The 57,671-nt window shown below is 71.5% G+C and carries 46 protein-coding genes and 4 pseudogenes; 27 read left to right on the top strand and 23 right to left on the bottom strand.

Features of this window, described 5'->3' with window-relative positions; translation table 11 throughout:
* Positions 1 to 56 precede the first annotated feature (56 nt).
* From ACFVVO_RS05170 to ACFVVO_RS05190, 5 genes are all read right to left on the bottom strand, one after another.
* Positions 57 to 704: an SLATT domain-containing protein gene (locus ACFVVO_RS05170; RefSeq protein WP_390051865.1), complete on the bottom strand. Its 648-nt coding sequence runs from the start codon at positions 702 to 704 to the stop codon at positions 57 to 59.
* 180 nt (positions 705 to 884) lie between these two features.
* Positions 885 to 1,292 carry a peptide-methionine (R)-S-oxide reductase MsrB gene (msrB, locus tag ACFVVO_RS05175; RefSeq protein ID WP_390051866.1) on the bottom strand — a complete coding sequence of 136 codons (408 nt, stop codon included), beginning with the start codon at positions 1,290 to 1,292 and terminating at the stop codon, positions 885 to 887.
* Between the two features lie 14 nt (positions 1,293 to 1,306).
* Complete coding sequence (gene murC / locus ACFVVO_RS05180; RefSeq protein ID WP_390051867.1) at positions 1,307 to 2,698, bottom strand: UDP-N-acetylmuramate--L-alanine ligase; 1,392 nt, start codon at positions 2,696 to 2,698, stop codon at positions 1,307 to 1,309.
* Between the two features lie 102 nt (positions 2,699 to 2,800).
* Positions 2,801 to 3,271 (bottom strand): indole-3-glycerol phosphate synthase, encoded by a 471-nt coding sequence (locus ACFVVO_RS05185; RefSeq protein ID WP_390051868.1) that lies wholly within the window; start codon positions 3,269 to 3,271, stop codon positions 2,801 to 2,803.
* Between the two features lie 157 nt (positions 3,272 to 3,428).
* Entirely contained in the window at positions 3,429 to 4,202 is a 774-nt protein-coding gene (locus ACFVVO_RS05190) for a pyrimidine reductase family protein (protein ID WP_390051869.1), read from the bottom strand.
* 37 nt (positions 4,203 to 4,239) lie between these two features.
* Between ACFVVO_RS05190 and zapE the strand changes: the two genes are divergently transcribed.
* The 13 genes from zapE to ACFVVO_RS05255 all read left to right on the top strand — a co-directional run bounded on the left by zapE (position 4,240) and on the right by ACFVVO_RS05255 (position 17,658).
* On the top strand, positions 4,240 to 5,343 hold the full coding sequence (gene zapE / locus ACFVVO_RS05195; RefSeq protein ID WP_390051870.1) for a cell division protein ZapE: 1,104 nt from the start codon (positions 4,240 to 4,242) through the stop codon (positions 5,341 to 5,343).
* 211 nt (positions 5,344 to 5,554) lie between these two features.
* Positions 5,555 to 5,950, top strand: a complete 396-nt coding sequence (locus tag ACFVVO_RS05200) for a hypothetical protein (RefSeq protein WP_390051871.1) — start codon at positions 5,555 to 5,557, stop codon at positions 5,948 to 5,950.
* A 76-nt stretch (positions 5,951 to 6,026) separates the two neighbouring features.
* Positions 6,027 to 6,605, top strand: coding sequence for a carbonic anhydrase (locus ACFVVO_RS05205; RefSeq protein ID WP_390051872.1), 579 nt, complete (start codon positions 6,027 to 6,029; stop codon positions 6,603 to 6,605).
* Positions 6,606 to 6,613: 8 nt separating this feature from the next.
* Entirely contained in the window at positions 6,614 to 8,140 is a 1,527-nt protein-coding gene (locus tag ACFVVO_RS05210) for a SulP family inorganic anion transporter (protein WP_390051873.1), read from the top strand.
* 149 nt (positions 8,141 to 8,289) lie between these two features.
* The gene (locus tag ACFVVO_RS05215; protein WP_390051874.1) at positions 8,290 to 9,120 is read left to right on the top strand and encodes a slipin family protein; all 831 of its coding nucleotides are present in this window, start codon (positions 8,290 to 8,292) and stop codon (positions 9,118 to 9,120) included.
* Positions 9,121 to 9,224: 104 nt separating this feature from the next.
* A complete protein-coding gene (locus ACFVVO_RS05220) occupies positions 9,225 to 10,748 on the top strand; it encodes an FAD-dependent oxidoreductase (protein ID WP_390051875.1) in 1,524 nt (507 codons plus the stop codon).
* 86 nt (positions 10,749 to 10,834) lie between these two features.
* Positions 10,835 to 11,689: a polysaccharide deacetylase family protein gene (locus ACFVVO_RS05225; RefSeq protein WP_390051876.1), complete on the top strand. Its 855-nt coding sequence runs from the start codon at positions 10,835 to 10,837 to the stop codon at positions 11,687 to 11,689.
* Between the two features lie 18 nt (positions 11,690 to 11,707).
* Positions 11,708 to 11,899, top strand: a complete 192-nt coding sequence (locus tag ACFVVO_RS05230; RefSeq protein ID WP_390051878.1) for a hypothetical protein — start codon at positions 11,708 to 11,710, stop codon at positions 11,897 to 11,899.
* 64 nt (positions 11,900 to 11,963) lie between these two features.
* On the top strand, positions 11,964 to 12,683 hold the full coding sequence (locus ACFVVO_RS05235; RefSeq protein WP_390051879.1) for an aminoacyl-tRNA hydrolase: 720 nt from the start codon (positions 11,964 to 11,966) through the stop codon (positions 12,681 to 12,683).
* A gap of 100 nt (positions 12,684 to 12,783) precedes the next feature.
* On the top strand, positions 12,784 to 14,121 hold the full coding sequence (locus ACFVVO_RS05240) for a DUF692 domain-containing protein (protein ID WP_390051880.1): 1,338 nt from the start codon (positions 12,784 to 12,786) through the stop codon (positions 14,119 to 14,121).
* A gap of 104 nt (positions 14,122 to 14,225) precedes the next feature.
* On the top strand, positions 14,226 to 14,996 hold the full coding sequence (locus tag ACFVVO_RS05245; RefSeq protein WP_390051881.1) for a DUF4142 domain-containing protein: 771 nt from the start codon (positions 14,226 to 14,228) through the stop codon (positions 14,994 to 14,996).
* Between the two features lie 96 nt (positions 14,997 to 15,092).
* Positions 15,093 to 15,878 (top strand): TIGR04222 domain-containing membrane protein, encoded by a 786-nt coding sequence (locus tag ACFVVO_RS05250; protein WP_390051882.1) that lies wholly within the window; start codon positions 15,093 to 15,095, stop codon positions 15,876 to 15,878.
* 148 nt (positions 15,879 to 16,026) lie between these two features.
* Positions 16,027 to 17,658, top strand: coding sequence for an alpha/beta hydrolase (locus ACFVVO_RS05255; protein ID WP_390051883.1), 1,632 nt, complete (start codon positions 16,027 to 16,029; stop codon positions 17,656 to 17,658).
* Between the two features lie 180 nt (positions 17,659 to 17,838).
* On the opposite strand, the gene hemQ is transcribed toward ACFVVO_RS05255, so the two are convergent.
* Positions 17,839 to 18,570, bottom strand: coding sequence for a hydrogen peroxide-dependent heme synthase (gene hemQ, locus ACFVVO_RS05260; protein ID WP_390051884.1), 732 nt, complete (start codon positions 18,568 to 18,570; stop codon positions 17,839 to 17,841).
* 4 nt (positions 18,571 to 18,574) lie between these two features.
* Positions 18,575 to 20,029 carry a protoporphyrinogen oxidase gene (gene hemG / locus ACFVVO_RS05265; RefSeq protein WP_390051886.1) on the bottom strand — a complete coding sequence of 485 codons (1,455 nt, stop codon included), beginning with the start codon at positions 20,027 to 20,029 and terminating at the stop codon, positions 18,575 to 18,577.
* A 172-nt stretch (positions 20,030 to 20,201) separates the two neighbouring features.
* Here hemG and ACFVVO_RS05270 point away from each other — a divergent pair, with 172 nt between their 5' ends.
* Together ACFVVO_RS05270 and ACFVVO_RS05275 are read left to right on the top strand one after the other, a co-directional pair.
* Positions 20,202 to 21,167, top strand: coding sequence for a DUF4349 domain-containing protein (locus ACFVVO_RS05270; RefSeq protein ID WP_390051887.1), 966 nt, complete (start codon positions 20,202 to 20,204; stop codon positions 21,165 to 21,167).
* A 50-nt stretch (positions 21,168 to 21,217) separates the two neighbouring features.
* Positions 21,218 to 22,618 carry an FAD-dependent oxidoreductase gene (locus ACFVVO_RS05275; RefSeq protein ID WP_390051888.1) on the top strand — a complete coding sequence of 467 codons (1,401 nt, stop codon included), beginning with the start codon at positions 21,218 to 21,220 and terminating at the stop codon, positions 22,616 to 22,618.
* 150 nt (positions 22,619 to 22,768) lie between these two features.
* On the opposite strand, the gene ACFVVO_RS05280 is transcribed toward ACFVVO_RS05275, so the two are convergent.
* Positions 22,769 to 23,059, bottom strand: coding sequence for a hypothetical protein (locus ACFVVO_RS05280; protein ID WP_390051889.1), 291 nt, complete (start codon positions 23,057 to 23,059; stop codon positions 22,769 to 22,771).
* 92 nt (positions 23,060 to 23,151) lie between these two features.
* On the opposite strand from ACFVVO_RS05280, the gene ACFVVO_RS05285 reads away from it, so the two are divergent.
* Positions 23,152 to 23,976, top strand: a complete 825-nt coding sequence (locus ACFVVO_RS05285) for a rhomboid family intramembrane serine protease (protein ID WP_390051890.1) — start codon at positions 23,152 to 23,154, stop codon at positions 23,974 to 23,976.
* A 37-nt stretch (positions 23,977 to 24,013) separates the two neighbouring features.
* Here the strand turns inward: ACFVVO_RS05285 and hemE are convergent, their stop codons facing one another.
* On the bottom strand, positions 24,014 to 25,081 hold the full coding sequence (gene hemE, locus ACFVVO_RS05290; protein WP_390051891.1) for a uroporphyrinogen decarboxylase: 1,068 nt from the start codon (positions 25,079 to 25,081) through the stop codon (positions 24,014 to 24,016).
* Between the two features lie 96 nt (positions 25,082 to 25,177).
* Here hemE and ACFVVO_RS05295 point away from each other — a divergent pair, with 96 nt between their 5' ends.
* The 3 genes from ACFVVO_RS05295 (at position 25,178) to ACFVVO_RS05305 (ending at position 28,241) form a co-directional block, all read left to right on the top strand.
* Complete coding sequence (locus ACFVVO_RS05295; RefSeq protein WP_390051892.1) at positions 25,178 to 25,855, top strand: DUF3000 domain-containing protein; 678 nt, start codon at positions 25,178 to 25,180, stop codon at positions 25,853 to 25,855.
* A 281-nt stretch (positions 25,856 to 26,136) separates the two neighbouring features.
* A complete protein-coding gene (locus tag ACFVVO_RS05300) occupies positions 26,137 to 26,796 on the top strand; it encodes a LuxR C-terminal-related transcriptional regulator (RefSeq protein WP_390051893.1) in 660 nt (219 codons plus the stop codon).
* 155 nt (positions 26,797 to 26,951) lie between these two features.
* Entirely contained in the window at positions 26,952 to 28,241 is a 1,290-nt protein-coding gene (locus tag ACFVVO_RS05305) for a ribonuclease D (RefSeq protein ID WP_390051894.1), read from the top strand.
* Between the two features lie 6 nt (positions 28,242 to 28,247).
* Here ACFVVO_RS05305 and ACFVVO_RS05310 read toward each other — a convergent pair.
* Positions 28,248 to 28,436, bottom strand: a pseudogene (locus ACFVVO_RS05310) (carbohydrate ABC transporter permease); the annotation flags it as partial.
* 2 nt (positions 28,437 to 28,438) lie between these two features.
* On the opposite strand from ACFVVO_RS05310, the pseudogene ACFVVO_RS05315 reads away from it, so the two are divergent.
* From ACFVVO_RS05315 to ACFVVO_RS05335, 5 genes and pseudogenes are all read left to right on the top strand, one after another.
* A pseudogene (locus tag ACFVVO_RS05315) lies at positions 28,439 to 28,648 on the top strand (substrate-binding domain-containing protein); the annotation flags it as partial.
* Positions 28,649 to 28,752: 104 nt separating this feature from the next.
* Positions 28,753 to 29,973: a thiolase family protein gene (locus tag ACFVVO_RS05320; RefSeq protein WP_390051895.1), complete on the top strand. Its 1,221-nt coding sequence runs from the start codon at positions 28,753 to 28,755 to the stop codon at positions 29,971 to 29,973.
* Positions 29,970 to 32,099: a 3-hydroxyacyl-CoA dehydrogenase NAD-binding domain-containing protein gene (locus ACFVVO_RS05325; RefSeq protein ID WP_390051896.1), complete on the top strand. Its 2,130-nt coding sequence runs from the start codon at positions 29,970 to 29,972 to the stop codon at positions 32,097 to 32,099. The genes ACFVVO_RS05320 and ACFVVO_RS05325 overlap by 4 nt, the downstream gene beginning before the upstream one ends.
* Before the next feature lie 445 nt (positions 32,100 to 32,544).
* Entirely contained in the window at positions 32,545 to 33,546 is a 1,002-nt protein-coding gene (locus ACFVVO_RS05330) for an LCP family protein (protein WP_390052344.1), read from the top strand.
* Between the two features lie 47 nt (positions 33,547 to 33,593).
* Positions 33,594 to 33,986 (top strand): NTP pyrophosphohydrolase, encoded by a 393-nt coding sequence (locus ACFVVO_RS05335; protein WP_390051897.1) that lies wholly within the window; start codon positions 33,594 to 33,596, stop codon positions 33,984 to 33,986.
* A gap of 32 nt (positions 33,987 to 34,018) precedes the next feature.
* Here ACFVVO_RS05335 and ACFVVO_RS05340 read toward each other — a convergent pair whose 3' ends face one another.
* The 11 genes from ACFVVO_RS05340 to ngcE all read right to left on the bottom strand — a co-directional run bounded on the left by ACFVVO_RS05340 (position 34,019) and on the right by ngcE (position 48,433).
* Positions 34,019 to 34,306 (bottom strand): hypothetical protein, encoded by a 288-nt coding sequence (locus tag ACFVVO_RS05340; RefSeq protein ID WP_390051898.1) that lies wholly within the window; start codon positions 34,304 to 34,306, stop codon positions 34,019 to 34,021.
* An 80-nt stretch (positions 34,307 to 34,386) separates the two neighbouring features.
* The gene (locus ACFVVO_RS05345) at positions 34,387 to 36,006 is read right to left on the bottom strand and encodes an ArnT family glycosyltransferase (RefSeq protein ID WP_390052346.1); all 1,620 of its coding nucleotides are present in this window, start codon (positions 36,004 to 36,006) and stop codon (positions 34,387 to 34,389) included.
* 81 nt (positions 36,007 to 36,087) lie between these two features.
* Positions 36,088 to 37,611 carry an amino acid permease gene (locus ACFVVO_RS05350; protein WP_390051899.1) on the bottom strand — a complete coding sequence of 508 codons (1,524 nt, stop codon included), beginning with the start codon at positions 37,609 to 37,611 and terminating at the stop codon, positions 36,088 to 36,090.
* A gap of 143 nt (positions 37,612 to 37,754) precedes the next feature.
* Positions 37,755 to 39,683, bottom strand: coding sequence for a 1-deoxy-D-xylulose-5-phosphate synthase (gene dxs / locus ACFVVO_RS05355; protein WP_390051900.1), 1,929 nt, complete (start codon positions 39,681 to 39,683; stop codon positions 37,755 to 37,757).
* A gap of 126 nt (positions 39,684 to 39,809) precedes the next feature.
* A complete protein-coding gene (locus ACFVVO_RS05360; RefSeq protein WP_390051901.1) occupies positions 39,810 to 41,123 on the bottom strand; it encodes a sugar ABC transporter permease in 1,314 nt (437 codons plus the stop codon).
* Complete coding sequence (locus tag ACFVVO_RS05365) at positions 41,120 to 41,911, bottom strand: ATP-binding cassette domain-containing protein (protein ID WP_390051902.1); 792 nt, start codon at positions 41,909 to 41,911, stop codon at positions 41,120 to 41,122. Before ACFVVO_RS05365 ends, ACFVVO_RS05360 begins: the two co-directional genes overlap by 4 nt.
* A gap of 190 nt (positions 41,912 to 42,101) precedes the next feature.
* Positions 42,102 to 43,205, bottom strand: coding sequence for a substrate-binding domain-containing protein (locus ACFVVO_RS05370; protein WP_390052347.1), 1,104 nt, complete (start codon positions 43,203 to 43,205; stop codon positions 42,102 to 42,104).
* Positions 43,206 to 43,338: 133 nt separating this feature from the next.
* Positions 43,339 to 44,550 carry an ROK family protein gene (locus tag ACFVVO_RS05375; protein WP_390051903.1) on the bottom strand — a complete coding sequence of 404 codons (1,212 nt, stop codon included), beginning with the start codon at positions 44,548 to 44,550 and terminating at the stop codon, positions 43,339 to 43,341.
* A gap of 522 nt (positions 44,551 to 45,072) precedes the next feature.
* Entirely contained in the window at positions 45,073 to 45,996 is a 924-nt protein-coding gene (locus ACFVVO_RS05380; protein ID WP_390051904.1) for a carbohydrate ABC transporter permease, read from the bottom strand.
* A 4-nt stretch (positions 45,997 to 46,000) separates the two neighbouring features.
* Positions 46,001 to 46,927, bottom strand: coding sequence for a carbohydrate ABC transporter permease (locus ACFVVO_RS05385; protein WP_390051905.1), 927 nt, complete (start codon positions 46,925 to 46,927; stop codon positions 46,001 to 46,003).
* 60 nt (positions 46,928 to 46,987) lie between these two features.
* Entirely contained in the window at positions 46,988 to 48,433 is a 1,446-nt protein-coding gene (ngcE, locus tag ACFVVO_RS05390; RefSeq protein ID WP_390051906.1) for an N-acetylglucosamine/diacetylchitobiose ABC transporter substrate-binding protein, read from the bottom strand.
* 400 nt (positions 48,434 to 48,833) lie between these two features.
* On the opposite strand from ngcE, the gene ACFVVO_RS05395 reads away from it, so the two are divergent.
* Complete coding sequence (locus ACFVVO_RS05395; protein ID WP_390051907.1) at positions 48,834 to 52,577, top strand: GH92 family glycosyl hydrolase; 3,744 nt, start codon at positions 48,834 to 48,836, stop codon at positions 52,575 to 52,577.
* A gap of 59 nt (positions 52,578 to 52,636) precedes the next feature.
* Here the strand turns inward: ACFVVO_RS05395 and ACFVVO_RS05400 are convergent, their stop codons facing one another.
* Positions 52,637 to 55,939: a GH92 family glycosyl hydrolase gene (locus ACFVVO_RS05400; RefSeq protein ID WP_390051908.1), complete on the bottom strand. Its 3,303-nt coding sequence runs from the start codon at positions 55,937 to 55,939 to the stop codon at positions 52,637 to 52,639.
* Between the two features lie 432 nt (positions 55,940 to 56,371).
* On the opposite strand from ACFVVO_RS05400, the gene ACFVVO_RS05405 reads away from it, so the two are divergent.
* Together ACFVVO_RS05405 and ACFVVO_RS05410 are read left to right on the top strand one after the other, a co-directional pair.
* Positions 56,372 to 56,947, top strand: coding sequence for an IS607 family transposase (locus tag ACFVVO_RS05405; protein ID WP_390051909.1), 576 nt, complete (start codon positions 56,372 to 56,374; stop codon positions 56,945 to 56,947).
* Positions 56,940 to 57,212 (top strand): annotated as a pseudogene (locus tag ACFVVO_RS05410) (IS200/IS605 family accessory protein TnpB-related protein); the annotation flags it as partial. The gene ACFVVO_RS05405 and the pseudogene ACFVVO_RS05410, both read left to right, overlap by 8 nt.
* On the opposite strand, the pseudogene ACFVVO_RS05415 reads toward ACFVVO_RS05410, so the two are convergent.
* Positions 57,209 to 57,403, bottom strand: a pseudogene (locus tag ACFVVO_RS05415) (chitin-binding protein); the annotation flags it as partial. The pseudogenes ACFVVO_RS05410 and ACFVVO_RS05415 sit on opposite strands and share 4 nt — an antisense overlap.
* Positions 57,404 to 57,671 lie beyond the last annotated feature (268 nt).

Raw genomic sequence — 57,671 nt, forward strand, 5'->3', positions numbered from 1 at the left:
TCGACGCCCTGGCCGGCGCCATGAGGTCCCGGGTCGACTACGATGACAGCGGGCGGTCAGCGTTCGGCGCCGGCCTCGCGCGGCGCGGGCAGCGCGGCGGCCTGGTCCTGGAACTGCTGGAGCCCGGCGCGGAACTCGGCGGTCCAGTCGGCGGTCTCGGACTCCAGGTGGGTGCGGAGCTTGCCGGCCAGATCACCGATCAGCCGCATCCTGCGGTCGACCAGGGTCTGTTCCGGCACACCGGTCAGGTCCCGCAGCAGCTCGGCCGACCAGGCCAGACGGAACTCGTTCAGCTCGCCGCGCAGCGCCTGCGCCGCCGTCATGTCCCGCATCCAGGCCGTGGACAGGCCGAAGAAGTAGTCGAAGCCCTTGCAGCCCGCGGCGGCGGCCAGGAAGACATAGCCCCAGCTCTGGATGTCCGCGCCGGTGGCCGTGCCGGCGAGCGGGATCACGGTGCCGGTCGTCGCGAGGACGATCATCAGACCGCGGATGGCGCGGGAGCCGAGCCGCTTGAGGCGCTTGTCCCGCAGGTACCACTCGATGGCGTCCTCGGCCTCCTGCTCGGCCCAGGCACACAGCGACCGGACCGACTCCAGCCTCTCGTGCGGCGTACCGGTGGTGAGCGCCGGAAAGGCCCTGCCCCGCAGATCCCTTCCGCCCGCCCGGCCACCACCCGGCCGGACAGCCGCTGTGCTCCCCGTCAACTCACCCTCCTCGGCAGGGTATTGCCAGCAGGGTAGCGGAGTCGGCCGCACCCGGTCGGCCTCCGGTCACAGCGGGTGAGTTCCGGCGGGCGCCGTTGACCTGCGGCCCGGGCACGGTGCCTGTCGGCCCGGGCACGTCCATCGGCCCGGGCCTGGATCGGTCAGCCCGGGCCGGGTCGGTCAGCTCTCGTCCGGCGCGAGCCGCAGCGAGACGCTGTTGATGCAGTACCGCTGGTCGGTCGGCGTCGGATACCCCTCGCCCTCGAAGACATGGCCGAGGTGGGAGCCGCAGCGGGCGCAGCGCACCTCGGTGCGGACCATGCCGTGGGAGCGGTCCTCGATCAGCTCGACGGCGTCGGTGTCCTTGGGGTCGTAGAAGGACGGCCAGCCGCAGTGCGACGCGAACTTGGTGTCCGAGGTGAACAGTTCGGCGCCGCAGGCACGGCAGGAGTAGACGCCCTGGGTCTTGGTGTCGGTGTACTCACCGGTGAAGGCCGGCTCGGTGCCGGCCTGGCGCAGCACGGCGTACTCGGCCGGGGTCAACTCCGCCCGCCACTGCTCGTCCGGCTTCTCGACGCTGTACGACATGAGCCTCAGCCCCTTCACTGCTGCGACAGGCGGTCCAGGATCTTCGGGCCCAGGTCGGTCACATCGCCCGCGCCCATGGTGAGAACGAGATCACCGGGCTTCGCCATTCCCGCGATCACCGCGGGGATCTCCGCCTTGTCGTGGACGGCGGTGACGTCGGCGCCGGCCGCGCGCGCGGCCTCGATGATCAGCTCGCTGGTCACCCCGGGGATCGGGTCCTCACGGGCCGGGTAGATGTCCAGCACGACCGAGGCGTCGGCGAGCGCCAGCGACTGGCCCATCTCCTTGCCCAGCTCCTGGGTGCGGGAGAACAGGTGCGGCTGGAAGACGACCAGGATGCGCGCGTCGCCGGCGGCGGCGCGCATGGCCTCCAGGTCGGCGGTCATCTCCGTCGGGTGGTGGGCGTAGGAGTCGATCACCTGTGCCCCGGCCGCCTCGCCCTTGAGCTGCAGGCGCCGCTTGACGCCGGTGTACGCGGCGAGCGCGGACGCGAGACCGGCGGCCGGGACGCCGAGCGCGGCCGCCGCGGTGAGCGCGGCGACGGCGTTGAGGGCGTAGTGCCGGCCGGGGACGGAGACGGTGAAGGTCAGCTCCTGCCCGTCGAGCACCACGGTCACCTGGCTCCGCAGCCCCTGCGGGACGATGCGGAGCACCCGCACGTCCGCGTCCTCGGCCTCGCCGTAGGTCACGCACCGCACCGCGCCGGCCAGCCGCCGGGTGAGTTCGCGGGCGCCCTCGTGGTCGGCGGAGATCACCAGTGTGCCGCCGGGCACGATGCGGCCGGCGAAGGTCTCGAAGGACTCGTAGATCTCGTCCATCGAGGCGTAGTTGGCGTGGTGGTCCAGTTCCACGTTGAGGACGATGGCAACCTCGGGCGCGTACTTGTGGAAGCTGCGGTCCGATTCGTCGGCCTCGGCGACGAAGATGTCGCCCTCGCCGTGCAGCGCGTTGGAGCCGGGGGCGTCCAGATCGCCGCCGATGGCGTACGACGGCCGCAGGCCCAGCTCGGTGAGGGAGACGGCCAGCATGGACGTGGTGGTGGTCTTGCCGTGGGTACCGGCCACGGCGATCGGCCGCAGCCCCTCCATCAGCGCGGCGAGCGCGTCGGAGCGGTGCACCACCGGGATGCCCAGCTCGGCGGCGCGCACCAGCTCCGGGTTGTCCTCACGGATCGCGGACGACACCACGACACAGCTCGCGTCGTCGGCGAGGTGCCCGGCGGCGTGCCCGATGTGCACGGTCGCGCCGAGGGCCCGCAGCGCCTCGGCGGTCGCCGACTCCTTGGCGTCGCTGCCGGCCACCTCGGCGCCGCGCTGGGCGAGGATCTTGGCGATCCCCGACATCCCGGCGCCCCCGATGCCGATGAAGTGCGGTCGGTCCATGGCGGCAGGAAGTCCGGGTGCCATGCGCGTTTCTCCCAAGATCCGGTACGGGCTGAGCGTGTCTAGCCTATGCGCTCGCGCCCGGCCTCCCTCGCAACGGGCACGGCGCACCCGGCCGCCGCCGTGTCAGTCCTCGCCGTGCGCGAAGAGCTTCAGCACCGGCACGCCCACCTTGTGCCGGGCCCGCGAGGCCCAGTCCCGGTGGAAGAACTCCTCCACGTAGTGCGGAGCGGTCAGCACGATCACCTCGTCCGCGCCCACCTCGCCGACGAGGGTCTTGAGCGCGTCCAGCGGATGGTCCTCGACGAGCCGCCCCACCGCCTCGCTGCCCGCGGCACGCAGCGCCCGCAGGGAGATCGCCAGCGCCTTCTCGGCGGGTTCCTTCGCCGCCTCGCCCTCCGGCGTCCTGCCCTCGCGGACGGCGTCGTCCAGTTCGCCGAGCGCGATGTCGTCGATGGCCCGCAGCAGGCGGTCCTGGTCACCGCGCGGCTGGAGAAGCACGTGGAACGAGACCGGCTCGTCCCCGTGCAGGGTGGTGACGAACTCCACGTCGACCGACGACAAGGCCTTCTCGATCATCAGAACGCTAGTGAACACCCGGCGCCTCTCTCCTCCCGTGGGCCCGGCAGGGCCCTGCGGAAACCATCCTGCCCCGTGATCGCACGGGTAGACCGGACTTAGGGGCTGTCCGGTGGATCACACCGGACAGCCCCAGTCTGCCCGTCGCGAAGCGGAACGGAACGGTGCGTTCGTCTCAGGACCGGCTGTACCGGCTGAACAGGAACCCCTCTTCCTCCAGCAGGGACACCAGGCCGAAGCGGCTCGGGACGGTGACGGACGGTCCCCCGGCGATGCGCTGCGCGTCCCCGGCGGTGAGCATCGGCGCGACGGTCAGGCACAACTCGTCCAGCACCCCGGCGGCCACCATCTGGCCGAGCAGCCTGGGGCCGCCCTCGGTGAGCAGCCGGGTGTACCCGAGGCCGGCGAGGGCGCTCACCGCGCGGGCGGGGTCGACGCCCATGCCCTCACCCGCGACGACCACCCGGGCGCCGGCCTTCTCCGCGGCGGCGACCCGGTCCGGGGCCGCGGCGGCGCCGGTCAGGATCAGGGTCGGCACCAGGGGCGAGGTGAACAGCGGCAGGGAGAAGTCCAGCTCCAGGCCGGCGGTGACGACGGCGATCGCCGGGGCCGGCCCCTGGCCCGCGGCCTGCCGGGCCGCCGCGAACTCGGCACGCGCGCGTGCGGGCCGGTAGCCCTCCTGCCGTACCGTCTCCGCGCCGACCACGATCACGTCCGCGAGCGCGCGCAGGGTGCCGAAGACGCGCATGTCGGCCGCGCTGGAGATGGGCTGGGAGTGCCCCTCGTGCTGGGCGGCGCCGTCGAGGGTGGAGACCATGTTGGCCCTTAGCCACGCCCGCGGGGCGCCGGCGGCGGGCTCCGGGTAGGCGTAGGCGGCGGCCAGCTCGGCGAGGCTCCACTCCCGGGCCCGGTCTGGTGTTTCGTCGGTCACAGGGAACAGGCGTCGCATGTCGTGCAGTGTGACACGGCGCTTAGCATGGGTAACCGTGTCGTCCTCCACCACAGCCCATGGTTCCGGCCCCCTGACCGATGCGGGCCCGCTGTCCCTCGCCGCCCGCGAGCCGCACGTCCCCGCGGACCGGCTGGTCGCCGAGATGGTGCCGCCGCCGCGCTTCGACTCGGTGCGCTTCGCCACCTACCTCCCGGACCCGAACCAGCCCAGCCAGACCGAGGCCGTGCGGGTACTGGAGGGCTTCGCGGCCGGGCTCGGCGGCGCGCACGCCACGGGTGCCGGCAAGCGGGGCTTGTTCGGTTTCGGCCGGGCCAAGGCACCCAGGACCCCGGCGGGCCCCCGCGGGGTCTACCTGGACGGCGGCTACGGCGTCGGCAAGACCCATCTGCTCGCCTCCCTGTGGCACGCCACCCCCGCCGAGCCCGCGCTCAAGGCGTTCGGCACCTTCGTGGAGCTGACCAACCTGGTCGGCGCCCTCGGCTTCCAGCAGACGGTGCGGACGCTCAGCAACCACCGGCTGCTGTGCATCGACGAGTTCGAGCTGGACGACCCGGGCGACACCGTGCTGGTCTCCACGCTGCTCGGCAGGCTGGTCGAGGCGGGCGTGGCGCTCGCCGCCACCTCCAACACGCTGCCCGGCAAGCTCGGCGAGGGCCGGTTCGCCGCCGCCGACTTCCTGCGCGAGATCCAGGGCCTTTCCGCCCACTTCCACGCCCTGCGGATCGACGGCGAGGACTACCGTCACCGGGGTCTGCCCGAGGCCCCGGCGCCGTTCACCGACGAGCAGGTGACGAAGGCCGCCTACGCCACCGCGGGCGCCTCGCTGGACGACTTCCCGCATCTGCTGGAGCACCTGGCGAAGGTGCACCCGAGCCGGTACGGCGCGCTGACGGACGGACTGAGCGCGGTGTGCCTCACCGATGTGACGCCGGTGCCGGACCAGTCGACGGCGCTGCGGCTGGTGGTGCTGGCGGACCGGCTGTACGACCGTGAGGTTCCGGTGCTGGCCTCGGGGCTGCCCTTCGACCGGCTGTTCAGCGAGGAGATGCTGAACGGCGGCTATCGCAAGAAGTACTTCCGCGCGATATCCCGGCTCACCGCGCTGGCCCGGGACGCCAAGGGCCTCGTCGCCTCGTAGCCCGTCGCCTCGCGGGCGGCCCGATATTCGATCGGGCCCCGGCGGGTCAAGAGCCGGTTCACGCCACCCGACCCGCACTTTTCACGCTCTCTCGCGCGCTCAACCCCCAGTTGACCCTGCAAAGGACTTTGCGGGGTTAACGTGTTTCTTGACCATTAATTGACCAATGTTTGGTGCGCGCAAGAGTGCGTGAACTTCCGGAGGGGGGCGCATGTTCCGAGGTAGGACGGCCCCGACCACGCTCACCTTCCTCACCGCCACTCTCCTCGCGCTTCAGTTCTTCACATCCGCGGGAACCTTCGCAGCCGCGCACACCGGCGGTGAGGCAGAGGCCAAGGCCTGGACCGGAATGACGTCCTCCGCGCAGCGATCGGCCGAGCAGGCGGACCCCTTCCGCGAGCCGGGCCGCCCGAAGGAACCCACCGGCACCCCGCACACCCGGGAGCGGCACCGCGCGCCCGCCGCCGGGTGCGCGCGGGAACACCCGCTCATATCCCGGCAGACGGCCGCCCCGCGGTCACCGGCCCCGGCCGGTGCCCCGCACCACCGCGCCACGAGATCCTCCAGAGCCCACTCCCCGGCGGCACTTCAGGTCTTCCGCCGCTGAGAGCCCGGCTCGTCCCCCCACGACCGTCGTGCAAGCCCGACGCGCCGGTGCGGCGCGCCAGGAGGAGTCCACACGCATGCAGCCCCTCATCGACAACGCCCGTACGTTCGGACAGCGCCCTGAGGAGTTCGCCGAGCTCGCCGAAGGCCAGTCCCCGCAGGTCCTGTTCATCACCTGCTCCGATTCCCGGGTCGTCCCGGCCCTGATCACGGGCGCCCGCCCCGGCGAGCTGTTCGAGCTGCGCACCGCGGGCAACATCGTCCCGCCCTACGCCTCGGAGCGGCCCACCGGTGAGGCCGCCACCATCGAGTACGCCGTCGAGGTGCTCGGCGTCCGCGACATCGTCGTCTGCGGCCACTCGCACTGCGGTGCCGTCGGCGCGCTGGTGCGCGGCGACGACCTGACCGCCGTACCCGCCGTGCGCGACTGGCTGGCGCACGCCGCCGCGCGTCCGGCCGGTGCCGCCGAGGACCCGGAGGTCGCCGAGGGCGTCCAGAGCCATGTCCTCACCCAGCTGCTCCGGCTGCGTTCGTACCCGTGCGTCGAGCGGAGGCTGGCGGAGGGCCGGATCGGCCTGCACGCCTGGTACTACGAGGTGCACACCGGCGCCGTACGGACGCACCGCCCGCAGACCGACGCCTTCGAAGCCCTGTGAGCGCGCCCATGACGAACTTGACGCTCATATCCCGCTTCCCCCATCTGCGGCAGGACTTCGCCGCCTCCCTCGTCGTCTTCCTGGTCGCGCTGCCGCTGTGCGTGGGCGTGGCCGTCGCCTCCGGGGCACCGGCCGAGCTGGGACTCGTCACCGGAATCGTGGGCGGTCTCGTCACCGGGCTGATGCGCGGCAGCAGCCTGCAGGTGTCGGGGCCGGCCGCCGGACTGACCGTGCTCGTCTTCGAGGCGGTCAAGGAGTTCGGACTGCCGGCACTCGGCGTGATCGTGCTCGCCACCGGTCTGCTCCAGGTGCTCATGGGCGCGCTCAGGCTCGGCCGGTACTTCCGGGCCATCTCGGTCTCCGTGGTCGAGGGCATGCTGGCCGGAATCGGGCTGGTCCTGATAGCCGGCCAGCTGTATCCGGCCATGGCGGCCAAGGCCCCCGACTCGGGCCTGGGCAAGATGGCCGGGCTGCCCCGGGCGTTCCTGGACGCCCTCGGCGGCGGACCGGCGCTCGCCTCGCTCGCCCTGTGCGCGGGCACCGTCGCGGTCCTGGCGCTGTGGCGGCTCGCGCCGGCCAGGGTGCGTACGGTGCCCGGTCCGCTCGCCGCGGTCGGCCTGGCCACGGCGGCCGCGGCCGTGCTGAGCCTGCCGGTGGCGACCGTCGAGGTGAAGGGGCTGCTGGGCTCGGTGCAGCCGCCGCCGCTGAGCACGTTCGCCGAACTGACCGGTCCGGGGCTGCTCGGCACGATCGTTGCGTTCACCCTGATCGCGTCCGCCGAGTCGCTGTTCAGCGCGGCGGCCGTGGACCGGCTGCACGACGGGCCGCGCACCGCGTACGACAAGGAGCTGATCGCGCAGGGCGCCGGCAACACGGTGTGCGGGCTGCTCGGCGCGTTGCCGATGACCGCGGTGATCGTGCGCAGCGCGGCCAATGTCCAGGCGGGCGCCCGCACCAAGGCGTCCCGGGTGCTGCACGGTGTGTGGCTGCTGCTGTTCGCCGCTCTGCTGCCGGGCGTGCTCGCCCTCATCCCGATCCCGGCCCTCGCCGGCGTCCTGATCCACGCCGGCGCCAAACTGGTGCCGGTCCGGGCGCTGGCCGCGCTGTGGCGCGAGCACCGGGGCGAGGCGCTGGTCCTGGGCGTCACCGCGGTGTCGATCGTGGCGGTCAGCATGTTCGAGGGCGTGCTCATCGGACTCGCCCTGGCGGTCGTCAAGACGGCCTGGGAGGCCTCGCACCTCAGGCTGGAGGTCGTCGACAAGGGCGCGGGCCCGGTCGAGGCGTACCTGTCGGGCAACGCGACCTTCCTGCGGCTGCCGAAGATCCTCGACAGCATGGAGTCGCTGCCCCAGGACCGTCCGGTGCGGCTGGACCTGTCCGGCCTGCACCACCTGGACCACGCCTGCCGCAAGGCCCTGGAGAACTGGGCCGAACGGCACAGCGCGGCCGGTACCGAGCCGGTCCGGGTCACCGCGCCGGCCGTCCCGGCCGCGCGGTCCGCGCCGGGCGAAGCTGCCGGGGCGCCGGCGGCCTGAGGCCGCGGCCACCGTCCCCGGACCGGGGCGCCGACGCCCCTCGGCGCCCCGGTCCGGACCCCGGCCGTCCGGCCCATGGCTTCCCCCCGAACGCGGGCATATGGTTGCAGCAGGGGACAAAAGGCAGGCCTCTCGATGAGGAGGTCATCATGCTCCAGGAGCTGCTGGGGGCGGCCGCGGCCGCCGCATCCGTCGGTGCCGTCTACTTCGTGATGGCGGCGCGTGTGATCAAGCAGTACGAGCGGGGTGTGCTCTTCCGGCTCGGGCGGGTCATGGATGACGTACGTGATCCCGGCCTGACGCTGGTCATCCCGTTCGTGGACCGGCTGCACAAGGTCAACATGCAGATCGTGACCATGCCGGTCCCCGGCCAGGAGGGCATCACCCGTGACAACGTCACCGTGCGGGTGGACGCCGTCGTGTACTTCCGGGTGGTCGACGCGTCGAGCGCGCTGGTGAAGGTCGAGGACTACAAGTTCGCGGTGTCCCAGATGGCGCAGACCTCGCTGCGCTCGATCATCGGCAAGAGCGACCTGGACGACCTGCTCTCCAACCGGGAGAAGCTCAACCAGGGTCTGGAGCTGATGATCGACAGCCCGGCCGTCGGCTGGGGCGTCCAGGTCGACCGGGTGGAGATCAAGGACGTGTCCCTGCCGGACACGATGAAGCGGTCGATGGCCCGTCAGGCCGAGGCCGACCGGGAGCGCCGGGCCCGGATCATCAACGCGGACGCCGAACTGCAGGCCTCCAAGAAGCTCGCCGAGGCCGCGGAGCAGATGTCCGACACCCCGGCCGCGCTCCAGCTACGGCTGCTGCAGACGGTGATGGCGGTGGCGGCCGAGAAGAACTCCACCCTGGTACTGCCCATCCCGGTGGAGCTGCTGCACTTCCTGGAGAGGGGCCACCAGCTCGGGCAACTGCCCACCCCCAACGGTGACGCGGGACAACGTCAGCCCCCGCGACAGCCGGAGGAGACGTGAGCGGGGCGATCCGGGCCCGGCCGCCGGAGCCGTGAGCGGGACGACCGAGGCCGTGTGACCGCGGGGGAGGACGTGGGGCGGGCCGGGCTGGGTACCCGGTGGCCATGCGCGAGATGCGAGAGGTCACCGACTCGTACTGGCTGCGGACCGCCCCCGGGCCGTCCCACCCCGCCCTGACGGACGACATCGACGTCGACGTGGCCGTCGTGGGCGCGGGCATGGCCGGGCTGAGCAGCGCCCACGAACTGGCCCGGGCCGGGCTGCGGGTGGCGGTGCTGGAGGCCGGCCGGGTGGCGGCCGGGGTCACCGGGCACACGACCGCCAAGCTGACCGCGCAGCACACCCTGGTCTACGACCGGCTGCGGCGCACCCGCGGGCCCGAGGGGGCGCGGCTGTACGCCCGCTCCCAGTCGGAGGCGATCGAGCACGCGGCCGCGCTGGTGACCGGGCTGGGCATCGACTGCGAGTGGGAGCCCCGGGACGCGTACACCTTCGTCCGGGACGGCGAGCGGGTGGCCGAGGTGCGGGCGGAGGCGGAGGCCGCGCGGGAGGCGGGTCTTGACGCCTCGTTCACCACGGAGACCGGGCTGCCGTTCCCTGTGGCGGGCGCGGTGCGGGTCACGGGGCAGGCGCAGTTCCATCCGCTGAAGTACCTGCGGGCCGTCACGGCCGACCTGCTCGCGCGCGGCGGACAGGTCTACGAGAACACCCGGGTCGTCGGCCTCGCGGAGGGCGGCGAGCCCTGCCGGCTGACCACCGGGTCGGGCCGGACGGTGACCGCGCGGGACGTCGTGATCGCCACCCACTACCCGGTCTTCGACCGTGCGCTGCTCTTCTCCCGCCTCTCCTCCCGCCGGGAACTGGTGGTCGCCGGGCCGCTCGGCGACGGGCCCGACCCGGGGGGCATGTACATCACGCCCGAGGAGAACACCCGCTCGGTGCGCACCGCGCCGTACGGGGAGGACGGGCAGCGGCTGCTCGTCGTCACCGGCGAGCACTTCACCCCGGGCACCGGCGACCCGGGGGCGGGCTTCGGCCGGCTCGCCGAGTGGGCCGAGAAGCACTTCCCAGGGGTGGCCCTGGAGTACGCCTGGGCCACGCAGGACAACGACTCCACCGACACCGTGCCGATGGTCGGCCCCTTCCATCCCGGCGCCCGCCACACCTACGTCGCCACCGGCTTCGGCGGCTGGGGGCTGAGCGGCGGCATCATGGCCGGGCTGCTGCTGACGGCGCTGATCACCGGTGAGGACCGCCCGTGGCGCGACCTGTACGACCCGCGGCGGGTGAAGTCGGTGCTGCGGGAGGCGCCGTCGCTGCTGAAGACCCAGGCCGAGGTGGCCCGGCACTTCGTCGGCGACCGGCTGCGCTCACCGGCCTCCCCGCACGACCTGGCGCCGGGCGAGGGCGCGGTGGTCCGCGTCGGCGGCAAGCACCTGGCCGTGCGCCGTGACGAGGAGGGCGCCCTGCACGCGCTCTCGGCCCGCTGCACCCACCTCGGCTGCCTGGTCGCCTTCAACGGGGCCGAGCAGGCCTGGGAGTGCCCCTGCCACGGCTCGCGCTTCGACGTCGACGGCCGGGTGATCCAGGGCCCGGCGGTGCGGCCGCTGGAACACCGGGACCTGTGAGGGGGCTCCCGCCGCGCGGGTGACACCACCGCCGCGTCAAATGTCACACCAACCGATAACGGCTCATTAAGTCCTATTTTCATACGGTGATTGCATCCGTACGCCGTCTCACCGCCCTCTGCGCCCTCGGCGCGGCCCTCGCTGCCTGCGGTACCGCGGGCAGCCCCGGGCCCGCCCGCCCGGCCCACGCCAACCCGGCCACCTCCGCCTCCCCGTCCGCCTCGCGGCCCCCGACCCTCACCCCGGGCCCGGGCGGCCTCACCCCGGTCTTCGAGCACGGCCCGCGCACTCTCGGCAAGACCGTCGCGCTGACCTTCGACGCCGACATGACCGCCGACCAGGGGCCCCGCGCCGCCTCCGGCGAGCACTTCGACAACCCGGACCTCATCGGCACCCTGCGCCTGCTGAAGGTCCCGGCGACCGTCTTCATGACCGGCAGGTGGGCCGAGCAGTACCCGGCCCAGGCCCGTTCCCTCGGCCACGACCCGCAGTTCGAGGTCGCCAACCACTCCTACAGCCATTACGCGTTCACCGGCGACTGCTACGGCCTGCCGACGGTCGGCTCGGCCGGCATGCGCAAGGACGTCGAACGGGCGTACGCCTCCCTGCGCACGGCGGGTGTGCCGGACCCGCTGCCCTACTTCCGCTTCCCGGGTGGCTGTTACGACCGCCAGGCGCTGCGCGCGCTCAGCGCTACCGGGGTCACCGCGGTGCAGTGGGACGTGGTGAGCGGCGACGCGTTCGCCACGGACGCCGACGCGGTCGTCCAGCAGGTCCTGGACGGCGTCAAGCCGGGCTCGGTGGTCGTCATGCACTGCACCCGCAGCGCCGCCCCCACGACCGAGCGCGTGGTCCGCGCGGTCGTCCCGGAGCTGCGCCGGCAGGGCTACCGGTTCGTGAAGGTCTCCGAGCTGATCGGGGAGACGAGCGGACACCGGTGACCGTCCTACGCTGAAGGCATGACCGAGAACGACGACGAGACGTACTGCATGATCGTCGACACCACCAGGCCACCGAAGGCCGAGGGGCCGCCCTATGCGGAGTGCGTGCTCTGCCGGGAGCCCACGGAGTACCCGGAGTCGTACAAGGGCATCACCCTGTGCCCGCCCTGCGAGTGGCAGGAGGCCCAGCGCACCGCCTGCTCGGGCTGAGCGGCGGGCGGTGCGCCGGGCCCGGGCGTGGGCCCCGGGCGGGCGGCTCGTAAGCTGGGCCCTTGTGAGTCATGCCCCAGCCGTCCCCGGTGACAGTCCCTTCCAGGCCGAGCGCAACCCGCGTGACGAGGCGCCGCAGTTCGTGCTGCCGCTCGTCGTACGGATCGAGAAGAGCGCTCCGCCCGCCCGTACCGACGCGCTGGAGACCGCCGCCCGCGCCGTGCTCCTGATGCTCGGCGACGACCGGGCCGTCGGGGACGGCGAGTGGGCGGAGGCCGTGCGGAACTGGGAGGACGCCCGGATCCGCAAGGTCGTGCGGCGGGCCCGGGGCGCCGAGTGGCGGCGGGCCGAGGCGCTGCCCGGGATCACGGTGACCGGCAAGTCCGCGGAGGTACGGGTCTTCCCGCCGGTCCCGCTGGACGGCTGGCCCAAGGACCTGGCGAAACTCCAGGTGTCGGGAACCGAGCTGGACGATCCGGAGCCGCCGGCCGGCGCCGAACGCGCCCGGCCCGTGCTGTGGCTCAACCCGGACCTTGAGATGTCGGCGGGCAAGGCGATGGCCCAGGCCGGCCACGGCGCCCAGCTCGCCTGGTGGGCCCTGTCCCCCGAGGCCCGTGACACCTGGCGCGACGAGGGCTTCCCCCTGTCCGTACGCACCGCCGCCTCCGGCGACTGGCCCGGGCTGACCGCCGGCGGCCTCCCGCTGGTCCGCGACGCGGGTTTCACGGAGATCGCCCCCGGTTCCTGCACGGTCGTAGCCGACCATCCCGCGCTGCGCCGGTAGCAGCCGGGAACCTCAAATGTTGCTCTGAACGCGGGCCGGTCGGGGTTCGGGGCCGTCCGGTGGGGCCATACCCCCGTCATTCGGAGGAGGGGGTGCGGGCATGCTGCGACTGGGGACGGGGATCGGCTGGCGGCCGGAGATCGCGGACGCCGTGGAGGCCATGCCGGGCATCGACTGGGTCGAGGTCGTGGCGGAGAACGTCTGCCCCGGCCACCTCCCGCAGTCGCTGCTGCGGCTGCGCGAGCGGGGTGTGACCGTGATCCCGCACGGCGTCTCCCTCGGCCTCGGCGGGGCCGAGCGGCCCGACCCGGGGCGGCTGACGGCGCTCGCCGAGCGGGTGGCGGCGCTCGGCGCGCCCCTGGTCACCGAGCACATCGCGTTCGTGCGGGCGGGCGGCGCGCTCACCGCGTCCCCGCGTCTGGAGGCGGGCCATCTGCTGCCCGTACCGCGCACCCGGGACGCGCTCGACGTGCTGTGCGACAACGTACGGATCGCACAGGACGCCCTGCCGGTGCCGCTGGCCCTGGAGAACATCGCCGCGCTGTTCTCCTGGCCGGGCGAGGAGCTGACCGAGGGACAGTTCCTGTCCGAACTGGTCGAACGCACCGGCGTACGGCTGCTCATCGACGTGGCCAACCTGCACACCAACCACGTCAACCGGGGCGAGGACCCGGCGGCGGCGCTCGCCGGACTGCCGGTGGAGGCCATCGCGTACGTGCATGTCGCGGGCGGGTTCAAGCATGACGGCGTCTGGCACGACAGCCACGCGCATCCCGTGCCGCGTCCGGTGCTCGACATCCTGACCGGCCTCGCGTCCCGCGTCGCGCCGCCCGGGGTGCTGCTGGAACGGGACGACAACTTCCCCGAGCCTGCCGAGCTGGAGCGGGAGTTGGGCGCCGTCCGGGCCGCCGTGACGGCAGGGGCGGCGCGCCTGGCGGGTACGGGGAAGCCGGGCGCCGCCGGTGATCCGGGCGCCGCCGGTGATCCGGGCGCCGCCGGTGATCAGGGCGTGGGCGCCCCGGCTCCGGCCAGGTCCGAGGTGCGGCAGCGGCTCGGTGTCGCGCAGGCCGCGGTGCTGTCCTCGCTGGTGGCCGGGACGCCGGTGCCGGAGGGGTTCGACCGGGCGCGGATGGGCGTGCAGGCGCGGGCCCTGGCCGCCAAGCGGGCGGACGTGGTGGCGAGGGTGGCGCCCGAGCTGCCGATGATCCTCGGGGACGGATACCGGCAGGCGTTCCTCGAGTACGCCCGGAGCCTGCCGATGAGCGGCGGCTACCGCCGGGACGCGCTGGACTTCGCGGGGCACCTGCTGAAGCCGGGCCGCCCGCAGGACCCGGAGACCCGGCGTGAACTGCGGGAGTGGTGGCTGCACCGCGCGGGCCCGGCACCCCGCCCCCGGGGGCTGGCGGCACGGGCGCGGGTGCTGCTGCGCAGGGCCTGATCCGCCGGTCCGCCGCGGCCCACCGCCGTGACCGTTCGCCCCGGCCGCCGCAGTAATATGCCAAACCCGCACCCAGCACACTGGAGTGCGGTGCAGGAGGCACCATGCGACCGCGACCCCCCGTCAAGGGCCGAGGCATATTCAGCGGCACCGGGCTCATCATCACGGCCCTCGCGGCGACCGCCGCGGCACTGCTCTTCCCGCTCTGGTCGTACGCCGGCCGCCAGGGCGGTACGGCCGACGCGCAGATTCTCGGCGCGCGGACCGTGACGACGCCGTACGGTCCGCTGTCCGAGCGGGACCGGGACTTCGTCACCAAGGTCCGGCTGGCGGGGCTGTGGGAGCTGCCGGCCGGGCAACTGGCCCTGGAGAAGGGCACCACCCAGGCCGTACGCGACGCGGGACAGCATCTGGTCGACGGCCACACCTCGCTCGACGCGCACGACCGCACCGTCGCCTCCCGGCTCGGCGTGCCCCTGCCCGACGAGCCCAACGCGCAGCAGAATCAGTGGCTCGCCACGCTGAGGAGCGCGCGCGGCCAGGAGTTCGACCGGCAGTTCGCGGGCCTGCTGCGCCTGGCGCACGGCCGGGTGTTCTCGCTGGTCGCCGAGGTCCGCGCCGGCACCCAGAACTCGCTGGTCCGCGACCTGGCCGACGACGCCAACACGACCGTGCTGGACCACATCAAGGCCCTGGAGGCGACCGGGTACGTCGACTTCTCCGCGCTGGCCCGGGACCTCGCGGCCACCCCCTCCCCCGTGGCCACGCCCCCGGTCACCGACGCCGGTTCCGCGGTCCCGGTCGCGCCCTCGCCGTCCGAGTCGTATTCGATGCCGCCCGCCGCCTCGAGCCCGTTGCCGGTCGACGCCCCCTGACCTGCGAGGCAAACGGAACGTCACGCACCGGCAACACTCGGTCCGGATACTGAAACGGGCATGGCGTTTCCGAGGCACCTGGCATAGAAACGCGTCATGTTCTGGGTCCTTCTGCTGCTTCTGGCCTGGGCGTTCGCCGGTGTCGCGTGCACCCGGCTGTGCCTGGCCGCGGTCCGCTCGGCGGACCTCGACACCGACGGCATCCCCACGGACCGGGAGCACGATCTGACGCTGTACGAGGCGGCGTTCCTGTCCGGCGGTCCGGCGCGGGTCGCCGACGTGACCATGGTCTCCATGGCCCGGCAGCGGCGGCTGCTGCTCGCGCACACCGGCTGGGCCACGGTGGTGGACCCTCGGGGCCGCGACGACATGGAACGGTCCGTCATAGGGGCGATAGGGCCCGAGGGCCAGTCGAGGATCGCTCCGGTGCGGGCCGCCGCGGCCGGCACCGAGGCCGTACGGCGGCTCGCCGACGGGCTGGTGCGCTCGGGACTCGCGGTACCGGACGGCGCGCGGACGACGGTGGCGGACGGCGTCCGCCAGGTGCGGGCCGCCGCGCTGGCCGTGTGCGCGCTGGCGCTGGCGGCACTGCTGATGCCCGCTCAGACCGGGATGCCGCGGTTCCTCGTCACGCTGTGGTTCGCGCTGCCCCTCACGCTGACCCTGAGCTGTCTGGCCATCGCCCGGGTCGAGGCGCACCCCTACTCGCGCTGGGCCTCCCCCGCCGGACAGCGGCTGCTGGGTGCCCTGCCCCGGCGGCCGGCCGGTGACGGCGACGAGCGGTCCTTCCTGACGTCCGTCGCCGTGCGGGGCGTCCGTGCGGTCGGCGAACCCGAGCTGCGCGCGGCCTTCGCCCATCGCGACCAGCCCCGGGGGGAGTGAGACCGCCCTCGGGGGCGCACTGGGGGCATTTCCCTGCGACACCGCCGTGCGGTGCTTGCCTTCACCGGGAGCCGAACGAAACATCCCTTGTGTGATCGTCGGGCCGTGGCAGCCGTGCCATCGCCGCCGCGCACCGGAGGGATACGCGATGAGAGCTGCCGCCCTGTACTCGGCCGCCGGGTCCCTGCTCCTCGCGGCCCTGGCCGCGGCTCCGGCGGACGGCGCCGCGGGCGCGCCGGTCGCGGCCGAGACGCGCGGGACCGCGGTGGCCGTCCAGCGGGCACGCGAGGCCGGCATCGAGTTCGCCGGGTGCGACGGGCGGGACGCGCCGCGGAGCCTGGAGTGCGGCACGGTGCGCGTCCCGCTGGACTACGCGAAGCCCGACGGCAAGCAGATCGAGCTGACCGTCAGCCGGGCCCGGGCCACCCACAAGGACCCGCACAACAGCAAGCGGAAGGTGCCCCGGCAGGGCGCCCTCGTCTACAACCCGGGCGGCCCCGGCGCCTCCGGCATGTACTTCCCGATGGCCCGTACCCTGCCCGTGTGGCAGCGGATCGCCGCCGCATACGACCTCGTCGGCTACGCCCCCCGCGGGGTGGGCCGTTCGGCGCCGCTGTCCTGCGTCGAACCCAAGCTCTTCTTCCACGCGCCCACCGAGTCGCCGACCCACCCCTCGGAGCAGTACAAGCGGCAGCGCATCGCCCGGGCGAAGGCGTACGCGCGCGGCTGCGCCGAGCGGTCGGGGAGCGGGCTGCGGTTCTACAACTCGCTGAACAACGCCCGTGACCTGGACGTCCTGCGGGCGGCGCTGGGCGAGGACCGGCTGACCTACATGGGCGCGTCGTACGGCACGTATTTCGGCGCGGTCTACGCGACGCTGTTCCCCTCGCACGTCCGGCGGATGGTGCTGGACTCCGCGGTGGACCCGGCCCCGCAGAAGGTCTGGTACCGCGCCAACCTCGACCAGTCCGCCGCGTTCGAGGACCGCTGGACGGACTTCCGCGAGTGGATCGCCCGGCACGACGACGTGTACCGGCTCGGCGGCACCCCGGCGAAGGTGCAGGACAGTTACGACACCGCGCGCGGCCGGCTGGCGGGGAAGGCGGCGGGCGGCAAGGTGGGGCCGGGCCAGTTGCAGAACGCGTTCCTCATGGCCGGGTACTACGACGACCTCTGGCCGAGCCGGGCCGCCGCGCTGTCGGCCTATCTGAAGGGCGACGCCAGGGCGCTGGTCGCGCTGGCCGCTCCGGACGCGGGGACGGCCGCCGAGGCGGAGAACGCGAGCGCGGTCTACACGGCCGTCGAGTGCAACGACGCGCCCTGGCCGACGGACTGGAAGGTGTGGGACCGCGACAACACCCGGCTCGCGCGCAGCGCACCGTTCGAGACCTGGGACAACGCGTGGATGAACCTGCCGTGCGCCTACTGGCCGGCCCCCCGGCAACGGCCGCTGGACGTGCGGACGGGTCCAGGTGAGCTGCCGCCGGTGCTGATCCTGGCCGCCGAACGGGATGCCGCCACCCCGTACTCGGGCGCGCTGGAGATGAGCCGACGACTGGCCGGCTCGGCGCTGGTGACCGAGCGGGACGCCGGTACGCACGGCATCGGGGGCGGCCCCAACAGGTGCGTCAACGGCCACCTGGACGGCTACCTGCTCGAGGGCCGCGTCCCGGGGCGGCGGGCCGCCTGCGCACCGCGCCCGGAGCCGAGGCCCCAGGCCCCGGCCTCGTCCACCGCCAAGCGCCCCGAACGGGACGCCCTCAAGGGCAAGGCCGCCTAGGCCGGCCCCGCCACCAGCTCGGCGACGTCCTTACGGCGCCCCGTGCCGCATCCCCCGGGGGACAACCCCCGGACCCCCGGCCGACCTCTCAGGCCAGCCCCGCCACCAGGTCGGCGACGTCCTTCCGGCGCCCCGTGCCGCATCCCCCGGGGGACAACCCCCGGACCCCCGGCCGACCTCTCAGGCCAGCCCCGCCACCAGGTCGGCGATGTCCTTACGGCGCCCCGTGAAGAAGGGGACTTCCTCGCGGACGTGCCTGCGGGCCTCGGAGGCGCGCAGGTGGCGCATGAGGTCGACGATGCGGTACAGCTCGTCGGCCTCGAAGGCCAGCATCCACTCGTAGTCGCCGAGCGAGAACGAGGCGACCGTGTTGGCGCGCACGTCGGGGTAGCCGCGGGCCATCTTGCCGTGGTCGGCGAGCATGCGGCGGCGGTCCTCGTCGGGCAGCAGGTACCAGTCGTAGGAGCGCACGAAGGGGTAGACGCTCACGTAGTTGCGGGGCGTCTCGTCGGCGAGGAACGCCGGGATGTGCGAGCGGTTGAACTCGGCGGGGCGGTGCAGCGCCATGTTCGACCACACCGGCTCCAGCGCGCGGCCCAGCTTGGTGCGCCGGAAGAGGTTGTACGCCTCCTGGAGCTGGTCGCTGGTCTCGGCGTGCCACCAGATCATCAGGTCGGCGTCGGCACGCAGCCCGGAGACGTCGTACGTGCCGCGGATCGTCACGTCCTTCGCGGCGAGCTGGTCGAACAGCTCCTGGACCTCGTCGGCGTAGCCCGCGCGGTCCTCCGGGAGCACGTCCTTCAGCTTGAAGACGGACCACAGCGTGTAGCGGATGACCTCGTTGAGGTCCTTGGCCAGCTTGCCCTTGTTCGGGATCCTGCCGGTCTCGGTGGTGGGGGCGTCGTCACTCATGTTCCTATTCTCCCGCTCCGCCGTGCAGGCTCTGCACCGGGTCGGCCGTCAGGGCGCGCACACCGCTGAGGTCGCCGCCGAGCTGGTCGACGGCCGCGTGGGCGCTCGCTACGCAGGCCGGGATGCCGACGCCGTCGTACTGCGCGCCGCACACCGCGAGGCCCGGCAGCTTGGCGACGTGCTCGCGGATTCGGGCCACGCGCGCGTGGTGGCCGACCGGGTACTGGGGCAGCCCGTCGGTCCAGCGGGTCACCCGGGTCTCCAGGGGGGCGGTGTCCAGGCCGGTGGCCTCGCGCAGGTCGTGCCGGGACACGGCGACCAGCTCGGCGTCCTCGCGCCGGAGCACCTCGGTCTCGCCGTGCCGTCCGACCGAGGTGCGCAGCACGACCACGTCCGGGTCCTCCTCGGCGATCCAGCCCCACTTCTGGGAGGCGAAGGTGGACGCTTTGATGGTGCGGCCGTCGACGGGCGGCACCAGGAACCCGCTGCCCTCGGGCAGGGCGAGGCCGGTGCGGCGGTAGGCGAGGGTGATCAGGGCCATGGAGGCGTACTCGACGGTGGCGAGTTCGGCCGCGGCCTCCGGGGACTCGGCGCCGAGCAGTGCGGCGGCGGCCGGGGCGGGTACGGCGACGATCACCGCGTCGGCGTCCAGCACCCGCTCCCCCGCGGTGACCCGCCAGCGGCCGGACGCCTCCCGGCGCAGCCCGGTCACCGGCGTGCGGCAGAGGATGTCACCGCCGAGGGCGCGCACCGACTCGGCGACCGCGAGCGGCAGCCGGCCCACGCCGCCCTCGATGCCCATGAAGACGGGCCCGGTCTGCCCGCTCGCCGCGGCCCTGGCCTGGATGTCGCGTACGGCCTCGGTGAGGGAGTCGTGGGCGTGGGCCGCCTGGAAGAGCTGCGGGACGGCCGAGCGCATCGAGATGCGGTACGCGTCGCCCGCGTACACCCCGCCCAGGAGCGGTTCCACCAGCCGGTCGACGACCTCCCGGCCGAGCCGCGCCGCCACGTACTCGCCGACCGCCACGTCGTCGCCGATCTCGGTGCGGGGCAGTTCGGCGTCGCGCTCGATGCGCGCGAGGCCCTCGTCGGAGAGCACGCCGGCGAGGGCGGCGGCGGCGCCGGGGACACCCATCACATGTCCCTTGGGCATGGGGCGCAGGGCGCCGCGGGTCCAGATCGAGGCGGTCGCGGTGGCCGGCGGCTGGAGCCGCTCGGCGAGGCCCACCTCACGCGCGAGGGTCACCGCCTCGGGGCGACGGGCCAGCATCGACTCGGCGCCCAGGTCCACCCGGACGCCCGCGATCTCGCCCGGGAGGAGCTTGCCGCCGACCCGCTCGGAGGCCTCGAGCACGGTCACCCGGGCGCCTCGCCGCAGCAGCCGGTGGGCGGCGGCCAGCCCCGAGATCCCGGCTCCGACGACGACGACATGCCCCGAATGTGTATCCGTTGCGCTCATGTCCCCACTCTCTCAGACCCCATCGGCAGTCCCGTCCCGGGCCGGTGTCCGGGACGAGTCCGGACCGTGACCACATCGGAACCGGCGCGCCCCAACGTCCCGGCCCGCCCGGGCGTCGAAGGAGCGTCAGAGGTCACAGCCGTCGTGTCTCACCGTTCTCGGGGGTACCGCCATGCGCACACCACGTCCCGTACGACCCGTCCGGGCCCTGTCCGGGGTCCTGCTCGCCGCCTGTCTGGCGCTGGCCGGGTGCAGTGCCGCGGACGACTCGGACGGCGGGACCGCCAAGTCCGCCGCGGACGGCGCGGAGCGGCAGGCGGGTGCCGCCGGCGGCAAGGCGGACGACGCGAAGTCCGCCCGCCGGGCGCCCGCGTCCGCCCCGAGCGCCGTCATCCGCACCGCCTCCCTCACCGTCGAGGTCAAGGACGTGCCCAAGGCGCTGGAGGAGGCCCGTACGACCGCCGAGAACGCGGGCGGTTACGTCGGCGGTGAGAACACCGGCCGGGACTCCGACGGCCATGAGTACACGCGCGTGGTGCTGCGGGTGCCGTCCGCGCGGTACGACGAGGTCCTCGGAGATCTGCAGGGCGCCGGCCGGCTCGTCGAGCGCACCGCGAAGGCACAGGACGTCACCGACCAGGTCGTGGACGTGGACAGCCGGGTCAAGTCGCAGCGGGCGAGCGTGGCCCGGATCCGGACGCTGATGGACCGGGCGACCAAGCTGAGCGACGTCGTCACCCTGGAGGGGGAGCTGAGCAGCCGGGAGGCGGACCTGGAGGCGCTGCTCGCCCAGCAGGCGTCCCTGAAGGACCGCACCAGCCTCGCGACCATCACCCTGTCGCTGTCCGGAACGCCCGTGAAGAAGGCCGCCGAGGACGACACACCCGGCTTCGTGGACGCGCTGTCGGGCGGCTGGCACGCGTTCGTCACGATGCTGCGCTGGATCGCCCTGGTCCTGGGCGCGCTGCTGCCGTTCGCCGCGCTCGCCGCCCTGCTGGCGCTGGTGTGGGCGCGGGTCGTCCGGCCGCGGCTGCCGCGCCGCCCGGAGCCGGTCCCCGCACCGGTGACGGCCGCACCGGGTCCGCTGCCGCACGCGCGTCCGGCGCAGGCGCCGGCGCGCGAGCCCGGCCAGGGCTGACGCGCGAGCCCGGCCAGGACCGAAATGGCCGCGCACCGTAGCGTGTTCACATGAGCATGAACGGTGGGCGGGACGCCAGGCGACGGCTGGTGGTGATCGGCGGCGACGCCGCGGGGATGTCCGCGGCGTCGCAGGCGCGCCGGATGTCGGGCCCGGACGAACTGGAGATCGTGGCCTTCGAACGGGGACACTTCAGCTCCTACTCGGCGTGCGGGATCCCGTACTGGGTGGGCGGTGACGTGTCCGAACGCGATCAGCTCATCGCGCGCTCCCCGGCGGAGCACCGCGCGCGCGGGATCGATCTGCGGATGCGCACCGAGGTCGTCGAGATCGACGTGCCCGGACAGCGGGTACGCGCGCGTGACGTCGATTCCGGCGCGGAGTCGTGGACGTCGTACGACGGGCTGGTCATCGCCACCGGCGCCCGTCCGGTGCGCCCCGACATGCCGGGCGTGGACGCGCCCGGCGTGCACGGGGTGCAGACCCTGGACGACGGCGAGGCGCTGCTGGACTCACTGGAGCGGGCGCCCGGCCGTCGCGCGGTGGTCGTGGGCGCCGGCTACATCGGCGTCGAGATGGCCGAGGCCCTGATCAACCGGGGCTTCGAGGTGACGGTCGTCAACCGCGGCAAGGAGCCCATGTCGACCCTGGACCCGGACATGGGCCGCATGGTGCACGGGGCCATGGAGGGCCTCGGCATCACCATGGTGAACGACGCCGAGGTGACCAAGCTACTCACCGGCGAGGACGGCCGGATCCGCGCGGTGGTCACGGAGGACGCCGAGTACCCGGCGGACATCGTGGTCCTGGGCATCGGTGTGCGCCCGGAGACCTCGCTCGCCCGCGCGGCGGGGCTGCCCCTCGGTGCCCACGGCGGACTGCTCACCGACCTCGCGATGCGGGTGCGCGGCCACGAGAACATCTGGGCGGGCGGCGACTGCGTCGAGGTGCTGAACCTGGTCTCGGGGCAGGAGCAGTACGTTCCGCTGGGGACCCACGCCAACAAGCACGGCCAGGTCATCGGCACCAACGCGGGTGGCGGTTACGCCACCTTCCCGGGTGTGGTCGGCACGGCGGTCAGCAAGGTCTGCGACCTGGAGATCGCGCGCACCGGCCTGCGCGAGAAGGACGCTCACCGGGCGGGCCTGCGGTTCGAGACGGTCACCATCGAGTCGACCAGCCGGGCCGGCTACTACCCCGGCGCCTCCCCGATGACGGTGAAGATGCTCGCCGAGCGCGGCACGGGCCGGCTGCTCGGCGTCCAGATCGTCGGCAGGGAGGGCGCGGGCAAACGGGTCGACGTCGCGGCGGTGGCGCTGACCGCGCAGATGACGGTGCAGCAGATGACGGCCCTGGACCTCGGGTACGCCCCGCCCTTCTCCCCGGTGTGGGACCCGGTTCTGGTGGCGGCGAGAAAGGCGACGGCGAAGGTGCGGGCCGGTCAGCGGTAGGGCCTTTCGTTTGGATCAGGCCGGGTCAGGGAGCGGGGTCTGGTGCCGTGCATCGAAAGGCGGAGCCATGGCAGCCGACGACAACGCGGCGAGGCGCGGTGCCAGGGCCCGCGAGCCCGGCATGATCCGAACGAGAGGCCCTAAGGCGGTTCAGGCCGTTGTGCTGATCCGCGGCAGGGAGGTGACGCCCCCGCCGGCCGTCACGGCCGTGGGCTGCTCCCCCGCGGGTCTGGCGTGCGAGGCGGACGGCCGGGTCGACCGCAGCCGGTAGCTCACCGCCTCGTCCAGCGTCACCGGCCGCTGCATCTGCGCCGCCAGCCGCCCGGCCTCCTGACCGAGCCGGGCGACGTCCTCCCAGGGAAGCCGTATCACCAAGGACAGCTCGGCCTCGCCGTCGGGCATCGCCTGCATCGCCGTCACCTGCTGAGCGTTCGCACTCATCGCCTGATCCTCACGTCGGTTGAGAGGAGATACGCGGCCCCGCCCGCCGGCGTTCACCGATTCACCCGCCGTATCCCGGGCAGTACTTCTGTGTGGTCATCCCCGTCCATGACGTGAACCCGGCGCGCCGCACCCCGTATGTGACGTACGCCCTCGTCGCCGCGAGCGTCCTCGTCTTCCTCGTCACCCCCGGCACCGCCGGTGCCGTGCCGGGTTCGAGTGGACTGGCGCAGCTCTGCCATCTGCAGGCCTTCATGGACCACTACGCGGCGGTTCCCAGAGAGCTGATCCACCATCAGATACCCCGGGTGGTCCCGACCGGCGGCGTGGGCGTGGGCCCTCACGGCCCGGGCTGTGTGGTGGCGCCGCCCGCCTACGACAAGTCCCCGGCGCTGTCCGTGTTCACGGCGATGTTCCTGCACGGGGGCTGGCTGCACCTGCTGGGCAACATGCTGTTCCTGCTGATCTTCGGCAACAACGTCGAGGACCGGATGGGCCACATCCGCTACTTCCTCTTCTACGTCTTCTGCGGCTACGCGGCCGGTTACGGCTTCGCGCTGCTCAACGCCACCTCCGCCGACCCGCTGATCGGCGCGTCCGGCGCGATCGCCGGTGTGCTGGGCGCCTATCTGGTGCTGTATCCGCGGGCGCGGGTCTGGGTCCTGGTGCCGTTCCTGGTCTTCCTGCCGCTGCGGCTGCCCGCCTGGCTGGTGCTGGGCTTCTGGTTCGGGCTGCAGGCGGTGTACTCCTCCGGGCACGGTGTGTCCGGCGCCGGGACGGTGGCCTACTCGGCCCACGTGGTCGGCTTCGTGGTGGGCATGCTGCTGGCCTGGCCGCTCAAACCGGGCACCCCGCCACCGCCGGAGCCGCGCCGTCTGGTGTTCGGCAGGCAGGCGCGGCCCCGTCAGGTGTGGTGAGCGGCGGGTGCGGTGAGCGTGCGGTGAGCGGCTCCGCTCAGCGGGCGGTGCGGGTGTGGACGTAGTCCACGAGCCGGGTCAGCGCGTCCGGGTCGGTGTTCGGCAGGACGCCGTGGCCGAGGTTGAAGACATGGCCCTCGAGGCCGGCGGCCGCGTCGAGCACCTCGCCCGCCCGGGTCTCGACGGTGTCCTTGTCGGTGAACAGCACCGTCGGGTCCAGGTTGCCCTGGAGCGCCTTGCCGGGGCCGACGCGGCCGACGGCCTCGTCCAGCGGGACGCGCCAGTCGACGCCGACCACATCGGCGCCGGCCTCGCCCATCAGTCCCAGCAGCTCGCCGGTGCCGACGCCGAAGTGGATGCGCGGGACGCCGTACCCGGCGACGGCGTCGAACACCTTCGCCGAGGCGGACATGACCGACTTCCGGTAGTCGGCCGGGGCCAGGGCTCCGACCCAGGAGTCGAACAGCTGGACCGCCGAGGCGCCCGCCTCGATCTGCACCTTCAGGAACGCGGCCGTGATGTCGGCGAGGCGGTCCAGCAGGTCGGCCCAGAGCTGCGGGTCGCCGTACATCATCGCCTTGGCGTTCTCGTACGTGCGCGACGGGCCGCCCTCGACCAGGTAGCTCGCCAGGGTGAACGGCGCCCCGGCGAAACCGATCAGCGGGGTCCCGCCCAGCTCGCGGGTGAGCAGGCCGATCGCCTCGGTGACGTAGGAGACGTCCTCGGGCGTGAGGTCGCGCAGCCGGGCCAGGTCGGCGCGGGTGCGGACGGGCTGCTCCACGACCGGGCCGACGCCGGGCTTGATGTCCAGGTCGAGGCCGATGGCCTTGAGCGGGACGACGATGTCGCTGAAGTAGATCGCCGCGTCCACGTTGTGCCGGCGCACCGGCTGCAGCGTGATCTCGGTGACCAGCTCGGGCAGCATGCAGGACTCGAGCATCGGGATGCCCTCGCGCACCTTGCGGTACTCGGGCAGTGAGCGGCCGGCCTGGCGCATGAACCACACGGGGGTGTGCGGCACGGGTTCACGCCTGCACGCCTTGAGGAAGGCGCTCTCGTACGTAGCGGTCGGCTGCTTGCCCGTGGGGCTTCCGTTGGCACTCACGTCGGCAAGTCTCGCACGGTCGCGAAGCGAGAAGTGCGGCCGCCCTCAGGGGTGTCCTCCCTGCACCGGGGCGCTGTTCCCCTTACTCTTCCCCGCATGGCTGCGGCTCAGGGACGATCGTCGGACGGCGCTGACGGAATGGACGACGCGAAGGACTCCGCTCAGGCGGAGGGCCGAACGGGCACGGGGGCGCCGCCGGCGTTCCGGGCCGCGGTCGACGCGCTGCGCAGTGCGCGGCTGCGGCCGCAGATCGAGGTGGAGCCGACGCCCGCCCCGCAACGGCTCGCGCCCTTCGCGTACGCGCTGGAGGCCGCGGTGGTCGACGGCGACGAGGACCTGGCCGACGGCCGGCTGGTGCTGCTGCACGACCCGGCCGGGCACGACGCCTGGCAGGGCACCTTCCGGCTGGTGACGCTGGTGCGCGCGGAACTGGAGCCGGAGATGGCGGCCGACCCGCTGCTGCCCGAGGTGTGCTGGTCGTGGCTGACCGGGGCGCTGCAGGCGCGCGGGCTGACGTACGGCGAGCCGAGCGGCACCGTCACGCGCGCGAGTTCGCACTACTTCGGCGGGCTGTCCGCGCGCCCGGCCGCCTCCCAGATCGAGATCCGCGCCTCCTGGACACCGCGCGAGGGCCTCGGCGGAGTGCCGGACACCGCCGCGCACCTGACCTCGTGGTGCGATCTGCTGGCCCAGGTCGGCGGGCTCCCGCCGGCCGGTCCGGGCGACGCCTCGGTGGTGACCCTGCCGCAGCGCAGGGGCCCGCAGTCACGGTGAGCTGGGCACCGGCCGTACCGGATTCATCCTCCAGGGCGGCCTATTGACTCTCTCTTTGTCGATACGGCCACTTTCTGTACTCGAATCGCATCGGCTCGAACCGATTCGATCTTCGGATGATCGATCGCACGTCCGAATTGCACGGATTGTTACTCACTAGATCGTGATCATTCTCTAAAGGCGCACGGCTTTGCTGCCGAAGACGACTGTGACCCTGAAAGCACGTTTCGTCCCGGCTTCCTCCCCACAAGCCGGCCCCGTCCCCCCACCCAGGAGGCCTGGTGTCCGTTCTCCTCGAGCAGCCCGCAAGCCTGGTCGCCTACCGCCCGAACAAGCCGACCGCCATGGTGGTCGTGGCCGACCCGCGCGTCCGTTCCACCGTCACCCGCCATCTGTGGGCTCTCGGTGTGCGCGACGTCATCGAGGCCTCGTCCGTCGCGGAGGCTCGTCCCCGCATCGGCAACCCCCGCGACATCTGCGTCGCCGACGTCCACCTGCCCGACGGTTCCGGCCTGACCCTGCTGTCCGAGACCCGCGCCGCGGGCTGGCCCAACGGGCTGGCCCTCTCGGCCGCCGACGACATCGGCGCCGTCCGCAACGCCCTCGCGGGCGGGGTCAAGGGCTACGTCGTCACCGGAACCCGAACCAACATCGGCCTCCCCGCCCGGCCCGGCGCCGCCCCCCTCGGTACCGCCGCCCGTATGCACCGCCGCCCCCCGGGTGCCCCGAGCCACCCGGGCGGCTACCGCGAGCTGTCCGGACGGGAGGTCGAGGTGCTCCGCCTGGTCGCCGAGGGGCAGTCCAACAAGGCGATCGGCGTCTCGATGGGCCTGTCCGCACTGACCGTGAAGAGCCACCTGGCCCGCATCGCCCGCAAACTCGGCACCGGCGACCGGGCCGGCATGGTGGCCGTGGCGCTGCGGACCGGCATCATCCACTGATCCCTACCGATTCCTCCATACGCCTCGTGAGCGCATCATCCGTTCACTCATATGAACCGGAAGTTTCACCGGCCTGACTGGTTTACGACCCTGTGGCGCCCGTCGACGGACCGTTCGGTGTCGGGGCGCCGTCCACACACGGATACCCTTGACAGGTGACCGACGCCCAAGAGACCGCAGCAGACGTTTCCGTGCGCACCACCGGGGGCACTCCTCCGGACGACGCCGGGGCCTCTGTGCTGGGGGCGCCGACTCCGCTGCTCGAACCCCGCGAGGGCATTCCGCCCGTGGTCGCCGACGAGACCGCGCTCGCCGAGGTGATCGCCGCCTTCGCCGCCGGCTCGGGACCCGTCGCCGTCGACGCCGAGCGCGCCTCCGGCTACCGCTACGGCCAGCGCGCCTACCTGGTGCAGCTCCGTCGCGAGGGTGCGGGCAGCGCGCTCATCGACCCCGTCTCCTGCCCCGATCTCTCCGGTCTCGGCGAGGCGCTGACCGGCGTCGAGTGGGTGCTGCACGCCGCCACCCAGGACCTGCCGTGCCTGCGGGAGATAGGCATGGTCCCGACCCGCCTGTTCGACACCGAGCTGGCCGGCCGGCTCGCCGGGTTCCCCCGGGTCGGCCTAGGCGCCATGGTCGAGGGCGTGCTCGGTTTCGTCCTGGAGAAGGGCCACTCCGCCGTCGACTGGTCGACCCGGCCGCTGCCCGAGCCCTGGCTGCGCTACGCCGCCCTGGACGTCGAGCTCCTCGTCGACCTGCGGGACGCCCTGGAGAAGGAGCTGGACCGGCAGGGCAAGCTCGACTGGGCCCTCCAGGAGTTCGGGGCGATCGCGGCGGCGCCGCCCGCCGAGCCCCGCAAGGAACCCTGGCGCCGTACGTCCGGGATGCACAAGGTGCGGCGGCGCCGGCAGCTCGCCGTCGTACGGGAGCTGTGGGAGACGCGGGACCGGATCGCGCAGCGGCGGGACGTGTCACCGGGCAAGGTGCTGTCGGACGCGGCCATCGTGGAGGCCGCGCTCTCACTTCCGGTCAACGTGCACGCGCTGGCCGCGTTGAACGGGTTTGGGCACCGCGTGGGGCGCCGGCAGCTGGAGCAGTGGCAGGCGGCGGTCGACCGGGCGAAGGCCCTGACCGAGGCGCAGTTGCCCCAGCCGGGGCAGCCGGTCACCGGACCGCCGCCGCCGCGGGCGTGGGCCGACAAGGACCCCGCCGCGGCGGCTCGGCTGTCGGCCGCGCGGGCGGGGGTGTCGGCGCTGGCCGAGCAGCTCGGCATGCCTCAGGAGAACCTGGTCTCCCCCGACACCGTGCGGCGGGTGTGCTGGGAGCCGCCGGCCGCGGTGGACGCGGGAACGGTGGCGGACGCGCTGGCCGGATACGGTGCGCGGCCCTGGCAGGTGGAGCAGGTGACGCCCGTGCTGGTCGCGGCGCTGTCGGGCGCGGACGCCTGAGCCGGCTCACTTGGTCGCACCGCGCATGAACCCGTTGTAGATGAACCTCTGCAGCACGAGGAAGACGACCAGTGTCGGCAGGATCACCAGGACCGCGCCCGCCGAGATGATCTCCCAGTGGGCGCCGTACGGGCCGCGGAAGCGGAACAGGGACGTCGATATCACGCCAAGATCCTGGGACGGCATGTAGAGGAAGTCCCGCCGACGTCTCCCTGCTCGCCTGGGACGACTCCCGGCTCTGCCGCCTGACCCACCCCACGCTGTCGGCGATGAGCCACGACGTGCACGGGTTCGGTGCCGAGGTGGCGCACACCCTGTTCGGGATGATCGCGGGAGGGGGTCCGGGCTCGCACCCGGTGCCCACGCCGGTGCTGGCTCCGCGGGGGTCGACGGCCCCGCGGGTGTGACGTTCGCCGCTCCGGCCGGGGGGAGGACTGGGCAGTCACGTTACTCACAAGTAGCATGGCCCGTAAGCAAGCGCTCAGCATCCCGCACCTGGAGGAGAGCCATCGTGCCTCGTACCGTCAGGGACGTCGTCTTCGTCGACGGCGTCCGCACCCCGTTCGGCAAGGCGGGCCCGAAGGGCATCTACCACGAGACCCGTGCCGACGACCTCGTCGTCAAGGCGATCCGGGAGCTGCTGCGCCGCAACCCCGGTCTGGACCCGAAGAAGATCGACGAGGTCGCCATCGCGGCGACCACGCAGATCGGTGACCAGGGCCTGACCCTCGGCCGCACGGCCGGCATCCTCGCGGGCCTGCCGCAGTCCGTCCCCGGCTACTCGATCGACCGCATGTGCGCCGGCGCCCTGACCGCCGTGACGGCCACCGCCGGTTCGATCGCGTTCGGCGCCTACGACGCCGTCATCGCCGGTGGCGTGGAGCACATGGGCCGCCACCCGATGGGCGAGGGCGTGGACCCGAACCCGCGCTTCGTCTCCGAGAAGCTGGTCGACGAGTCGGCGCTGTTCATGGGCATGACCGCCGAGAACCTGCACGACCGCTACCCGCAGATCACCAAGCAGCGCGCCGACGAGTACGCCGTGCGCTCGCAGGAGAAGGCCGCCAAGGCCTACGCCGACGGCAAGATCCAGCAGGACCTGGTGCCGATCTCGGTGCGTCGCACGAGCCCCGAGGGCGGCGAGACGGGCTGGGGCCTGGTCACGGCCGACGAGCCGATGCGCCCGGGCACCACCCTGGAGAACCTGCAGGGCCTGAAGACCCCGTTCCGCGTGCACGGCCGGGTCACCGCCGGCAACGCGGCCGGCCTGAACGACGGCGCCACCGCGTCGATCATCGCCAGCGAGGACTTCGCCCGCGAGAACGGCCTGCCGGTCAAGATGCGCCTGGTCTCCTACGCCTTCGTGGGCGTCGAGCCCGAGGTGATGGGCTACGGCCCGATCCCGGCCACGGAGAAGGCCCTCGCCAAGGCGGGGCTGTCCATCTCCGACATCGGTCTGTTCGAGATCAACGAGGCCTTCGCCGTCCAGGTGCTGGCCCTCCTCGACCACTACGGCATCGCGGACGACGACGAGCGCGTCAACCAGTACGGCGGCGCGATCGCCTACGGTCACCCGCTCGCCTCCTCCGGCGTCCGTCTGATGACGCAGCTGGCCCGCCAGTTCGAGGAGCAGCCCGAGGTCCGCTACGGCCTCACCACCATGTGCGTCGGCTTCGGCATGGGCGCGACGGTCATCTGGGAGAACCCGCACTTCGACGGAGGCGACAAGTGAGCACCACCGCTGAACTCCTGAAGGGCGCGGCCGAGCTGTTCCCGGACGAGGTCGTCACGCAGGCGCACGTACGCCACTTCGACCTGCCGTTCGGGGCCGGGCGCTTCGCGCTCGTCACCCTGGACAACGGCCTGGACCACACCAAGCCGACCACCTTCGGGCCGCAGTCGCTCGCGAACCTCAGTGCCGCCATCGACCAGGTGGAGAAGGAGGCCGCGGACGGCGAGATCGTCGGCGCCGGCGTCACCGGCAAGCCGTTCATCTTCGCGGTCGGCGCCGACCTCAAGGGCGTGGAGCTGCTCAAGCAGCACGACCACGCGCTGGCCATCGGCAAGGGCGGCCACGAGGTCTTCAAGCGCCTCGCGACGCTGGCCGTGCCCACCTTCGCCTACTACAACGGCGCGGCGATGGGCGGCGGCGTCGAGGTCGGCCTGCACTGCACCTACCGCACGGTGTCGAAGGCCATCCCGGCGTTCTCCCTGCCCGAGGTCTTCCTGGGCCTGGTTCCGGGCTGGGGCGGCTGCACGCTGCTGCCGAACCTGATCGGCGCCGACAAGGCCGTCTCGGTCATCATCGAGAACAGCCTCAACCAGAACAAGCAGCTCAAGGGCAAGCAGGTCTTCGAACTGGGCATCGCCGACGCCCTCTTCGAAGGTGCCGACTTCCTGGAGCAGTCGCTGCTGTGGACCGCCCAGGTCCTCAAGGGCGACATCGAGGTCGAGCGCCCGGCGATCGACCGCGGCGAGGCCTGGGACCAGGCCGTCGCGCGCGGCCGGTTCATCGCGGACGGCAAGGTGCACGGCGCGGCCCCGGCCGCCTACCGGGCCCTGGAGATCATCGAGGCCGCCAAGAACGGCGACCTGCAGCAGGGTTACGACGCCGAGGACCAGGCCCTCGCCGACCTGATCATGGGTGGCGAACTGCGCTCCGGCATCTACGCGTTCAACCTCGTCCAGAAGCGCGGCAAGCGTCCCGCCGGCGCCCCGGACAAGAACCTGGCCCGCCCGGTCACCAAGGTCGGTGTCGTCGGCGCCGGTCTGATGGCCTCTCAGCTCGCGCTGCTCTTCCTGCGCCGCCTCGAGGTGCCGGTCGTCCTGACCGACATCGACCAGGAGCGCGTCGACAAGGGTGTGGGCTACGTCCACGCCGAGATCGACAAGCTGCTCGGCAAGGGCCGGATCAACCAGGACAAGGCCAACCGCCTCAAGGCGCTGGTGACGGGTGTCCTGGACAAGGCCGAGGGCTTCTCGGACGCCGACTTCATCATCGAAGCCGTCTTCGAGGAGATCGGCGTCAAGCAGCAGGTGTTCGCCGAGGTCGAGGCGGTCGCCCCGGCGCACGCGATCCTCGCCACCAACACGTCCTCGCTGTCGGTGTCGGAGATGGCGTCGAAGCTGAAGCACCCCGAGCGGGTCGTCGGCTTCCACTTCTTCAACCCGGTCGCGATCCTCCCGCTGCTGGAGATCGTCCGCGGCGAGAAGACGGACGACGCCTCGCTGGCGACCGCCTTCTCGGTGGCCAAGAAGCTGAAGAAGACGGCGGTTCTGGTGAAGGACGCCCCGGCGTTCGTCGTGAACCGCATCCTGACCCGCTTCATGGGCGAGATCCAGAACGTCATCGACGAGGGCACCCCGGTCGAGGTCGCGGAGAAGGCGGTGGAGCCCCTGGGCCTGCCGATGTCCCCGCTGGTCCTGCTCGAGCTCGTCGGCCCGGCGATCGGCCTGCACGTCTCGGAGACCCTCAACCGGGCCTTCCCGGACCGCTTCACGGTCTCCCCGAACCTGGCTGCCGTCGTCAAGGCGGGCAAGCGCGGCTTCTACGTCTACGACAGCGGCAAGCCGGAGCTGGACCCGGAGGTCGCCGCGCTGCTGAAGCAGGGCGACGTCGTCCTGACGGAGGAGCAGGTCCGCGACCGCGTCCTGGACGCGGTGGCCCAGGAGATCGGCCTGATGCTCGACGAGGGCGTCGTCGCTGAGGCCCAAGACATCGACCTCTGCCTGATCACGGGCGCCGGCTGGCCCTTCCACCTGGGCGGCATCACGCCGTACCTGGACCGCGAGGGTGTCTCCGAGCGGGTGAACGGGAAGCGGTTCCTGGCTCAGGGGGTCGCGTCGGTTCCGGCGTGATCAGCGGCCCGTAGAGGGCCCGGGAGCACTTCCGCCCCTGCCGTGTTCGTCACGGCAGGGGCGGACGCGTATCACCGGCCGCCCGGTGGGCGGGTGGACGGCGGGGCGCCCGAGGTCACCACTCAGGCATGGCCGGGTAGTGCTCGCACTCGCCCGGACAGGAGGCGCGGGACGACAGCGAGGTGTGCAGCCGGCTGTCCTCGGGGGATGCCGTGGACGCGCAGTGTCAGCGAAGCGGGCGCCGAGTGGATGGCGCTGAACACCACCACGAAGACGGCCCCCGAGCGACGTCCCCACCAAGCCCTGGCCGGACCCGTGTCCGAGCACGTGGCTATAGTGCACGTCACCCCGGCAGCGCACGGACCGGCTTGCCTCCACCCGAGTCCTCAAGCCATCGACATTCGCCCCCCGAGGGGGGCGCGGCCAGCTAGGACCCGGACCCATGATGAGCCATGCGTCGACGCCCCAGCACGACTCGGACATGCCGCCCGTGCCCACCGAGGGTGCGGGAGGAGCAGGCGGCCGGCCCAGGCGCCGGCGCCGTGTCGGCCGGACGATCCTCATCGTCCTGACCGTTCTGGTCCTCGCCGCCGGCGGCACCGCGTACTGGTTCTACAGCGACCTCGACGGCAACATCAAGGGCGTCGACATCGACAAGGCGATCGGTGACGACCGGCCCGAGAATCCGCCCACCTCCGGCCAGAACATCCTGATCCTGGGCTCCGATTCGCGCGCCGGCGCCAACGCCGCGCTGGGCACGGGCAACGTCTCGGGGGCTCGCTCCGACACCGCGCTGGTGATGCACATACCCGAGGGCCGCACCAAGGCCGTCGCGGTCAGCATCCCCCGCGACACCCTGGTGACCCGGCCCGAGTGCGCCAAGTCGGACGGCTCCACGGTCGCGTCCGCGAAGCGCGTGATGTTCAACTCCATCTACTCCCAGGTCGGTCCCGCCTGTGTGGTCAAGACCGTCGAGCAGATCTCCGGGGTCCGCATGGACCACTACGTCGAGATCGACTTCGCCGGCTTCAAGGGGCTCGTGGACGCGATCGGCGGGGTCACCGTCACCGTCGACCAGGACATCCACGACACCTCCAGCGGCCTCGACCTGACCGCAGGCACCCACAAGCTGAACGGCACTCAGTCCCTTCAGTTCGTGCGCACGCGGCACGGCATCGGCGACGGCAGCGACCTCGGCCGCATCGGCCTTCAGCAGCAGTTCATGCTGGCCCTGCTGAGCGAGATCAAGAAGCAGGACCTGCTGGGCAGCCCCACCAAGACCTACAAGATCGCGGACAAGCTCACCGCCGCCCTCACCAAGGTCGATCCCAACCGCGTGGTGGCCGCGGAGCCGCAGGCGTCGCAGCTGTGGAAGGCGGTCCGCCGCGACACCGCGATCCCGGAGTCCGCGAAGAAGTCCCCTGCCACGGGCGGCAGTTCGTCCTGACACTCGCCGTACCTCACGGTCTGTCGCCGACATGGGACCCTTGACCCATGACGGACCCCCTCGGCTCCCCGGCCTCCGACGGCCCCCTGCTACTGATCGTCGACGGCGCGAACGTCGTCGGGTCGCGGCCGGACGGCTGGTGGCGGGACCGCCGGGGCGCCGCCGGGCGGCTGCGCGACCGGCTGGCCGCCGAGGGGCTGCCGGGGCATCACGGTGCTGTGGAGATCGTGCTCGTGGTCGAGGGCGCGGCTCGTGGCGTGGAGTCCGTGCCGGGGGTACGGGTGGAGTCGGCGCCCGGCAGCGGGGACGACCGGATCGTGGAGCTGACCGCGGAGTACGCCGGCCGGCGCCGTCTGGTGGTCACGGCCGACCGTGAGCTGAGGCGCCGGGTGACCGAGCTGGGCGCGGAGGTGACCGGCCCGCGTGCCGTGCTCGGCTGAGGCGGCGCGTCGGGCTCAGCCCGAGAACGCCGTCAGCCCGAGAACGCCGCCATCAGGAAGAAGAAGCCGCCCAGACCCAGGGTGCCGAGGACCGTTCCGGCCACGGCGGGCCACATGCGGCCGGTGCCCTGGCGGGCGCAGTGGATGCCCGCCAGGCCGAAGGTGACGGCGAGGCCGCCGGCCAGCCACGACCACGGCATCACGGCGAACATGAGGCCGGGCCAGACGCCCGGGGCGGCGATGATCCCGAGGACGAGCGCGGTGGGGCCGAGGGCGACGGCGGGTGTGCCGTCAGGGTCCGGGGTGGTCGGCGCAGACATGTGATCCCCCTGGTTTGAACGTGTTCAATTGGACGTCCCGAGCATAGCAGGGGGGTCCGCTCGGCTCGGGTCAACTCCTCTCAGCTGCCCGGGATCCGGGCGTAGAGCACCGCTCCGTCGACCCGGCCCACCTCCTCGTACCGCCCGTTCAGCAGCCGGCGCAGGCTGGGAAGGCGGTCGGGGCGGTACGGCTTGCCCCGGGAGTCGTCGACGACCAGGGCCGGGGCCCGCGCGGTCATCTCCGCGCGGAAGACGGGCCAGGCGCCCGCGACCGCGTACTTCTCGCCGACCCGGGGACCGTCGCGGCCGCCGCTGTAGTTGGTGAGCAGGCCCGCGGTGAGAAAGCGGCTGGCCGGGGTGCGGTCCGCCAGCCAGTACGTCTCGGGGTGCATGCCCCACACCAGGACCCGGTCGGCCGGTGCCGTGCGGTGGGCGAGGGCGGTGGCGAGGCGCTGGGCGTGGACGAGTTCGGGGCGCGGGGCGAGCAGGCCCCAGGTGAGGAACAGGGCGCAGCAGCAGGCCGAGGTGAGGACGGCGGACGTCAGGCGTGCGCGGGGCAGGAGTTGGAGCGCCGCCGTGGCCAGCAGGGCGGCGGACGGGAGGAGTTGCAGGTAGTAGTGCCCGAAGAAGTGAAAGCCGAGGACGACCGCGCCGGCCGAGGACGTCAGCCAGAGCCACAGGTCGGCCCCCATGACACCTATGACCCCCACGGCCCCCGGCGCGCGGAGGGCGCCGGGGGCGCGGGGGGCCCGCAGCACCCGTACCACCGGTGGGACCAGGCCCGCGCAGGCCACCGCCAGGATCGCGGTGTTGGCCAGCCCCCGGCCGAGGACGAGCAGTTCCGAGCCGGTGAAGGAGGCGTAGGTGGCGGATCCGGTGACCGTCCAGAACAGGAACCCGGCGGGGTCGGTGGCCAGGGCGGCGCACAGGACGGGCAGCGCGAAACCGGCCGCGAGCCGCACGGCCCCAGCACGCCAGGCCCCGGCCCGCACGGCCCCCACGCGGCAGCCCCCGACCCGCACGGCGCCCACGCGCAGGACCCCAGCCCGTACGGCTTCCGTTCGCACCGCACCGCCCACCCGTACGGCATCCCCCGCCCGCGCCCCACCCCGCCGGTACAGCAGCCAGGCCACCGGCAGCAGTACCGCGCCGCCCGTCTGCTTGGCGAGGAAGGCGCAGGCGACGGCGGTCCCGGCCGCGCCCCAGCGGCCGCGGTCCGCGCACCACAGGGCGGCCGCGGTGCCGGGCAGTATGAACACCTCGAAGGTGGCGGCCTGCGCGTCCTCCGGGTTGAGTCCGACCGACACCAGCAGGTACAGCACCCCGGCGGTGCGCCCGGCGGTGTCGCCCCAGCGGCGCCGGGCCACGGAGGCCAGCAGGGCCGCGGTGAGCAGTTGCGCGGCGACCGCCAGTACCCGCAGCGGGGTGAGCGAGCCGGAGCCGCAGACCGCGAAGGCGGCCTCGTACAGCCAGGGCAGCAGGGGTGGCTTGCGGTCGACGACCGTCTCGTACAGCCGGCCGCCGTGCGCGAGGAGGCCCGCCTGGACGGCCAGATAGCCCTCGTCGGGGTTCCACAGCGGGCGGACGAAGGACGGCACCCGGGTGACGCAGGCCAGCGCCGCCAGGGCGGGCAGCAGCCGTATCCAGTACGCCGTCCGGGTGAGCGCGGGCCGTGCGGAGGTGAGCGGGGCGGCGGGCATGGGCAGCACGGAGAGCACGTTATCCGCCCCCGCAGTTCCGGCGAAGCGGAACATACGGGGCCGAAGTGATCCGTCGGCTGGTTACTGCTTCTTTCCGGGCGGCGACCCGGGCACCTCACCCGCCGGGGCCTTCTCCCGCAGGGCGAGCATGCTGTGCTTGCGGCCGTAGAGAAGGTAGACCCCGATGCCGATGACCATCCAGATGGCGAAGCGGAGCCAGGTCTCGGCGGGCAGGTTGAGCATCAGCCACAGCGTGGCGCACACGGACACGATCGGGACCACCGGGACCCAGGGGGTGCGGAACGCGCGGGGCAGGTCCGGGCGCGTCCTGCGCAGGATGATGACGCTGATCGCGACGACGATGAACGCGAACAGCGTGCCGATGTTCACCAGTTCGGCCAGCTCGCTGAGACTGGTGAACCCGGCCACGATCGCGATGATCACGCCGAGCAGGATGGTCGGCCGGTGCGGGGTCTTGAAGCGCGGGTGGACGCGGGAGAAGAAGCGCGGCAGCAGGCCGTCACGGCTCATCGCGAAGAACACCCGGGTCTGGCCCAGCAGCAGGATCATGCAGACGGTCGTCAGGCCGACCGCGGCGCCGAAGCTGATCACGCCCGCGTACCAGGGATGCCCGATGGACTTGAAGGCGTCGGCCAGCGGGGCCGCCACCGACAGGCGGGTGTACTTCTCCATGCCGGTGACGACGACGGAGACGGCGACGTAGAGCACCGTGCAGATGAGCAGCGAGCCGAGGATGCCGCGCGGCATGTCCCGCTGCGGGTTACGGGTCTCCTCGGCGGCCGTGGCGACGATGTCGAAGCCGATGAACGCGAAGAACACCACCGAGGCGGCGGTGAAGATGCCCATCACACCGAAGTTGGCGGGCGCCCAGCCGAACATGAGCTGGATGAGCGGGGCCTTGAGAGTGCCGCCCGCCGGCACCGGCTCGGGGTGCGGGATGAACGGCTTGTAGTTCTCGCCGTGGATGAAGAACGCACCGGCGACGATCACGATGAGGACGACGGCCACCTTGATGGCGACCACGATCGAGGTGATCCGGGCGGACAGCTTCATGCCGAGCACGAGGATGCCGGTGAGCACCAGGACGAGCGCCGCGGCGAGGATGTCGAAGCCGAACCCGGAGGCCCCGTCCCGCCCGGCCAGGTAGTCCGGCAGGTGCCAGCCCGCGTTGTCGAGCAGCGAGCGGACGTAACCCGACCAGCCGACGGCCACCACCGCCGTACCGAGGGCGAACTCCAGGACGAGGTCCCAGCCGATGATCCAGGCGGGCAGTTCGCCGAGGGAGGCGTACGAGAACGTGTACGCGGAACCCGCCACGGGGACCGTGGAGGCGAACTCGGCGTAGCAGAGCGCGGCGAGCGCGCAGACCACGCCGGCCGCGACGAAGGCCAGGGACACCGCCGGACCGGCGTTGTTCTTGGCCACCTGCCCGGTGAGGACGAAGATGCCGGTGCCGATGATGACACCCACGCCGAAGACGGTCAGATCGAGGGCGGAGAGGGACTTCTTGAGTGAATGCTCGGGTTCCTCGGTGTCCCGGATGGACTGTTCGACGTTCTTCGTCCTGAAGAGCGCGCTGCTCACGTGCCTACCTCCCACGCTTGTCGTCCTCGACATGATCGAGAGGGCCGGGTGTGCGTATGCCCCGGCACAGGCAGGTTCACGCAGAAGGGCCGGTTCCGCCACCGGGAGAGGGGGGCGGGACCGGCCCGTGGGACTGCTTGTCCCTAGTCGCGCGCGGGCTCGACGGAGTCGACCTCTGCCGCCGTACGGTCGAACCGGCCGTCCAGCTTGGAGACCAGACCGGTGACCTGGCGGGCGATGTCGGGCGCGGTCAGCCCGATCTCGGCCATGACCTCGGCGCGGGAGGCGTGGTCGAGGAAGCGCGGCGGGATGCCGAAGTCGCGCAGCGGCACGTCCACGCCGGCGTCGCGCAGGGCCTGGGCGATCGCGGAGCCGACACCGCCGACGCGGCTGTTGTCCTCGACGGTGACGACGACCCGGTGCCGCTCGGCGAGCGGGGCCATGGCCTCGTCGACGGGCTTGACCCAGCGCGGGTCGACCACGGTGGTGGAGATGCCCTGCCGCTCGAGCAGGCCGGCGATCTCCAGGCACATCGGCGCGAGGGCGCCCACGGAGACCAGCAGCACGTCCGGACGGTCGGTACCGGGCTCGCGCAGCACGTCCATGCCGCCGACCCGGCCCACGGCCGGTACGGCGGGGCCGACGGCGCCCTTGGAGAAGCGGACCACGGTCGGCGCGTCCTCGACGGCGACCGCCTCGCGCAGCTGGGCGCGGACCTGCTCGGCGTCGCGCGGGGCGGCCAGCCTCAGGCCCGGCACGACCTGCAGGATCGACATGTCCCACATGCCGTTGTGGGAGGCGCCGTCGGTGCCGGTGACACCGGCCCGGTCCAGGACGAAGGTCACCCCGCACTTGTGCAGGGCCACGTCCATCAGGACCTGGTCGAAGGCGCGGTTGAGGAAGGTGGCGTAGACGGCGAAGACCGGGTGGACGCCGGCGTGGGCCAGGCCCGCCGCCGACACGGCGCCGTGCTGCTCGGCGATGCCGACGTCGTAGACCCGGTCGGGGAAGCGCTTGGCGAACCTGTCCAGGCCGACCGGCTGGAGCATGGCCGCCGTGATGGCGACGACGTCCTCGCGCTCCTCGCCGAGCTTGACCATCTCGTCGCCGAAGACGGAGGTCCAGTCGGCGCCGGAGCTGGCGATCGGCAGACCGGTGTCGGGGTGGATCTTGCCGACGGCGTGGAAGCGGTCGGCCTCGTCCTGCAGCGCGGGCTGGTAGCCGCGGCCCTTCTCGGTCAGGCAGTGCACGATGACGGGCCCGCCGAACCGCTTGGCCCGGGCCAGCGCCGACTCCAGGGCCTCGATGTCGTGCCCGTCGATCGGACCGACGTACTTCAGGCCCAGGTCCTCGAACATGCCCTGCGGGGCGATGAAGTCCTTCAGCCCCTTCTTGGCGCCGTGCAGGGTCTCGTACAGCGGCTTGCCGACGACCGGGGTGCGGTCGAGGATGTCCTTCGTCCGGGCGAGGAAACGCTCGTAGCCGTCGGTGGTGCGCAGGGTCGCCAGGTGGTTGGCGAGACCGCCGATGGTCGGCGCGTAGGAGCGCTCGTTGTCGTTGACGACGATGACCAGCGGGCGGTCCTTGGCCTCGGCGATGTTGTTCAGCGCCTCCCAGGCCATGCCGCCGGTCAGCGCCCCGTCACCGATGACGGCGACGACGCGGCTGTCCCGCTTCTTGAGCTGGTTGCCCTTGGCGATGCCGTCCGCCCAGCCGAGCACCGTGGAGGCGTGGCTGTTCTCGATGACGTCGTGCTCGGACTCGGCCTGCGCGGGGTAGCCGGACAGGCCGCCCTTCATCTTCAGCCGGGAGAAGTCCTGCCGGCCGGTGAGCAGCTTGTGGACGTAGGACTGGTGTCCGGTGTCCCACAGGACCTTGTCCTTCGGGGAGTGGAAGACGCGGTGCAGGGCGATGGTGAGCTCGACCACGCCCAGGTTGGGACCGAGGTGGCCGCCGGTCTTGGAGACGGCGTCGACGAGGAAGGTCCGGATCTCCTCTGCCAGCTGGTCCAGCTCCTCCAGGCTGAGCCGGTCCAGATCGCGCGGTCCCCTGATGCGGGTCAGCAGCGGCACCCGTGCCTCCTTGCAGTAGAGCTGATCGAGCTGTTGCCGGGCTTGTCGAGTCTAATGTTCCGGGTTTGCGGGACACGACAGTGCCCGGCACCTTCCGGTGCCGGGCACTGGTTCGACCCCAGGACGCTACGCGCGACCCGCGGTCTTCTGCGTCTTGCGCGTGACGGAGTCGATGACCACCGTGGTCAGCAGCACCGCGGCGGTGATCATGTACTTCACCGGCTCGGCGATGGACTCCAGCTGGAGACCGTACTGGATGGACACGATCACCAGCACACCCAGCAGGGCGTTCCAGGTGCGGCCACGGCCACCGAAGAGCGAGGTGCCACCGATGACGGCCGCGGCGATCGCGTTCATCAGCAGGTCGCCGGTGCCGGCGCTCTGGTTGGCGGAGGCGATCTTGGAGGCCAGGAACAGACCGCCGATCGCGGCGAACCCGCCGGAGATGCCGAACACGGAGATCCGCACCGCGGTGACGTTGATGCCCGCACGCCGGGAGGCCTCGACGCTGCCACCGAGCGCGAAGATCTTCCGGCCGAAGGAGGTGCGGCGCAGCAGGAAGTCGGTGCCGACCAGGAAGGCGAGGAAGATCACCGTGGCCAGCGGCAGGCCCTTGTACTGGTTGTACATGTACGCCGCGGCGAAGGAGACCACGGCCAGCAGGACGGTGCGCAGGACCGTGTCGCTGAGCGGCCGGGACGGGACGCCCGCGGCCTCGCGGCGCCGGTTACCGAGGAAGGAGCTGACGAAGAACAGCACGACCACGACGGCGGCCAGACCGTAGGCGGCGGCCAGGTCGGTGAAGGTGTACGTGGTCAGCTTGCCGATCAGGCCGTCGCTGTCGAGGTTGATCGTGCCGTCCTCGCCCAGCACCTTCAGCATGAAGCCGAGCCAGAACAGCAGCCCGGCCAGGGTGACGGCGAAGGCGGGGGCGCCGAGCACCGCGAAGAAGAAGCCGTGCAGCGCGCCGATGGCGGCACCGGCGGCGATGGCGACCAGTACGGCCAGCCACTCGGGCCAGCCCTGGTTGACGGTGAGGACGGCCGCGAGGGCGCTGGCCGCGCCGCTGACCGAGCCGACCGACAGGTCGATCTCACCGAGCAGCAGCACGAAGACGATGCCGACGGAGATCATGCCCGTGCCGACCATCGTGACCGTGATGTTGCTGATGTTCTGCGCGGAGAGGAACTCGGAGTTCAGGACCTGGAAGATGATGCAGATGATCGCGAGGCCCAGGACCACCGGGAGGGAACCCAGCTCACCGGCCTTCATCTTCCGCTTGAACTCGGTCCAGTAGCCGAGCAGGCCCTGCTCGCGCACCAGCAGCCGGGGGTCGACCGCGGTGACCGCGGCGGAGGCGGCCTCGGGGTTCACGACGGGCGTGTCCTTGCCGGGCTCGGGTGTCTTGTCGACGTTCGCGGAGGTCTTGTCGACGCTCACTTGGAAACCTCCCCGTTCGTGCGCGCCGCACGGCGGGTCACGGCGTTGTCGGTGGCGCCGGTGATGGCGGAGATGATCTCCTCCTGCGAGGTCGTCTTGACCTCGAAGACGCCGTTGTTGCGGCCGAGACGCAGGACGGCGACCTTGTCCGCCACCGCCTTGACGTCCGCCATGTTGTGGCTGATGAGGATGACGGCGTGACCGCGCTCGCGCAGGCGCTCCACGAGGTCGAGGACCTGGGCGGTCTGCTCGACGCCGAGGGCGGCGGTGGGCTCGTCGAGGATGACCAGCTTGGGGTCACCGAGCATCGAACGGGCGATGGCCACGGTCTGGCGCTGACCGCCGGAGAGCGAGGCGATCGGGATACGGACGCTGGGGATGCGGATCGACAGCGTGGTGAGCAGCTCGCGGGCGCGGCGCTCCATCTCGACCTCGTCCAGGACGCCGAACTTCTGCAGCTCGCGGCCGAGGAAGAGGTTGCCGACGACGTCGATGTTGTCGCACAGCGCGAGGTCCTGGTAGACCGTCGCGATGCCCAGGGCCTGGGCGTCGTGCGGCCGGCTGATCGACACGGGCTTGCCGCCCCACTCGATGGCGCCCTCATCGATGGGGTGCACGCCGGCGATCGTCTTGACCAGCGTGGACTTTCCGGCGCCGTTGTCGCCCACCAGGGCGACCACCTCACCGGCGTGGACCTCAAGCTCTACGTCGGTGAGCGCCTGAACGGCACCGAACCGCTTGGAGACCCCGCGCAACGCCAGCACGGGCGTAGCGGACACGTGAACCATCTCCTTCGCCGCCTGACCCGGCGGGAGGTTGTGCAGAAGAGTTAGGGGGTAGTTCCGTCCGGCGCCCCGCGCCGAGCTTGCGGGGCTGCGTGAATACGCGGGGCACCGGAGGAGCCTGGGAGCACCCGGTCCGGCCCGGTACCGGTGTTCTGGAACGAACGCCGGTACGGGGGACGGGATTTGGTGCTGCTTACTTCAGGCCGAGCTTGTCGCAGGCGGACTTGTACTTGCCCGTGCAGATGTCGGCGACGGTGTAGACGCCGTCCTTGATGACGGTGTCGTTGATGTTGTCCTTGGTCAGCGCGGTGACCGGGACCAGCACCGAGGGGATGTCCTTGGCGGAGCCGGAGGAGACCTTGTCCTTGGCGACGGAGTCCAGGCTCTCGCCCTTGGCGAGGGCGACGGCCATCTCGGCGGCGGCCTCGGCCTCGGGGGCGTACGGCTTGTAGACGCTCATGTACTGCTCACCGGTGACGATGCGCTGCACGCCGGCCAGCTCGGCGTCCTGGCCGGTGACCGGGACGGAGACGCCCGCGGCCTTCAGAGCGGTGATGATACCGCCGGCCATGCCGTCGTTGGCGGAGTACACACCCGCGATCTTGCCCTTGCCGACCGCGGAGATCGCCGCCTCCATCTCGGAGTTGGCGTTGTCCGGCGACCACTCCTTGGTGTCGTACTCCTTGGCGATGGTGACCTTGCCGTCGAGGACGGAGTGCGCGCCCTTCTTGAACTGGGCGGCGTTCGGGTCGGTGACCGAGCCGTTGATCATGACGATCTTGGAGGACTTGGTGGCCTTGCCGCCCAGCGCCTTCAGCAGGGCCTCACCCTGGGTCTTGCCGACCTCTTCGTTGTCGAACGAGGTGTAGGCGCTGATCGGGCCCTCGGCGAGACGGTCGTACGCGACGACCTTGATGCCGGCGTCCTTGGCCTTCTGGACCGAGTTCTGGATCGCCTTGGCGTCCACCGCGTCCACGATCAGGACGTCCACCTTGTTGGTGATCATGGTGTCGACCTGCTGGGCCTGCAGGTTCGCGTCCTGACGGGCGTTGTTGTACTGGATCTCCGCCTTGTTGTTCGTCAGCTCCTTGATCTTGTCCGTGATCAGGGGCTTGTCGAACTTCTCGTAGCGGGCGGTCTTGTTCTCCGGAAGCAGGAGACCGACCTTGATGTTGTCGCCCTTCTTGGCGGACGACGCCGAAGAGCTGTCGTCGCCCTTGGACTCCTTGGCACTGCCACAGGCGGCCAGCGAGACGGCCATCGCACCAGCGGCAACGGCAACGGCGGCACGACGCATACGCGTGTTCACTCTGTAAACCTCCCTGACGAGGCCGCGTCGTTGCGGCCGAGGTGGCTGGAAGTCAACTCGGCCACACGTGCGACGTCAAGAAGTAAATCCTTAACGAGATGGCAACGGTGCCATCCGTTCTCTAAGTGAAGGCAGGGGTGGCCGCCGCGAGCGTACCCACGACAGATCCGTCCAGAAGGGTCGAATCGCCCATCTCGCTGAGTGCGAGAGCAAGCGCTCCGAGCACCTCCGCACGGCCCCCAAGTGCCCCGGGAAGAACGGACAGTTGACGCGCCGCGCTGGGGATCGCATAGCGGCCGACGGACTCCCTGATAGGCCCGAGGACGAGCTCTCCGGCCTCGGCGAGATCACCACCGAGGACCACCCGGCTCGGGTTCAGCAGATTGCAGAGATTGGCCACTCCACTGCCGATGTGGCGGCCGACGTCGGCGATCACCCGACGACAGCCCGGGTCTCCGTCCCTGGCCAGCCGAACGACGCCTTCCATGGTCAGATCGGTGCCGTGGCTGGGCTGGAGCAGCGGAAGCACATAGCGCGCGGCCGTGAAGGTCTCCAGGCAGCCACGGTTTCCGCATCGGCAGACCGGGCCGGATTCGTCGAGTGTAATATGTCCGATTTCGCCAGCCGTGCCACCCGGGCCGCGATAGATCTTCCCGTTGATCACGAGACCGGCGCCGACACCGCTGGCGACCTTGATGTAGGCCAGGTCGCGGACGCCCTTGCCGCTGCCCCAGACCAGCTCTCCAAGCGCGCCGAGGTTGGCGTCGTTGTCCACGTGCACGGGCACGCCGAGCCGCTCGCGCAGCTCCTCGGCGGGCTTGGTGCCGCCCCAGCCCGGCAGGATCGCGGTGGACCCCAGGGTCCCCGACTCCACGTCGATCGGGCCCGGCACGCCCAGCCCCACGCCGGCCACCTTGGTCCGGTCCACGCCGGTGGCCGCGATCAGCCGGTTGACCAGTTCCTCCGCCCGGTCGAAGCCCTGCGTGGAGGAGGCGTCCACGTCCAGCGGCTCGGACTCCTCGGCCAGCACCTGGTGCGCGAGGTTCCCGATCGCGACGCGCAGGTGCGTATGCCCGAAGTCCACGCCGATCACGATGCCGGCGTCCCCGCTCAGCGAGACGCTGCGGGCCCGCCGCCCGCCCGCCGAAGTGGGCGTGACCTCGACGGTTCCGCCGTCCTTCAGCTCCCGCACGATGTTGGAGACCGTCGCGGCGGACAGGCCGGTCGCCCGTGCGATCTCCGCCTGCGTGAGCGACCCGGCAAGCCGCACTGCCCGCACGACTCGTTCCAGGTTGGCTCGGTGCAGCGACGACTGCGACCCCGGAGTCTCCATCGACCCATCCACTCCCGCCATCGGCCGGGCGGCCCCAGTGCCGCCCGTGGCCCAGGTCACATCCGCGGAACCGGGCCATTTACAAGTTGTGAACTCCAAGCTCGGCTGTACGGGTTACATCAGTCAAGTCCTTGACGGAAATCGCTCTCGCTTTCACGGTTCCGCCCAGCACACCCGGAGGACATGTGCAGGCCACCGCGAGCAGGGCGGAAGGGCGCCGGGGCGGGTGCTCCCGGAGGCGGCCGGGGAGGTCGGTGCGGGGCAGGGGCGGGTTCCCGCGGAGCGTTCAGCCGTGGAATGCGGGCGACCACGCCGTGACCTGTCCGTGACCCGGGGCGGCATCGGACAGCGGGACGGCGGTGCGAATCGCGAGTGCGAAGAGCGTGGGGCGGCGAGGGCGCGCGGGACACCCGGTGCGGCCGGGCCCGACGAGTGGGGCGCGGGGCCGCCGGGGCGGCGGCGGAAACGGACGGGCCCGGGCGCCCCCGTGAGGGACACCCGGGCCCGTCAGCGGGCCTGCCGCTACTTCAGGGCCCCCGCCGTCAGTCCCGCCACCACCTGGCGCTGGAAGACGATGTACGCCGCCAGGACCGGCAGCATCGCCATCACCAGGCCGGCGAACAGGCCGGACCAGTCGCCCTTGTAGCCCTGGCTGACGGCGAGCTGGACCAGTCCCTGGGTGAGGACGCGCTTGTCGGGGTCGGTGTTGAGGACCGTGGGCAGCATGTACTGGTTCCACTGGCCCAGGAAGTTGAAGATGCCCACGCTGATCAGACCCGGCTTGGCCATCGGCAGCATGATCTGGAAGAACGTACGCGTGTGCGAGGCGCCGTCGACGAAGGCCGCTTCCGCCACCGAGGTGGGCAGGGTGCGGAAGAAGGCGGTGAGGAAGAAGACCGTGAACGGCAGCGAGTACGCGATGTAGACCAGGATCAGGCCGTGGATGGTGTTCAGCAGCCCCATGTTGTTCACCACGTAGAACAACGGGACCAGCGCCAGCATGATCGGGAAGCTCATGCCGCCGATGAACAGGAAGTAGATGAAGCGGTTGCCGGGGAAGTCGAAGCGGGCCAGGACGTAGGCCGCCATGGAGCCGAGCACCAGGGTGCCGATGAGCGAACCGCCGACCACCAGGATCGTGTTCAGGAAGTAGTCGCTCATGTTGGCCTGGGTCCAGGCCCTCGACCAGTTGTCGAAGTGCAGCCGGTCCGGCAGCGACCAGGGCGAGCCGAAGATGGAGGCGTCGTCCTTGAAGGACGTCATCACCGCCCACAGCAGCGGCAGGACCACCATGATCGCCCACAGGACCAGCATGCCGTGCGAGAAGACGTTGAGGAGGGAGCCCTCCTTCTTCTCCGCGGCCGGCCGCGCCGGCGCCACCTCGACCTTCGATACGGTCGCGCCGGACTCGGCCGGCAGCGGGGCGGGGGTCTCGGTCGTCTTCATCGCTTCAGTACTCCAGCCGCTCGCGACGGCCCAGCCGCATCACGACCGCCGCGAAGGCGAGCGTGACCACGAGGAGGGCGACGCCGATGGTGGTGGCGTAGGCGGCCTGACCGTCCCGGAACGCCTTCTGGTACACGTACAGGACCATCACGGTGGTCGAGTAGTCGGGACCACCCGGCCCGGTCGTCATGATCTGGACGACGGCGAAGGACTCGGCGCCGAGCGCGAGGATGCCCATGTAGACCCAGCCGGACTGCACGGTGTCCCACAGCAGCGGCAGGGTGATGCGGAAGAACGTGGCGGCCCGGCTCGCCCCGTCGAGCAGGGCCGCCTCGTACATCTCGGCCGGGATCGACGCCATGCCGGCCGAGAACAGCACCACGAAGAAGCCGACCGTGGACCACACGAGCACGGCCATCACGCACCACAGGGCGAGGCCCGGATCGCCCAGCCACAGGGGCTGGACGCTGTCCAGGCCGATTCCGCGCAGGAACGAGTTGATGGCGCCGCTGTCCGGGTTGTAGGCGAAGGCGAACAGCAGCGAGACGATCGCGATCGACAGCACCTGCGGGAAGAAGTAGACGATTTTGTAGAAGCCGGAGCCGCGGACACCGGAAATCACCGGGCCGCCCCGCCGGCGCCGTCCGCCCACATTGATCATGAAGGCGAAGAACAGCGCCAGACCGATCGTCACCAGCGGCAGAACCAGCGCGAACAGCAGGCTGTGCTGCAACGACTTCCAGAAGATGTCGTCGTCGAACATCCTCCGGTAGTTGTCGAAGCCGACCATCTTGAATTCGGGACTCAGTCCGGTCCAGTCCGTGAACGAGTAGTAGATGGACTGGATGAAGGGCCATACGACGAAAAGCGCGTAGAGCCCGAGGGGTGCCGCGAGGAACCCCACGATGAACCGGTACTTGCCGTGCTGCATTACTGCCGACCCCGATCTCCGGTCAGGTGCTGCCGCTGGTGACGGGCCCTCACTTCGGGCCTACTGGTGCTTGTAGTGCTTGATCGACGTGTCCTTCGCGGTCTCGTCGGCGAAGCCCTGGATCTTCTTGATGGCCTCCGCCGGGGTGAGGCGGCCGGCCATCATCTCGCCGAGCCCGGCCACACCGATCTTCTCCTTCTGGAGCTGCACGTACCAGTCCTGCAGCCGCGGATTCACCACGTTGGCTCCGGCCTTGTCCAGCGCCGCCACGCCCGACTTCAGGCCGGGGGTGAGGGTGATGCCGTCGGTGCCGCCGTTGAAGGCGGTCAGCGACTTCACCTTGGCGGTGAAGTTCTTCGAGGAGGCCTCGGAGAGCATGATGCGCAGCTGCTCCATGCCGCCCTCGGAGTTCGCCGCCTTGGCCGGCACGACGAAGGGCTCGCCGCCGGACGCCCAGATGGTGCCAAACGGCATCTTGTCGGAGCCGTCGAGGCCGGTGGGCGCGGAGACCGCGAGGTTGAAGTCGGCCGGGATGACGTTGGCCGACTCGTTCTCCACCCAGGAGCCGTTCGGGATGAACAGCGCCTTGCCCTTCGCCCACGCCGTCTGCGACTGGATGTGGTCCAGGCCCGGGGTGCCCTTGAGGACGTAGCCCTTCTTGTAGAGCTCGTAGTAGGCCTCGAAGCAGGCCTTGACGGCCGGATGCTTCCAGGCGTTCGGCTCCAGGTTGTCGATGGCGTCCAGCACCTCGCGGCCGCCGACCTTGCCGATCATCGGGTACAGCGAGAACGGGAGGTAGTACGGGTACTTGCCCGCGTACGTCCAGCCCGCCATGCCCTTCTTCTTGGCCTTCTCGCAGACCTTGAGCATCTCGTCCCAGGTCTCCGGGTACTTCTCGTCGAGCGAGTCCAGGGCCTTCTGCGAGTACCAGACGCCGTACACCGTGTAGGCGTAGTACAGGATCCAGACCTTGTCGCCGTCGAACTGGCCCATCTCCACGATGCCCGGGCGCAGCGTGTCGCGGACCTTCTTGCCCGGGTCGTCGAACGACGGCGCGTCCAGCAGCGGGGTGAGGTCCGCGAGCTGGCTCTTGCCGACGAGCACGCCCATGTCCATCTGCTCGGCACCGGAGTTGTCGATGAGGTCCGGCGGGTTGCCCTGGTTGAAGCGGGGCTGCAGGGTGGACTGGATCTTCTGGGTGGCGGCGAACTTCACCGTGGCCTTGGGGAAGTCCTTCTGGTAGATCTTCACCGCGTCCTGGGCGTACTCCTTGCCGAAGCCGCCGTCGAAGAGGACGAACTCCATCTTCGCGGCGTCGTTGACGCCGAGCGGGTTCTTCGCGGTCTTCTTGCCGGCCTTCGCCTTGTCCTGCCCGTCGCCGCCGCTGCTCGCGCAGGCGGACAGCAGGCCCATTCCGGGGGCGGCCACCAGGCCGAGCGCCGCGGACCGCTTGATCAGATCGCGGCGGCCGACACCCTCGCCACCGTGGTGCGCAGTGGATCCCATGCTCAAGTCCTCGCCTTCTCCAGGACTCAGGCGGTGAACCGGATCCTCCCCGGCACCGCTGTCGGGTTAGTGCAGGGTCATGCGGGAAACGCCGACAGGTATAGTCCACTTCCCGCCAGCGGAGCAAGATCGAATGCAAGGTTCGCGTTGGGTCTTTTCCGAGTTGAGACCTCCCGGAAATATGAAGGGCCTGTGGGCGCCCTGCCGGAAAAAGTCGCGACATAAGGCCCTGAATGCCACGCTCAACACCCTTGACATCACGGGCCACTTGACCACCTACTGGTTCCTGCGCATCGAGCTGACAACGTTGTCCGAAGCGACGCAGGAGGGGAAGCTGTAGATGCAGCGCAGAAGTCGACTCAGAAACGGTCCGGCGGTCGTACTCACGGCCGCCTTTGTCATGGCCGTCGGTACCCAGGGCGCGGCGGTCGCCCTGCCGGCGAAGGCACCGGCCGCCGACCGGGAGTTCGCATCCTCGTTCGAGGCGGGCGATCCGGCGCCGGACTGGCTGAACACCGTGGACACGGCCGCGGACGGGGGCAAGCGCGCCTCGGGTGTGGACGGCGGCTACAGCACCGGCATCCCGGGCAACGTCGACGACCATGTGACCGAGGTCCGGGCCAGCGACGAGAACACGGGCGCGGGCGAGGTGAAGGAGAACCTCGTCGACGGCGAGCCCGGTACCAAGTGGCTGGCCTTCCAGCCCACCGGCTGGGTGGAGTTCGACCTGGACAGGCCGGTCAAGCTGGTGACGTACGCGCTCACTTCGGCCAACGACTCCGCCGAGCGCGACCCGAAGGACTGGACGCTCCAGGGCTCGACGGACGGCAAGGACTGGAAGACGCTCGACACCCGCTCGGGTGAGAGCTTCAAGGAGCGGTTCCAGACGAAATCGTACGATCTGGCCGAGCCCGCCGAGTATCAGCACTTCCGGCTCGACGTGACCGCGAACAACGGCGCCTCGGGCATCCTGCAACTCGCCGACGTGCAGTTCTCCACCGGCGGCGGGGACGCCCCGGTGCCCCAGGACATGCTGTCCCTCGTCGACAAGGGACCGACCGGCTCGCCCACGGCCAAGGCCGGCGCCGGATTCACCGGAAAGCGTGCCCTGCGCTACGCCGGACGGCACACGGCGGACGGGCGGGCGTACTCGTACAACAAGGTCTTCGACGTGAACGTGCGGGTCGGCGGCGACACCCGGCTCTCCTACCGCATCTTCCCGTCGATGGCCGACGGCGACCGCGACTACGACGCCACCAACGTCTCCGTCGACCTGGCCTTCACGGACGGCACCTACCTCAGCGGCCTCGGCGCCACCGACCAGCACGGCTTCGCACTGACACCGCGCGGCCAGGGCTCGGCGAAGGCGCTCTACGTCAACCAGTGGAACAACGTGGCCTCCCGGATCGGCTCGGTCGCGGCCGGCAAGACGGTGGACCGGATACTGGTGGCGTACGACTCGCCGGACGGCCCGGCGAAGTTCCGCGGCTGGATAGACGACGTCGCCCTGAAGCCGGTGGCGCCCGAGAAGCCGAAGGCGCATCTGTCGGACTACGCGCTGACCACCCGCGGCACCAACTCCAGCGGCAGCTTCTCGCGCGGCAACAACTTCCCGGCGACGGCCGTCCCGCACGGCTTCAACTTCTGGACACCGGTCACCAACGCGTCTTCGCTGAGCTGGCTCTACGAATACGCACATGCGAACAACGACGAGAACCTGCCGACGATCCAGGCGTTCAGCGCGAGTCATGAGCCGAGCCCCTGGATGGGGGACCGGCAGACCTTCCAGCTCATGCCGTCGGCCGCCGCCGGCACCCCGGACACCGGCCGTGCGGCGCGCGAGCTGGCCTTCCGGCACGAGAACGAGACCGCGCGGCCGTACTACTACGGCGTCCGGTTCGAGAACGGGCTGAAGGCGGAGATAACCCCGACCGACCACGCGGCCGCGCTGCGCTTCACCTACCCGGGTGACGACGCGAGCGTGGTGTTCGACAACGTGACCGAGCAGGCGGGGCTGACCCTGGACAAGGAGCACGGCGTCGTCACCGGCTACTCGGACGTGAAGTCGGGTCTGTCGACGGGCGCGACCCGGCTGTTCGTGTACGGCAGGTTCGACAAGCCGGTGACCGGCGGCGACTCCAGCGGGGTGAAGGGCTTTCTGCGTTTCGACGCGGGCGCCGACCACACGGTCACCCTGCGGCTCGCGACCTCGCTGATCAGCGTGGACCAGGCGAAGGACAACCTGGCGCAGGAGATCCCGGACGGCACCTCCTTCGGCACGGTCAAGGCGCAGGCCCAGCGGACCTGGGACAAGCTGCTCGGCAAGGTCGAGGTGGAGGGCGCGACCCCGGACCAGCTGACCACGCTGTACTCCAGCATGTACCGGCTGTACCTGTACCCGAACTCGGGCTTCGAGAAGGTCGGCGGCAAGGACCAGTACGCCTCGCCCTTCTCCCCCATGCCGGGTCCGGACTCCCCGACGCACACCGGCGCGAAGATCGTCGACGGCAAGGTGTACGTCAACAACGGCTTCTGGGACACGTACCGGACCACCTGGCCCGCGTACTCGTTCCTGACCCCGTCGCAGGCGGGTGAGATGGTCGACGGGTTCGTGCAGCAGTACAAGGACGGCGGCTGGACCTCCCGCTGGTCCTCCCCCGGCTACGCCGACCTGATGACCGGCACCTCCTCGGACGTCGCGTTCGCCGACGCGTATGTCAAGGGCGTGAAGTTCGACGCGAAGGCGGCGTACGACGCGGCGGTCAAGAACGCCACGGTCGTCCCCCCGGCCTCGGGCGTGGGCCGCAAGGGCATGAGCACCTCGCCGTTCCTCGGCTACACCAGCACCGACACGCACGAGGGCCTGTCCTGGGCGATGGAGGGCTACGTCAACGACTACGGCATCGCCAAGATGGGCGAGGCCCTCTACAAGAAGACGGGCGAGAAGCGCTACAAGGAGGAGTCGCAGTACTTCCTCAACCGCGCCCGGGACTACGTGAACCTCTTCGACTCCAGGGCCGGCTTCTTCCAGGGCCGTGACGCCAAGGGCAACTGGCGCGTGGACTCCTCGAAGTACGACCCGCGCGTGTGGGGCTACGACTACACGGAGACCAACGGCTGGGGTTACGCCTTCACCGCCCCGCAGGACAGCCGGGGCCTGGCCAACCTGTACGGCGGCCGGCAGGGCCTCGCCGACAAGCTCGACGAGTACTTCGCCACGCCCGAGACGGCCTCCCCGGACTACGTCGGCTCCTACGGCGGTGTCATCCACGAGATGACCGAGGCGCGGGACGTCCGGATGGGCATGTACGGCCACTCCAACCAGGTCGCGCACCACGTCGTCTACATGTACGACGCGGCCGGTGAGCCCTGGAAGGCGCAGGGACACGTGCGCGAGGCGCTGTCCCGGCTCTACACCGGCAGCGAGATCGGCCAGGGCTACCACGGCGACGAGGACAACGGCGAGCAGTCGGCCTGGTACCTCTTCTCCTCGCTCGGCTTCTACCCGCTGGTCATGGGCGGCGACGAGTACGCCATCGGCTCCCCGCTGTTCAAGAAGGCGACCGTGCACCTGGAGAACGGCCGCGATCTGGTGATCAAGGCGCCGCGCAACAGCGCGAAGAACGTGTACGTGCAGGGTGTGAAGGTGAACGGCAGCCCCTGGACGTCCACTTCGCTCCCCCACTCGCTGCTGTCCAAGGGCGGGGAGCTGGAGTTCTTCATGGGCTCCAAGCCCTCGACGTGGGGGACGGGCGCGAAGGCGGCGCCGGTCTCCGTCACCCAGGACGACAAGGTGCCGGCGCCCCGCGCGGACGTGCTGAAGGGCGACGGCGCCCTGTTCGACAACACCTCGGCGACGAGCGCGACGGTCACCACGGTGGACCTGCCGGCCGCGGACGGCGCCAAGCCGGTCCAGTACACGCTGACGTCGGCGGCGGACCACACGAAGGCACCGGCCGGCTGGACGCTGCAGGGGTCCGCGGACGGCACGACCTGGAAGACCCTGGACCACCGCTCCGGCGAATCGTTCCGATGGGACCGGCAGACCAGGGCGTTCGGCATCGCCGCCCCGGGCACCTACGCGAAGTACCGCCTGGTCCTCGACGGTGAGGCGACGCTGGCGGAGGTGGAGCTGCTGGGCTGACCGGCACACGCGAAGAGGGGGCGGACCCGGCCGGGTCCGCCCCCTCTTCGCGTGTGCGCTCAGCCGGTGGCGAGGGTGAAGACGTGCAGGTCGGTGTCGTGCGGGAGGGTCACGCTGTGGACCGCCTTGCCGTCCGGGGCCGCGACGGGCTTCGTGGCGAAGACGTAGGTCGCCACCGGGTCCTTGTCGGCGCCCGCGACATTGCGGTACGCCCCCTTCGCGACCACCTCGTTGCCGTAACTCACGGTGCCGCCCCCGCCGCCGACGGTCCAGTCGGTGAAGGCGAGGTCGACGGTGCCGGTGGTGCCGTCGGTGTAGGTGACGGTGGCCTTGGTCTGCTGGTTGCCGTTGACGGCGCTGCCGATGAAGGACAACCGGGTCGCCGGCTCGGCGAGTTCGACGGTCTGGCCGGAGGCCGAGGCGTTGTCCGGGCGGCCGGCGGGCGAGTTCGGCCAGGTGAAGGTGAGACCGTCCACCGTGCCCCGGCCGCCCGGGGTCAGACCGGCGGCGGCGAGGGCCTGGCGGGAGTAGCTCCAGCCGCCGCCGTCGTAGTCGGCCTCGTCGTGGTCGCCCTCGTCGTCCGAGACACCGGTGTTGTCGTAGGCGGCCAGCAGGGTGCCCGGAGCGGCCACGGTCAGGGAGACCGGCTGGTCGTAGGAGGTGTCGCCGGAGGTCACCGTGACCTTGACGTCGTAGAAGCCCTGGGTGGCGTCCTTCGCCGCGGCCAGGGTGATCTGCTGGGCGCCGTCGGTGACCGTGCCCTCGGCGGGCGTGGCCGTCACGCCGGCCGGTGCCTGCACCCGGAAGCGCACCTCGGGTCCGGTGCCGCCGCTCAGCGCCAGCGCGCGGATGCCGATCTTCGTGCTGTCACCGGGTGCGACCTTGGCGGTGGTGGGGCCGACACCGATCTGGTACGGCTGCTCACCCTCCCGGAAGGACGGCGGCGGCGAGGACGCGCCCCAGGTGCGGTTCGGGGTGGCGGACAGGGTGTAGTCCAGCCGGCCGCCGTCACGGACGAAGGAGGCGGGCAGCCAAGGACGGTCGCTGCCGCGGCCGTCGACCTTCAGGGACTGGACGTACGGGGCGTCGGCCGCCGCTCCGGTGGCCCGCACGGAGATGTCGTTGCCGTGCGGGCGGTCGATCTCCACGCGCTCGAACAGCGGTGAGGCCAGCACGAGTTCGGCGCGGGAGGGCACCTGCGGGTACATGCCGAGCGCGGAGAAGACGTACCAGGACGACATGGCGCCGAGGTCGTCGTTGCCGGGTATGCCGCCGGGCCCGGTCGACCAGAGCTGCCGCATCGCCGCGCGGACGGTCTCCTGCGCCTTGTACGGGGCTCCGGCGTAGTCGTACAGGTAGGGCACGTTGATGGACGGTTCGTTGTCCAGCTCGGACTTGGCGCCGCCCTTGCCGGTCAGGGCCCAGCTGCCGTCGGCGTTGTGGAAGAAGGCGTCGAGCCGGGCAAGCGCCTTGCCGGTGCCGCCCATCGCCGCGAAGAGCCCGGCGGGGTTGTGCTGGACCATCCAGGTGTACTGGGCGGCCGTGCCCTCCACGAAGCCGTTGCCGGTGTCGGGGGTGAAGCCGGTGACCCAGCTCCCGTCGGCCTTGCGGTTGGCGATGTAGCCGCCGCCCTGGTCGGCCGCGAGGTTGAAGTTGTTCTGCCACCACTGGGCCCGGCGGGCGAAGGTACTGGCGGTGCCCTTCTCCCCCGCCGCGGCGGCAAGTTGGGCGAGCGAGAAGTCCGCGGTGGACATCTCCAGGGTTTCGGCGGCGCCGCCCCAGGCGTTGGAGACGCTCGGCATGTAGTGCAGCTTCAGGTACTTGTCGAGCGACGGACGCTGGCCCACCGACAGCACCGGCTTGCCGGCCGCCGACAGGTCCTGGGCCGTGGGCACGGTGGCCGCCCTCGCCAGTGAGTTCAGGGCGCCCTTGAGGTCGAAGCCGGTGCCGCCGAAGGCGCGGATGCCGGCCAGGGCGGTCGGCGCGGGGTCGCCGTTCATGACGTGGGTGCCGCTCGCACCGTGCAGCCAGCGGTCCCAGACACCGCCGTTCTGCCGGGCGAGTTCGTACAACGACTGGGCGATGTCGGAACCCGTGTCCGGGTCGAGCAGGGTCAGCAGCTGCACCTGGTCGCGGTAGACGTCCCAGCCGGAGAAGGTGCCGTACTGGGCGCGGTGGCCGCGGCCGACCCGGTGCACCTTGCCGTCGCCGCCCCGGTAGCGGCCGTCGGCGTCGCTGATGACGTTGGGGTGCAGCAGGGAGTGGTAGAGGGCGGTGTAGAAGGTGGTGCGCTCGGCGTCCGTGCCGCCGCCGACCCGGACCGCGGCGAGCCGGTCGCGCCAGGCGCGGCGGGCCGCGTCCGTGACCGCGTCGAAGGACCGCTTCGCGGGGTTCTCCGCCTTGAGGTTGGCCGCCGCGGCCGCCTGGCTGACGTAGGAGATGCCGACCTTGACGTTCACCGGTCCGGTGCCGGGTGCGAACTCCACGTACCCGCCGGCGCCCTTGCCCGCCACGGGCCGGCCGCCGTGCGAGAAGCCGCCGGTGCCGCCGGTGGCCTGGGTGGAGCCGGCCTGGAGCTTGTCGTCCTGCCAGGTGCCGGTGGCCTTGAAGGCGCGGTCGAAGCGGGCGGTGAAGTGCAGGGTGTAGTAGGAGCGCTGACCCTCCGGGTCGAGGTAGCCGCAGAAGTCGCCGGAGGTGACGGAGCCGGAGACGGTACGGGTCGCCGCGTCGATGGTGACCGACGAATCCTCGGAGCCGACCTCGGAGTTGGCGGTGCGGACGAGCAGCGAGGCGGGTTTGTCCGCGGGGTAGGTGAAGCGGGCCGAGCCCGTGCGGGCGGTCGCCGTGAGGTCGGCGGTGACGCCGGAGGCCAGGCCCACCTTGTAGTGGCCGGGCCCGGCGCTCTCGTCGGAGTGCCGGAAGTCCGAGGCGTAGACGGCGTCCTTGGTGTCGCTCGCCGGGGAGGAGGTGACCTCGCCCGCGTACGGGAAGAACGGGATGTCACCGCTGCCGCCCGCGCAGCCGGTGCCGGACATGTGGGTCAGACTGAAGCCCCGGACACGGGTGGCGTCGTACTGGTAGCCGCCGGGCGCGGCGATGGGGGTCCCCCCGCTCGAGCGAAGCCGAGAGTGGGGGAGGGTGGCGTCGCCTCTGGTGTTCTCCGGGCTCCAGGAGAGCATGCCGAACGGCACCACGGCGCCCGGGAAGACGTTGCCGCCGTTCTTGGTGCCGATCAGCGGATCGACGTACGGGGTCGGATCCTTGACGAGTTCAGGGGGTGCTGCGGTCGCCGCGAGGGCGGGGGTGGCCCCGCCGGTCGCGAGCACCGCGGCCAGCAGCAGGGACGTGGGACGGAAACGCATGACGCGGCCCTTCCTCGGGATGGACGGGTCGCGCACCACAGGTCGCACAAGCCGCAGGGACAGTAACGCGCGCCACCGGTAACACGGAAGACCGCGTACTCCCCCGCGGGCACACGCCGGTATCACCCGGCCGGACTACCCCAAGTGGGTTGACATCGTTGTCCGTTGACGCGGTAGAGTCATGTACGGACCATAAGACAACGTTGTCGCGCTCCACTCGGTCGTGGCCGGCCCACGGCCCGCCCGCCACAAGCCAGCACCACCCGGACAGGGACCGAACCCCCCTCACCTGCCCGGCTCGCGGACCCGGTGCGTCACTTCACCGGGTCCGCCCAGAGCGACTCAACCGACTCGGCAGGGGTCTTCAACTGCTGCTGTTCGGGGTCGAGTGAGTGAGCGTAACCGTGCGTGAGTGAGTGTCGTTGTCAGGGTATGAATCTCACGCAATGGGCGAAGGCGCAGGGTGTGCACCCGCAGACCGCGTATCGCTGGTTCCGTGAGGGGACGCTGCCGGTCCCGGCTCAGAGGGTCGGCCCGCGCACCATCCTGGTGAACGTTGGGGTCAACGCCGCGCCCGACGCGTTCGGCGGGCTGGGCCTTTATGCCCGTGTCTCCTCCCATGACCAGAAGGCCGACCTGGAGCGGCAGGTCACCCGGCTGACTCGGTGGGCGGCGCAGGCCGGCCACCGGGTGGTGCGCGTGGAGGTGGAGATCGCATCCGGTATGAACGGTGCCCGCCCTAAAGCGAAGCGGCTGCTGGCCGATCCGGATGTGTCCACCGTGGTGGTCGAGCACAGGGATCGGCTGGGTCGGATGAACACCGAACTTGTCGAAGCCGCCCTGTCCGCGCATGGGCGCCGCCTCGTGGTCGTTGATGACGGCGAGGTCGAAGACGACCTGGTGCGCGACATGGTGGAGGTGCTGACCTCGTTCTGTGCTCGCCTGTACGGTCGCCGGTCGGCGAAGAACCGTGCCCGCAAGGCTTTCGAGGCCGCCCAGCATGGCTGACTCCACACTGCGCACCATCGAGCCGCCGTTCGTTGCGCCGGGACCGTCCGGGGTGGCGATCCGCACCAGCATGAAGGGCATGTCCCAGCGGGACCGTGAGGTGCTGGCGCTGGTGGGCGCACACCTGGGTTCGCTGGCCTGCGCCGACCTCAAGGCTCGTTGCCAGGCGGGTACCGGTCACGACAGCGGCCAGTGGGCGCAGCGCAAGCGGGCTCTGACCGAGGAGTCGTCCTCCCGCTGGGCCGGGAGTGTCACGAAGGCCACGGGCTTGATCTCACCGGTGTCGGTGAGCCCGTCCCGCCGGCACAGGAAGGTACGACTGCCCGGCTTCATGGGGGTGCCGTGGGCGGCGGCCGGGATACCGGCGGCGAACATCAGGCCCAGGGCGGGGAGGGCGGTCAGCAGGGCCAGGAGGACCAGGAACAGGCCTCTGCCGTGGGTGGGGTGCGGTAATCGCGGGTGCCTCGTGAGGCCGAGCGCACCGATTGTCGCAGACATGACACATACACCTCCGACTGCGACGCCGTGGTCGTGCGGACGTACGGAAAGGGGAAGGGCGGGGCGGGACGAGGTGGGAGCGAACCCGGAACGGCCCGGGCGGGTTCCGGTCCGCGGGGGCCGAACCTGATGGGAGCGCTCCCACCTCTAGCCCGTGAAGTTAGCGCGCACGGCACCCGCTGTAAACGCCTGCCGCCACACCTGTGACACGGCACTGGTGGAAGGT

The sequence above is a fragment of the Streptomyces sp. NPDC058145 genome (assembly GCF_042884245.1).
GTDB lineage: Bacteria > Actinomycetota > Actinomycetes > Streptomycetales > Streptomycetaceae > Streptomyces.

Bases quoted from the DNA above. Each gene is read 5' to 3' on its own strand.
- ACFVVO_RS05405 (WP_390051909.1), top strand. From the start codon at position 56,372: ATGAATCTCACGCAATGGGCGAAGGCGCAGGGTGTGCACCCGCAGACC.
- ACFVVO_RS05240 (WP_390051880.1), top strand. From the start codon at position 12,784: ATGCTGCGACTGGGGACGGGGATCGGCTGGCGGCCGGAGATCGCGGAC.
- ACFVVO_RS05370 (WP_390052347.1), bottom strand. From the start codon at position 43,205: ATGCGTCGTGCCGCCGTTGCCGTTGCCGCTGGTGCGATGGCCGTCTCG.
- ACFVVO_RS05385 (WP_390051905.1), bottom strand. From the start codon at position 46,927: ATGCAGCACGGCAAGTACCGGTTCATCGTGGGGTTCCTCGCGGCACCC.
- ACFVVO_RS05345 (WP_390052346.1), bottom strand. From the start codon at position 36,006: ATGCCCGCCGCCCCGCTCACCTCCGCACGGCCCGCGCTCACCCGGACG.
- hemQ (WP_390051884.1), bottom strand. From the start codon at position 18,570: ATGAGTGACGACGCCCCCACCACCGAGACCGGCAGGATCCCGAACAAG.
- ACFVVO_RS05205 (WP_390051872.1), top strand. From the start codon at position 6,027: ATGCAGCCCCTCATCGACAACGCCCGTACGTTCGGACAGCGCCCTGAG.
- ACFVVO_RS05230 (WP_390051878.1), top strand. From the start codon at position 11,708: ATGACCGAGAACGACGACGAGACGTACTGCATGATCGTCGACACCACC.
- hemG (WP_390051886.1), bottom strand. From the start codon at position 20,029: ATGAGCGCAACGGATACACATTCGGGGCATGTCGTCGTCGTCGGAGCC.
- ACFVVO_RS05250 (WP_390051882.1), top strand. From the start codon at position 15,093: ATGTTCTGGGTCCTTCTGCTGCTTCTGGCCTGGGCGTTCGCCGGTGTC.
- ACFVVO_RS05200 (WP_390051871.1), top strand. From the start codon at position 5,555: ATGTTCCGAGGTAGGACGGCCCCGACCACGCTCACCTTCCTCACCGCC.
- ACFVVO_RS05255 (WP_390051883.1), top strand. From the start codon at position 16,027: ATGAGAGCTGCCGCCCTGTACTCGGCCGCCGGGTCCCTGCTCCTCGCG.
- ACFVVO_RS05365 (WP_390051902.1), bottom strand. From the start codon at position 41,911: ATGGTTCACGTGTCCGCTACGCCCGTGCTGGCGTTGCGCGGGGTCTCC.
- ACFVVO_RS05220 (WP_390051875.1), top strand. From the start codon at position 9,225: ATGCGCGAGATGCGAGAGGTCACCGACTCGTACTGGCTGCGGACCGCC.
- ACFVVO_RS05275 (WP_390051888.1), top strand. From the start codon at position 21,218: ATGAGCATGAACGGTGGGCGGGACGCCAGGCGACGGCTGGTGGTGATC.
- ACFVVO_RS05400 (WP_390051908.1), bottom strand. From the start codon at position 55,939: ATGCGTTTCCGTCCCACGTCCCTGCTGCTGGCCGCGGTGCTCGCGACC.
- ACFVVO_RS05375 (WP_390051903.1), bottom strand. From the start codon at position 44,550: ATGGAGACTCCGGGGTCGCAGTCGTCGCTGCACCGAGCCAACCTGGAA.
- ACFVVO_RS05335 (WP_390051897.1), top strand. From the start codon at position 33,594: ATGACGGACCCCCTCGGCTCCCCGGCCTCCGACGGCCCCCTGCTACTG.
- ACFVVO_RS05280 (WP_390051889.1), bottom strand. From the start codon at position 23,059: ATGAGTGCGAACGCTCAGCAGGTGACGGCGATGCAGGCGATGCCCGAC.
- ngcE (WP_390051906.1), bottom strand. From the start codon at position 48,433: ATGGGATCCACTGCGCACCACGGTGGCGAGGGTGTCGGCCGCCGCGAT.
- ACFVVO_RS05190 (WP_390051869.1), bottom strand. From the start codon at position 4,202: ATGCGACGCCTGTTCCCTGTGACCGACGAAACACCAGACCGGGCCCGG.
- murC (WP_390051867.1), bottom strand. From the start codon at position 2,698: ATGGCACCCGGACTTCCTGCCGCCATGGACCGACCGCACTTCATCGGC.
- ACFVVO_RS05245 (WP_390051881.1), top strand. From the start codon at position 14,226: ATGCGACCGCGACCCCCCGTCAAGGGCCGAGGCATATTCAGCGGCACC.
- ACFVVO_RS05395 (WP_390051907.1), top strand. From the start codon at position 48,834: ATGGCCGTCGGTACCCAGGGCGCGGCGGTCGCCCTGCCGGCGAAGGCA.
- ACFVVO_RS05380 (WP_390051904.1), bottom strand. From the start codon at position 45,996: ATGAAGACGACCGAGACCCCCGCCCCGCTGCCGGCCGAGTCCGGCGCG.
- ACFVVO_RS05340 (WP_390051898.1), bottom strand. From the start codon at position 34,306: ATGTCTGCGCCGACCACCCCGGACCCTGACGGCACACCCGCCGTCGCC.
- msrB (WP_390051866.1), bottom strand. From the start codon at position 1,292: ATGTCGTACAGCGTCGAGAAGCCGGACGAGCAGTGGCGGGCGGAGTTG.
- ACFVVO_RS05270 (WP_390051887.1), top strand. From the start codon at position 20,202: ATGCGCACACCACGTCCCGTACGACCCGTCCGGGCCCTGTCCGGGGTC.
- ACFVVO_RS05210 (WP_390051873.1), top strand. From the start codon at position 6,614: ATGACGAACTTGACGCTCATATCCCGCTTCCCCCATCTGCGGCAGGAC.
- ACFVVO_RS05215 (WP_390051874.1), top strand. From the start codon at position 8,290: ATGCTCCAGGAGCTGCTGGGGGCGGCCGCGGCCGCCGCATCCGTCGGT.
- ACFVVO_RS05330 (WP_390052344.1), top strand. From the start codon at position 32,545: ATGAGCCATGCGTCGACGCCCCAGCACGACTCGGACATGCCGCCCGTG.
- ACFVVO_RS05295 (WP_390051892.1), top strand. From the start codon at position 25,178: ATGGCTGCGGCTCAGGGACGATCGTCGGACGGCGCTGACGGAATGGAC.